Here is a 51,411-nt window from a genome sequence, read left to right as displayed (position 1 = left end):
GGCGACGGCAGGTCGAGCGGCGGCGGCAGCGGCAGCGGCAGCGGCAGCGGCAGCGGCAGCGGCAGCGGCAGCGGCAGCGGCAAGGTGACGATCGCGGTCAACGGGCAGGGCGCCGGTTCAGGACGGGTCGCCGTCAAGGCGAAGGCGGTCAAGGGGGCCGCCGCGTGGGCCGACCCCGAGGCGCTCGCGTCCGAGCCGCGCGGCCGGCACCGCACCACGCTGGTCTCGCCGTTCGACTCGCTCATCTGGCACCGGGGCCGCACCGAGCGGGTCTTCGGCTTCGCGTACACGCTGGAGCTGTACGTGCCGCGTCACAAGCGCGTGCACGGCTACTTCACCATGCCCGTGCTGGCCGGGGGCAGGCTGATCGGGCGGGTTGACCCCGCGCGTGACGGCTCCACGCTGGTGGCGCGGCAGCTCAGCCTGGAGCCCGGGCTGAGCGGCGCCCGGTGGGCCGACGCGCTGCGTGACGCCCTCTGGTCGGCCGCCGAGTGGGTGGGCTGCGACGCCGTGCGGGTCGAGCGGGCCGACCCGGGCCTCGCCGCCCACCTGGAGACGGCCGTCAGGTGATCTCGAGCATGCGCTCGCGCACGGCGTAGACCACGGCCTCCATGCGCGAGTGCAACTGCAGCTTGTCCAGGATGTTGCGAACGTGGTTCTTCACCGTGTTCTCGCTGATGAACAGCTGCTTGGCGATCTCCCGGTTGTTCATGCCCTTGGCGACCAGGCGCAGCACCTCCATCTCGCGCTCGGTGAGCCGCGGGACCGGCAGCTGGGGTGGCCGTTCGGACTCCTTGCGGCTCATGTTCGCGAACTCGGTGATGAGCTTGGCCGCCATGGCCGGGTTGATGAGCGACTGGCCCTCGTGGACTCCGCGCACCGCCGCCGGGACGTCGTTGATCTGGACGTCCTTGAGCAGGTAACCCGTGGCACCGGCCTTGATGGCCTCGAAGAGGTCCTCCTCCTCGTCGCTGACCGTCAGCATGATGATGCGGGTGCTCGGAACCGAGGCCCTGATGCCCTTGGTGGCCTCGATGCCGTCCTGCCGGGGCATGCGGACGTCCATCAGCGCCACGTCGGGCATGAGGCGGTCGGCCAGTTCGACCGCCTCCTGCCCGTCGCTCGCCTCTCCGACCACGTCGATGTCCGGCTCCGCGGCCAGCGCCAGAGCCAGGCTCCGCCTGATCAGCTCGTGGTCGTCCACGATCAGCACACGGATCGGCTCGCCACCGGGCGCGCCGCCCTCGCCGGGCTCGGTCACAAGGCCTCCTCGGTCAGCCTCGCGACCTCGCTTCGCTCGCTCACACACACCTGACTGAGCTCGCTCACGTCTCCTCCTCGTCGGGGGGGCCAGAGCCGTTGGACCGATGATGACACGAGTGCCGGGTCCTCGGTTGGTCGAGAAGATCCTTTAAGACGCTATCAGGGCTCGACGAGCCGCAACACGCCGTAGTTGTACCCGCGCCGGTTGTAGACGACGCACGGCTGGCCGCTCTCCTTGTCTCGGAACAGGTAGAAGTCGTGGCCGACCAGCTCCATCTCGAGGAGGGCCTGGTCGATGGTCATGGGTTCGGCCCGGTGGAACTTCTCCCTCACGATGAGGGGGCCGTCACCTTCCATCTCGATGGGGACGATGTCGTCGTAGCGCTGGTCGTCGTACTGGGCGTCGTCGGGCAGCTCGCCGGTCTCGGGCTCGGGGGCCTCGGTGGCGAGCGGGGATGGGGCGGGTGTGAGATCCGCGGCGTCAGGGAGCGTCGCGGTGAGCTCCGCCACGGAGGGCGGGCAGTGGTTGCCGTGGTGGACCTTGCGCCGGTCGGCGAGCCTGCGCAGGCGCCCCTCCAGCTTGTCCAGAGCGATGTCGAGGGCGGAGAAACGGTCGTCGGCGGAGGCCTCGGCCCTGATGGCGGGCCCCCGGGAATGGATGGTCAGCTCGACGCGCTCGCGCTGTGCGGCGAGGCGCGGATTGCGCTCTTTCGACACCTCCACGTCGACTCTGATCAGTTTGCTGTCGAGACGCTCGATCCTGGCCAGCTTGGTCGTCACTTGGTCGCGGAACCGATCACTCACTCCTGTGTGCCGGCCCTTGACGATGATGTCCATGCAACAGCCCCCCTTCGCCTAACGACTGAGATAGAGCGCCCGGCGACGCGCCTGCCGGGCAGGGTCTTCTGTTTGCCTCCTCTTCACCGTTCCCCGCTTTCGGCCTTCCATCACCGGAGTTTCGGGCGGCACCCGTTCGGCCGACCTGGTCTTCGACCCCACATCCGCCTGCTGAGGGTTTCGCAGCTCTGCTGCCACTACTCCCCTTCTCTTCTGACGAGGGACATCTGGACCCTCGGGAAGGCAGGACTTACCCCTAAGCCGCACCGTGATCGGTCGACAAAGAGTCGCCTTACGTGGGCCGTTTCGCCTGCGGCTGGCATCGGCTAGCAGAGCCGGGACTCCCGGCTCTGCGCAACCACGGACCCGAACGGGTGCCATGTCAGAACGCTATCCGGATCGGACCCGAATGTCAGCCTGAGGATTGCCCAAAGGATCACTTTCTGTGATTTTCGCTTGGTGTGACTCGGGGGAAAGTTGCCCCCGTTTAGGATCTCCCTACCTTTATGTACCGCCCGATGATCTCTCTGAGCTGGCCACAAGCAGTACAGGGGGTAGTCAGATGTGACCCCCACGTGAGCACGCCGCGAGGCCCGTCATCACCTACGGTGACTATCGGGCATTTCCAGATCTTCGGCGTGTCGCGGCCACGGTCGCGGCGCACACGACGTCCGCGCCCCACTCCCGGAGCGCCCGGGCGGCCTCCGCCAGCGTGGCCCCGGTGGTCACCAGATCGTCCACGAGCACCACGGGCGTGCCGAGCGTCCGAAACTTGTCCGACCCGTGATCGTGGAGGGCGCTCACCATGCCGTGCGGGCGGGGCCCGGAGGGGGCCGTGAGCGGCCTCCCCGGCGGGGCGGCGACGCGCAGGGAGCCGGCCAGGTTCGCGGCGCGCTCGGCCGCGCTGAGCCCCGCCTGGTCGGCCACGCGTCGTGCCGGCGTCAGCGCCCGGCACAGCACGGCCGGATGGCCGAGCCGCCTCAGCGCGTGGACGGCCCGCTCGGCGAGCACGCCCATGGGGTCGTGGCCCCGGGAACGCAGGGCGCGGCGGGCGCTCGGCACCGGCACGATCGCGAACGGCCCCGCGAGCGGGCGGCCGGCCGCGAGGGCCGAGACCACGGTGAAGGCGAGCAGAGTGGCGAGCGGGACCGCCAGGCCGATCTGGGCGCGCTCCTTGTAGGCGATCACGGCCCGCCGCAGCGGACCTTCGTACCAGGCGGCCGACCAGCAGGCCGGGAGCCCGGCGGGGCGCGGGACCGGCGTCCGGGACGCCGGGGCGGCGAGCGGCGCGAGGCACGCGTCGCACAGCGGCGCCCCGGCCGTGCCGCAGCCCACGCAGGGGCGCGGCAGGAGCACGTCGAGCACGGCGGTCAGCACGCGCCCCAGCATGCAGGACGCCACCGACATTCCCGCCGGCCGCGCCCTCCGTGGGGGACCGGACGCCGGAGGGGCCCGTCAGCCCAGGGAGAAGATGGGGTTGTCGGCGTCGCCCGAGACCTTCGAGACCCAGCCCTGCTTGTCCTGGTTGAACTCCAGGATCTCCTTGCCGTGCTCCGTGGCCGCGAGCAGCCGCTGCCCCAGGGCACTGATCAACTGGAGTCGCTTGTTGGTCGCAGGGAGCTCCGTGCTCTGCCCGTCGCCCACGTAGATCTCCCTGACGCTCTGCGCGTTCTTGCCCCGGACGAGCACCAGCAGCCGCTCGCCGTCGCGCCAGGCGATGTCCTCGATCTCCTCGTCGGACACCGTGATCAGCGTCTGGAAGTTGCCCAGCATGGGGGTGCCGCCCCCGCCGGTGATCGCGCCGACCCGGACCTCGTTCTTACCGACCGTCACCGCGACCCGCACGCCGTCTCGCGAGATGCGCAACTTCGTGACGGCGAGCCCGTCGAGGCCCGGCGCGGCGACCCGCTCCGGACCGCGGCCGGAGGCCGGGTCGCACCGCAGGACCGCGCCGTTGGCCTTGTCGTAGGTCCACAGCGTGCCGTCGCGGTGCCAGGAGGGCGCGGTGAGGTCATTCCGGTCGCCCTGGATCCAGCGCTGCCACCGGCCGTCGGGCGCGACCCGGGTGACCCAGATGCCGCCGCCGGCCACGTCCGTGCCAAGCGCCGCGATCATGGCGCCGCCGTCGGACATCGACAGGTCGCGGTAGAGGTCGTTCGGCTGACCGGCGGGGCCCTGGACGGCGTTGCCCGCCCGGTCGTCGCCCAGGGAGCGCACGGAGCCCCTGCTGACGTAGTAGGCGGGGCTGACGTTGCTGCCGAGCCAGTCCTCGCGCATGTCGTCGGCGCGGATGACGAGCGGGTCGGAGGAGTAGAACGGCTCACCGTCGAGCTGCACCTCGATGGTGCGGCCGTTGGCCATGTCGTTGTTGTTGAGCGTCCACTTGAGCTGCGCTTTGAGCCCGTCGGTGTACAGCTCGTCGGGCGCTATGGGGCCGTGCAGGTCGACCACGACCCGGTCGTCGTCGGAGCGGACCGAGCGGACGCTCATGCCCTGCGGGAAGACGCTGCCGACCGCGCCGTGCAGAGCCTTGCTGGGCCCTTCCAGGAGGCGGCGGACGATGGTCTGCGCGAAGTTCTCGGCCGGCTTGATCCGCAGCCACACCCGGTCGACGACGAGCCGCCGCTCGGAGAAGAGCCGGCTCGGGCCGGGCGGCCCGGCCAGGTAGTACAGCTTGGTGGGCCGGTAGGCGCGGGCCACGTCGTCCATGGTCAGCAGCAGCCCGGCGCCCCGCTCGACCGACTGGACGCGGTAGGCGCCCCCCTCGTCCTTGACCAGCGTGAAGTCGACGGAGATGTCGCCCACGGCGGCCGAGTACGGCATGTACGTGTCGTCGGCCTCGATGCGGGCGACCGGGGTGCCGACGAGCCGGATGACCACCTGGTTGCCGTCGCTCTTGCCCACGTAGTCGTACTTGGGGCGGTTGGCGATGACCGTGACGGGGCCGTCCGGTTTCCAGGTCTTCGCGGTGGCGGGCGTGAGGTACGTCGACAGCACGCCGGGGTCGTCCGCGTAGGCCGCCATCGCGGCCTGGAGACCCTGGACGACCTGGAGGGGCGCCCAGGCCGGGTCTGGCGTGACGGCGATCATGCGCTGGAACGGCTTGCTCATGGGGTCGCCGCCGCCGGCCTCGTCCACCGGGAACGGGCCCCCGACCGGGATCACCGCGCACCCGGAGCCCGCCCATGCCGTGACGGCGACGGCCAGGGCGGCGGCCAGCCGCCTAGACCTCCTCATGCCCGGCCCCGTCTCCCGACGCCGGCAGCAGCACCGGGGTCATCTGGCCTCGCCAGGTGCGGCGCATCTCGATCTCGGGGGGCACCAGGGACAGCGGCGAGCCCTTGAGGTCGGCGCCCGCCGTCCTGGGCAGCGTGAGCCTGAACTGGGTGCCCTCGCCGGGCTGACCCCACGCCTGGAGCCAGCCGCCGTGGAGCGTGGCGTCCTCGCGGGAGATGGCCAGGCCGAGCCCGGTGCCGCCGATGGTGCGCGCCCGCGAGGGGTCGGCCCGCCAGAACCGGTCGAACACCATCGTCTCCTCGCCGGCCTTCAGGCCGATGCCGTGGTCGCGCACGGCCACGGCGACGGCGTCGCGGTCGGCGCCCACGGTGACCACCACGTCGCGGCCCTCGCCGTGCTCGATCGCGTTGAACAGCAGGTTGCGCAGGATCCGCTCGACCCTGCGGTTGTCGATCTCGGCCATGCACGGCTCGTTGGGCAGCCGCAGCTCGAAGCGGGTGGAGTGGCGCTCGGCCAGCGCCTCGGAGTCGGCGATGGCGCGCAGCACGACGTCGCGCACGTCGACGGGGTCGAGGTCGAGGGTGGCGGCGCCGGCGTCGTAGCGGCTGATCTCCAGCAGGTCGGCCAGCATGGACTCGAAGCGTTCGAGCTGGGCCTGCATGAGCTCGGCGGAGCGCGCGGCCATCGGCTCGAAGTCCTCGCGGGCGTCGTAGAGCAGGTCGGCGGCCATCCGCACCGTGGTGAGCGGGGTGCGCAGCTCGTGCGAGACGTCGGAGACGAACTGGCGCTGCACCTGGGACAGCTCCTCCAACTGGTGGATCTTGAGGGCGAGGTTGCCCGCCATCTCGTTGAACGAGGTCGCCAGCCGGGCCAGGTCGTCCTCGCCGCGGACCTTGAGGCGCTCGTCCAGCTTGCCGGCGGCCAGGCGCTCGGCGGCCTGGCGGGCCAGCCGCACGGGGGTGACGACCTGACGCGCCACGAGGTAGGCGATCGCGGCGAGCAGCAGCACGAGCCCGAAGCCCACCACGACGATGGCGAGGCGGACGTTGGAGAGCATCTGCTCTTCGTCGTTGAGCGGGAAGAAGTGGTAGACCTCGTAGCTGGCACCCGCGTCGGGCGGGACGAGGCCGCCGATGACCAGCGTCAGCCGGGGCTGGGTCTCGCCGCTGAAGCGGATGAGCGCCTGGTGCCGCAGCGGCTTGTCGTAGCGCGCGTTCTTGGCCTGCCGTTGGAGGCCCTGCCGGAGGGCGGGGGGCACGTCGCGCGGCGACACCTTGCCCGAGGCGCGGGAGGCGCCCGGGGCGGCGGCGTTGAGGACGAGCACCTCGTAGCGCTTCTTGGAGCCGTTCTCGCCGGAGCCGGTGATGGTGTTCATCACGGCGTCGAGCGGGTCGGCGGGCGCGCTCTTGCCGGGGTCGGCGGGCTTGGCCTGGTCGTCGGGCTCCTGGCTGAGCGCGGCGGCGATCTGGACGCGGTCGGCGAACGCCTCGCTGGCGGCCGACGCCTGGCTGCTCGCGATGACCGACTTGTTGATCTGGTCGGACAGGAACACGCCGAGCACGACCACGACCGTCACGGAGATGACCAGCGTGCTGGTGACGACCTGGAGCTGGAGCGAGCGCCGCCAGGCCCGGCGGACCGCTCCCACCGCACGCCGCGCCCGCCGGCGGACACCGCCCAGGATCTGGCGGAGCGTCCGCCGACGGAGAGCTTTCGTCGTCGTCGGGGGCATGGCGTGGGGGAAGGGCCGCTAGGCGGGCCCGGCCTTGTACCCCACGCCGCGGACGGTGACCACGATCTCGGGGTGCTCGGGGTCCTTCTCGATCTTGGCGCGGAGGCGCTGCACGTGCACGTTGACCAGGCGCGTGTCGGCGGCGTGCCGGTAGCCCCAGACCTGCTCCAGCAGGACCTCGCGGGTGAACACCTGGCGCGGCTTGCGGGCCAGCGCGACGAGCAGGTCGAACTCCAGCGGCGTGAGGTTGATGGTCTCCTCGCTCCGCTTGACGGAGTGACCCGCGACGTCGATGGTGATGTCGCCGATCTGCAGGATCTCGGGGGTCGGCTCGTCGGTGCGGCGCAGCCGCGCCCGCACCCGCGCCACGAGCTCCTTCGGCTTGAACGGCTTGACGATGTAGTCGTCGGCGCCCGACTCCAGGCCGAGCACGACGTCGATCGTGTCGCTCTTGGCGGTGAGCATGACGATCGGGACCCCGGACTCGGCCCTGATCCTGCGTGCCACGTCGATCCCGTCGGCCCCCGGGAGCATCAGGTCGAGCAGCACCAGATCCGGGCGCGTGTCCCGGAACGCGTCAAGCGCCTTGTCGCCGTCGGAGACAAAGGATGGTTCGAAGCCCTCTCCGCGCAACACGATGCCCAGCATCTCGGCGAGAGCGGCATCGTCGTCGACGACCAGCACGCGACCTTTCATGGCCCCTCATTCGTTCTACGCATTCTGGGACATACCCGCACGATCGCTGAAGGTTACCCTTGGTCGGCTCATGTGTGGGACAGGAGACCTTCAAAAGACCAATTTTAGACTCGCCCCACGATCGCCATATCAGTCTGCGGTAACCCACCGCCTTTCTGCCATCCCTAGGCGAGATCACCGTCGTGATTCGCCCGGGAATGCGGGCAACCGCGCGCCGAATCGCCTCCCCGACACCACCGCGTCCCCCAGCGTGCCAGGATTGGGATATGTCTGACGGTCACGGCCCCTCGCCCGAGACGCCACCAGGCTGGGCGGCCGAGCAGCCCCCACCCTACGGCCCTTCGCAGGCCTCGCCGTGGACCGCCCCCGGCTCCGCCCCGGGAGCTCCGCACGGCGCCGGCCCCGAGGCCCCCTTCCAGCAGGCCCCTCACGCTCCGTACACGTCCCATCCCCAGCAGCCGCCGGCCGGGCCAGGTCACGGGCCAGGTCACGGGTACGCCTACGGCCCGCCGCAGGCCCTGCGCCCGGGCATCATCCCGCTGCGGCCGCTGCGCCTTGGCGACATCCTCGACGGCGCCATCAAGCTGGTCCGCTCCAACCCCAAGGCGGTGCTCGGGCTCTCGGCCGTCGCCGCGCTGCTGGCCTCCCTGCCGGTGGCCGTGGGCCAGGCGTTCGTGCTCGGCTCGATGCGCTCGACCATCAGCGAGTCCTACGCCGACCCGTACGCGGGGCCCGACCCCACCGGCATGTACGGCGGCGTCCTCGCCCAGTACGGCGGCACCCTGGTCTCCCTGGCCGTCAGCTTCGTCGTCGTGACGGTGCTGACCGGCGTGCTGACGCGCATCCTCGGCCGGGCCGTCTTCGGCGGCTCCATCACCGCGGGCGAGGCCTGGCGGCTGACCCGGGGGCGGCTGCCCGCGCTCTTCGGCGTGGTGGGTCTGCTCGTCGTCATCATGGCGGTGCCCCTGGTGGTCTTCGCCGCGATCGTCTGGGCGGTGTACGTCACCGGGACGCTCAGCGCCGGCGGGCTGCTGGGCCTCGTGCTGCTGATGGTCGTCCTGTACCTGCCCTACGTCGTGTTCTTCCGCACCAAGTTCGGGCTCGCGGCCCCGGCGGTCGTGCTGGAGGGGATGAGCCCGGTGGCGGCCCTGCGGCGCTCCTGGCAACTCGTCAGCGGCGACTTCTGGCGGGTCTTCGGCATCATGCTGCTCACCTCGCTGATCGTGGGGGTCGTCGCGGGCATCCTGCAGGTGCCGTTCACCTTCGCCGGCACCTTCCTCGGCCTGCTGGGCGACGGCCCGGGCGCCGCGATCGGCGCCGCGGTGCTCATCACCATCGGCGGCACGGTCGGCGCGATGATCAGCTACCCGATCGAGGCCGGTGTGGCGGGCCTGCTGTACGCCGACCGCCGCATGCGCAGCGAGGCGTTCGACCTCGTGCTGCAGACGGCGGCCGTCGAGCAGCAGCGGCAGGGCTGGGTGCACGCCTCGGCGGACGACCTCTGGCGTCCGGCCCACACCCCGGGCCCGTGATGGTGGTCCTGGCGAGCCCCATCGGCAGGGACGAGGCCGCGCGCCGGGCCGCCGAGGAGCTCGCCCGGCCCGAGTACGCCCACGAGTCGCTGCTCGACCAGCTCTACCGGCACTTCACGCAGTTCCTGCGCGAGCTCATGGAGGCGGTGGCGGGCGGCGGCACCACCGGCGGGTTCGTCGCGGCCGTCCTCATCACGCTGATCCTCCTCGGCCTGGTCGCGCTCGGCGCCTGGCGGCTGCGGCGCGCGGCCCGCGAGAACGCCCCCGTGAACGGCGTGTTCGGCGCGCGGGTGATGACCGCCGCCGAGCACCGGGAGGCGGCCGAGCGCGCCGCCGCGGAGGGCCGCCACACCGAGGCGGTCCAGGAGCGGCTGCGCGCGATCGCCCGCGACCTGGAGGAGCGCGCTCTGGTCGACGGCCAGCCCGGCCGCACGGCCGACGAGCTGGCGGCGGAGGCGGGCCGGGCGCTGCCGGACTTCGCCGGTGACCTGGCCGCCGCCGCGCGCTCGTTCGACGACGTGACCTACGGCGGCGTGGCCGGCACCCCGGCCGCGTACGCGGCGATGCGCGACCTCGACGAACGCCTGCGCCAGGCCCGGCCCGCACCCCTGGGAGCCCCGGCATGAACGTCCGGCAGCGGCGGGAGCGGCGCGGGGAGGGCCCGGCATGAGTCTCACCGGCACGGGACCGGCCGAGACGCGGGAGTCGGCGCCCACCTCACCCACGGCCCGCTCCATGTGGCGGGCGAGCCGGATGGCGATGCTGCTCGGCCTGATCATCGTGGCCGCCGCGGTCCTCAGCGTCGCCATCGGCGGCGGGGCCGGCCCGTCGCGCCGGCTCGACCCCGACGACACCTCCCTCGACGGCTCCAAGGCCCTGGCGCAGCTCCTGCGCTCCCGCGGCGTGACCGTGGACCGGGCCGACTCGGTGACCCGCGCCCGCGAGCTGTCGCGAAGCGGCGACCGGCTGCTGCTGATCACCGACACGAGCTTCGTCCTCGACCCGGCCGCGCTGGCCGCCATCCCCGGCGACCGGGTCGTGGTGGGCGACCTCTACCGCGTCGACCTGCTCGCCCCCGGCGTGCGCAGCTCCGCGGAGGTCGGGTCCCGCTCGCTCGAGCCGGCGTGCCCGCTGCCGGCCGCGAAGGCCGCCGGCAGCGCCTTCATGGGCGGCGCGGCCTTCACCGCGCCGCGCGGCGCGACCGGCTGCTACCCGGCCGACGACGACGGCTGGAGCCTCGTCAGCCTGCCCAACGCGGGCGGCACCACCACGGTCGTCGGCAGCGGCGAGTTCATGACCAACCGGCGCCTGGCCGAGGACGGCAACGCGGCGCTCGCGCTCAACCTGCTGGGCTCGGCCAAGGCCGTCACCTGGCTCGTCGAGCCGCCGGAGGACGGCGCGGACGGCACGGTGGCGGGTCCGGCCGGCCGGACGGTCTACGACCTGATGCCGCCGGGCGTCCCCTGGGCCGTGGCCATGGCGGCCGTGGCCGTGCTGGTCACCGCACTGTGGCGGGGCAGGCGGCTCGGCCCGGTGGTGACCGAGCGGCTGCCGGTCGTGGTGCGGGCCGCCGAGACCGTCGAAGGGCGGGGGCGGCTCTACCGGGCCAGGCGTGCCCGGGGCCGCGCGGCCGACGTGCTGCGGGCCGGCGCGATCGACCGGCTCCTCCCCCGGCTCGGGCTGGCGCCCGACGCGGGCCGCGGCGAGGTCGTCACGGCCGTCGCCGCCCGCACCGGGCAGGACCCGGTCCAGGTCGGCGCGGCGCTGTACGGCCCGGAGCCGGCCGACGACGACGGGCTCGTCGCCCTGGCCCACTATCTCGACTCCATCGAAAGGACGGTCGGTGAACATTGAGGAGACCACCCGCGTGACGGGCCTCGGAGAGGCGGCCCGCGAGGCGCTGGGGGCGCTGCGGGCGGAGGTGTCCAAGGCCGTGGTCGGCCAGGACGCGGTCGTGACCGGACTGGTGATCGCGCTGCTGTGCCGGGGGCACGTGCTGCTCGAGGGCGTGCCGGGCGTCGCCAAGACGCTCATGGTCCGCACGCTGGCGGCGGCGCTGGACCTCGGGTCCAAGCGGGTGCAGTTCACGCCCGACCTGATGCCGGGCGACGTGACGGGCTCGCTGGTGTACGACGCGAGGACGGCGGAGTTCGAGTTCCACGAGGGGCCGGTGTTCACGAACCTGCTGCTCGCCGACGAGATCAACCGCACCCCGCCGAAGACCCAGGCGGCGCTGCTGGAGGCCATGGAGGAGCGGCAGGTCACCGTCGAGGGCGCCGCCCGCCCGCTGCCCGACCCGTTCGTGGTCTGCGCCACCCAGAACCCCGTCGAGTACGAGGGCACCTACCAGCTGCCCGAGGCCCAGCTCGACCGGTTCCTGCTCAAGCTGACCGTGCCGCTGCCGCCGCGCGACCAGGAGATCGCGGTGCTGGAGCGGCACGCGCTCGGGTTCGACCCGCGCGACCTGTCGCACGTGCGCCCCGTGGCCTCGGCGGCCGACCTGGCGGCCGGCCGCGAGGCGGTGGCGGCGGTCCACGTGGCCCCCGAGGTGCTCGGCTACATCGTGGACGTGGCGCGCGCCACCCGTAACTCGCCGTCGCTCCAGCTCGGCGTCTCGCCGCGCGGCGCGACCGCGCTGCTGGCCGCCTCCCGGGCCTGGGCGTGGCTGTCGGGCCGCGCGTACGTGACGCCCGACGACGTCAAGGCGCTGGCCCGGCCCGCGCTGCGGCACCGGGTGCAGCTGCGGCCCGAGGCGGAGTTGGAGGGCGCGACCGCGGACGGCCTGCTCGACGGCATCCTGGCCTCGGTCCCGGTCCCGCGCTGATGGCTCTGACGGGACGCGCCGCGCTGGTCGCGGCGCTCGGCGTCGTGGTGGTGCTGCTCGCGCCGCGGCCGGGGGCGGCCCTGGCCGGGGTGTGCCTGGTGCTGGCCGCGGCGATCCTGGTGGACCTCGCGCTGGCGGGCTCCGTCCGGCCGCTGCGCCTCCACCGCTCCGGCGAGACGCTCGTGCGGCTCGGGCAGCGGGCCACGGTGGAGCTGGTCGTGGAGAACCCGGGCTCGCGCCGGGTCCGCGGCGTGCTGCGCGACGCCTGGCCGCCGTCGGCGGGCGCGTCGCCGCGGGTGATGCGGCTGGACGTGCCGCCGGGCGAGCGGCGCCGGCTCACCGTGACGCTCGCCCCGACCCGGCGCGGCGACCGCGAGTCGGTGGCGGTGACCGTGCGCTCCGTCGGCCCGCTCGGGCTGGCCGCGCGCCAGGGGCGGCACCGCTCGCCGTGGGCGGTGCGGGTGCTGCCGCCGTTCCTGTCGCGCAAGCACCTGCCCGCTCGGCTGGCCCGGCTGCGCGAGCTGGAGGGCCGGCATCCGGCGCTCGTGCGCGGCCAGGGCACCGAGTTCGACTCGCTGCGCGAGTACGTGGTGGGCGACGACGTACGCTCGATCGACTGGCGGGCCACCGCCCGCCGCCACGACGTGGTCGTACGGACCTGGCGGCCGGAGCGGGACCGGCGGGTGCTGATCGTCCTCGACACCGGCCGCACCTCGGCGGGCCGGGTGGGCGAGGCGCCGATCCCGCTGGCCGGCGCCCCCGCCGACGGGGGCGGGGCCGTGAGCGGGCACGGGGCGCGGCCGGTACCCGGCTGGCCACGGCTCGACTGGTCGATGGACGCGGCGCTGCTGCTGGGCGCGCTGGCCGCCCGCGCCGGCGACCGGGTCGACTTCCTCGCCCACGACCGGGCCGTACGCGCCTGGGTGTCGGGGGCCTCCCGCACCGAGCTGCTGTCGTCGCTGGTCAACGCGATGGCGCCGATCGAGGCCGAGCTGGTCGAGGCGGATTCGCGCAGCATGGTGGCCGCGATCCTGGCCCGGGCCAAGCGGCGCTGCCTGGTGGTGCTGCTGACCGACCTCAACGCCGCGGCGCTGGACGAGGGGCTGATGCCGGTGCTGCCGCAGCTCTCCTCCCGCCACCTGGTGCTCGTGGCCGCCGTCTCCGACCCGCGGGTGGCGGACATGGCGGCGCGCAAGGGCACGACCGAGGAGGTGTACGACGCGGCGGCGGCCGAGCGCACCCGGCTGGACCGGCGCCGCATCACCGCGCGGCTGCGGCGGCACGGGGTCGAGGTGGTGGACGCGCCGCCGGACGACATCGCGCCCGCCCTGGCCGACGCGTACCTCGCGCTCAAGGCCGCGGGCCGCCTGTAGCGGGGGCGTCAGGCGCTGGGGGCGACGTCGGGGGCGTGCTCGATGTCGCCCGTCTCGTCCCGGCGGGCGGCCCGCCGCCCGAACACCAGCACGTACGCGATGAACACCGCCTCGGCCAGCGCCCCGATGCCGATGCGCGCCCACGTCGGCAGCCCCGACGGGGTGACGAACGCCTCGATCAGCCCCGACGCGAACAGCACCACGACCAGCCCGAGCGCCACGCTCATCACCGCCCGCCCCTGCTCGGCCAGCGCCTCGGCCCGCCGGCGCGGCCCCGGGTCGATGACCGTCCAGCCCAGCCGCATGCCGACGGCCGCCGCGAGGAACACGGCGGTCAGCTCCAACAGCCCGTGCGGCGTGATCAGGCCGAAGAAGATGTCCAGCTTGCCGCGCGAGGCCATGAGACCGCCGGAGACGGCGACGTTGGCCGCGTTCTGCAACAGCACGTACGGGATGGGCAGCCCGAGGAAGACGGCGTAGACGATGACCTGCGCCGACACCCACGCGTTGTTGATCCACACGCGGCCGGCGAACGACGCGGCGGGATTCTCGGAGTAGTAGTCGGCGAAGTCGTGCTCGACGAGCCGCTTGATCTCCTCGGGGCTGGCGATCGCGGCCTGCACCTGCGGGTCGCCGGCCACCCACGCGCCCATGACCCACGACACGGCGAGGAACACCACGGCGGTGGTCAGCCACCACCACCGCGCCCGGTAGGCCACCACCGGGAACGACACGGTGGCGAACCTGGCCACCTCCCGCCAGGCCGGCGCGTGCGCCCCGGTGACGGCCGACCTGGCGCGGGCGACCAGCGCGGACAGGCGGCCGGCCAGCATCGCGTCGGTGGACGACGAGCGCACGATCGACAGGTGGGTGGACACCCGCTGGTAGAGGTCGACCAGCTCGTCCACCTCGGCCCCGGTCAGGGACGAGCGGTGCTTGACGAGGTGTTCGAGCCGGTCCCAGGCCCCGCGGTGCGCCGTGACGAACGCGTCGATGTCCACCCGACCATTGTGGCCGGTCGATCAGCGGGCCAATGCCGTTAGGCTCCACATATGTCTGAGGTCGTGACCGGGGACGCCGTCGTCGTCGAGGTGCGGGTGGCGCAGCTCCCGTCCCGCGCGCTGGCGCTCGCCATCGACATGGTGGTCCAGGTGACGCTGCTGGTCGGCGCGCTCGTCGTGGTGCAGGCGTTCGCGATCGTCAGCGACCCGGCGCTGCTCGCCGCGGTCATGATCGTGTTCATGGTGCTCGTGCTGGTCGGCTATCCGGTGATCTTCGAGACGGCCACCCGGGGGCGCAGCCTCGGCAAGCTGGCGCTGGGCCTTCGGGTCGTGGGCGACGACGGCGGGCCCGAGCGGTTCCGGCAGGCGCTGTTCCGCGGGCTGGCGGGCATGCTGGAGATCTGGGCGTTCACCGGGGCTCCGGCGCTGATCTCCTCGCTGGTCTCGCAGCGGGGCAAGCGGCTGGGCGATGTCTTCGCCGGCACGATCGTGATCGCGGAGCGGGCGCCGCGCGACCTCGGCCACCTCATCGTGATGCCGCCGCCGCTGGCGGCGTGGGCGGCGACGCTGGAGCTGTCGCAGCTCCCCGAGGGGGCGGCGACGGCCGCCCGGCAGTACCTCCTGCGCTGGCACGACCTCGCGCCCGCCGTACGGCACGAGATGGGGGTGCGCATCGCGACGCAGGTGGCGGCGTACGTCTCGCCCGCGGCTCCGGCGGGGGTGCCGCCGCACGCGTACCTGAGCGCCGTGCTGGCCGAGCGGCGGCGGCGCGAGGAGATCCGGCTGGCCCGCGCGGCGGGGCCTTGGGGCCGCCAGGCGGCCGGGCCCGTGGCTCAGGCGCCGCCGGCGGCCGCGTACTCCGGCCCGCCCGCCGCGCCTCCACGGCCCATGACGGGCCCGCAGCCGCCCGCGCCTCCACAGGCTTTTCCGGCCCCGCAGGCTTTTCCGGGCCCGCAGGCTGTCCCGGCCCCGCAGGGCTTCCCGCCTCCGCCGCCCTTCACGCCTGAGCCGCCTTCCGAGGGCCCGCAGCACACGCCCGGCGGGTTCGCCCCACCGCAGTGACCGCCCGCCGGGGAGAGCGCCCTCGTGCGAGGTGGGCGCCCTCCCTCGGCACGGGGCGCCCTACTGTGTCTGCGGGTTGAGCACCTTCAGCCGCTTCCCGGCCGCCGAGGCCGTACGCGGGTCGGTGATGCGCAGCACGTCCAGACCCTTCTGGATGTCGCTGCTGTAGATGTAGCCGTTGTAGTAGTACGCCGACCACGAGCCGCCGAAGTCGCGCGGCGAGAGCGCGCCCCGGTCGAAGTAGGCGATCTCCTGAGGCTTGGCCGCGTCGGTGAAGTCGAAGACCGACACGCCGCCCTGGTACCACGCCTGGACCATGATGTCGCGGCCCTTGGCCGGGATCAGCGAGCCGTTGTGGGCGACGCAGTTCTCGCCGGCGCCCTGGTGGCGCGGGATCTTGTAGTACCCCTGCTTGACGAGCCGGCCGCTCTCGACGGTGTAGATGGCGTCAGCGCCGCGCTGCGGGCCGACGGCCTGGGTGCAGGTGGCACCGAGGCCGCCGCCGAGCTCGTCGGTGAAGACGACCTTGTCACCGGTGGCGTTGAACGTGGCCGAGTGCCAGAACGCGAAGTTGTCGTCGGTCACCCGCGCGGTGACCTTCGGGTGCTCGCGGTCGGAGATGTCCATGAGCACGCCGTCGCCCATGCAGGCGCCCGCGGCGAGGTTCTTCCTGGGGAAGACCGTGATGTCGTGGCAGCCGCTGGTGGGCACGAGAAGCGTCTGCTGCGTCTCGTTGCCGCCGTCGGGGAAGAGCACGGGCTTGGAGACGACCTTGGCGTCCTTCGGACGCTTCAGCGGCACCTTGACGACCGAGATGCCGTCGTGGGGCGGCTTGCAGTGGGGGAAGTCGTTCTGGGGCCCGTACGAGGACACGTACAGGTAGACCGCCTTGCCCTTCTTGTCGGGCACGAGGGTGTTGGTGTGGGAGCCGCAGTCGGTTCTGATGGACTTGATGTACTTCGGGCGGGCCTTGTCGGAGATGTCGAAGATCCGGATGCCCTCCCACGCGGACTTGAAGGCCGGAGACGTCGGCGCCGCCCCGCGGCACGAGTCGCCCTTGACCGGGTCGTCCACCGACAGGAACAGCAGGTCGCCGTGGACCGACACGTCGTTCTGGCCGCCGGGGCAGGTGACGCGGCTCACGACGGCCGGCTTGGCCGGGTTCTTGATGTCGTAGACGGTGAAGCCGTAGTAGTTGCCCTGGTAGGCGTAGCGCCCCTGGAAGGCCAGGTCCGTGCTGAAGGCGTCGGACGCGGTGAAGGGCCCCTGCTTGGGGATGTTGGCCACGTGCGTGATGTTCGGGCTCGTCTTGGCGCCGTCGTCGCGGGCCTGGGCCGGGGATGTCACGAGCCCCAGCACCGCTCCCGTCAGCACGAGGACGCGGCCGATTCTGGACGCCACAGAGGACCTCCTGGTCGGGGATGAAGTCAGCCCCACTATCGCAGGAAAAATCATCTTCTGCGGTGCATCGGTGTTCGGACATGGCGAGGGCCGGCCCGCGGAGGAGGCGGGCCGGCCCCGCGCGCGGGACCGGCCGGTACGACCGGACGGTCACGTCGGTGAGGTCAGCCGGTACGGCGGCCCGTCAGGAGCCGGCCGTACCCGGGAGACAGATCAGTCGTGGCCCCAGCCACCTCCCCGGTAGGACTCCTGGGTCTGGACGTTGAGGCGGTCCGTGCGGACGCGCTCGGCGCCCCTGACGAGCGGGTCGTTGATCTTGATGACGTCGAGCCCCTGGTGGAAGTCCGCCGCGTAGATGTGACCGTTGTAGTAGTACGCCGACCAGACGCCGCCGCCGCTGCCGTCGGCGCGCGGGCCGCGCTCGAAGTAGCCGATCTCCCTGGGCTTGCTGGAGTCGGTGAAGTCCCAGATCGAGACGCCGCCCATGTACCACGCCTGGACCATGATGTCCTTGCCCTTGACCGGGATCAGCGAGCCGTTGTGGGCGACGCAGTTCTCGCTCTCGGCCTGGTAGCGCGGGATCTTGAAGTAGCTCTTGAAGACGAGCCCGCGCCGCGTGATGTCGTAGATGGCGTCGGCGCCCCGGTTCGGGCCGGTGGCCTCGTTGCAGGTGGCCGCGCCGCCGCCGCCGAGCTCGTCGGTGAAGACGACCTTACGGGCGTCGTTGCTGAACGTCGCCGAGTGCCAGAAGGCGAAGTTCGGGTCGGTGACCCGGGCGGTGACCTTCGGGTTCAGCCGGTCCGAGATGTCGAACAGCACGCCGTCACCCATGCAGGCGCCCGCCGCGATGTCCTTCTCCGCGTACGCGGTGATGTCGTGGCAGCCGCTGGTGGGCACGAGCAGGCCCGGCTGGGTCTCGTTGCCGCCGTCGGGGAAGACGACCGGCGTCGCCGCGACCGCCGCGGCGGTCGGGTTGTCCAGCGGCACCTTGATGATGGAGATCTTGTCGTGCGGCGGCTGGCAGTCGGGGAAGTTCGCCGCCGGGCTGTACGACGAGACGTACACGTAGACGTTGCGGTGGCGGTCACGGCCCTTGCCCGGCACGAGCGTCAGGGTGTGGGAGCCGCAGTTCGTCTCGATCGACTTGATGTACTTCGGAGCGGCCTTGTCGCTGATGTCGAAGATGCGGACGCCTTCCCAGGCCTCCTTGTGGTCGGCCGACAGCCCGGTGCTGTTGCAGGAGTCGTCACTGCGCGAGCTGTCCACGGCCCCGAAGAGCAGGTTGCCGTAGACGCTGACGTCCATCTGGCCGCCGGGGCAGACGACGGAGCTGACCGGCTTGGCCTGCTTCGGGTCCCGGACGTCGTAGACGGAGAACCCGCCGTAGTTGCCGACGTACGCGTAACCGCCCTGGAACGCGATGTCGGTGTTGATGGTGCCGGCGATGGGCGCCGGCTTCGGGATGTTGAGCACGTGGGAGACGTTCGGGCTGGTCACCACGGTGTCAGCCGGAGGGATGTCCGCGGCCGAGGCGGGCAGCGCCATCGCGCCTAAGGCGACGGCCGCCGCCGCGGCGACGAGACTCCTTCGCAGGGTGAGCACTCGGAGGCTCCTCTCGGAGGATAAAGCCTATATAAATGACAAAATTCTGACGCGTCTTGTCATCTGTCGCCTAGCGGGCACTATGTCAAGAAATTTGCTCACTTGCCGTATTTACGGGGCGTTGCCGTACCGTCTACAGTGCAACGTCGCAACTACCCGCGGTCAAGGAGGTCGGGTGCGCAGCGCACTCATCGTCGGCGCCTGCGCCTTCCTGCTGGTCACCGGCTGCACGGACGCCCCCGCGGCCGCTCCCCCGGCCCCCACGGTGACCGACACGGCGCCCGTCCTCGCTCCCGGGAAGCCGGGCGAGGAGGCCCGCACGCTGTCGCCGAGCGAGGCGGCCACCGCCGTGCCGCCCCAGCGGGCCAACGCGGCCGACGTCCGCTTCATGCAGAACATGATCATTCATCATCGCCAGGCGCTGGACATGAGCCTGCTGGCCGGTTCCCGGGCCGAGAGCGACACGGTCAAGCGGCTGGCCGGCCGCATCAACGACGTGCAGGGGCCCGAGATCGCGATGATGACGGACTGGCTGAAGGCGGAGGGGCAGCAGGTGCCCGACCACCACGCCGCGCACCAGGGCATGCCGGGGATGGCCACGCCCGAGCAGATGGAGGCCCTGAAAGCGGCCAAGGGAGCCGCCTTCGACCGCCTGTTCGTCCAGCTCATGACCGCCCACCACAAGGGGGCGCTCACGATGTCGGCCGAGGTCCTGACGAAGGGCTCGCACCAGCGGGTCCAGGAGATCGCGGAGGACATCTCGGTCAGCCAGTCCGCCGAGATCCGCCGCATGTCCGCCATCCGCTGACCCCCCACCACCGGCACGCCGCCAGTGGAGGGTCGGGGCCCTGGCGTCAGGAGCCGGCGCGCCAGGAGTGGAGGTACGACTCCTGCTCCTCCGTGAGCGCGTCGATGCCGATGCCCGTGGCCGCCAGCTTGAGCCGGGCCACCTCCTGGTCGATCGACTCGGGCACGTCGTAGACCCCGGGCGCGAGCCCGGAGCGCTCCCCGGTGAGCCAGGCCACCGCCAGGGCCTGCGCCGAGAACGACATGTCCATGACCGCCGCCGGATGCCCCTCCGCGGCCGTCAGGTTCACCAGCCGCCCCTCCGCCAGCAGCAGCAGCCGCCGGCCGTCGGGCAGGACGTACTCGTCGGTGTTGGGCCGTACGCCGCGGTGGACCTCGACGGCCATCTCGTCCAGCGCCCGCACGTCGATCTCCACGTCGAAGTGCCCGGCGTTGGCCAGGATGGCGCCGTCCTTCATGACGGCCAGGTGCTCGGCCCGGATCACGTCGCGGTTGCCCGTCACGGTGATGAACAGGTCACCGGCCGCGGCGGCCTCCATCATGGGCCGCACCTCGTAGCCCTGCAGGATGGCGTCGAGCGCCTTGACCGCGTCGATCTCGGTCACCACCACCCGCGCGCCGAACCCCTTGGCCCGCTCGGCCACGCCCCGCCCGCAGAACCCGAACCCCGCCACCACCACGGTGCGCCCCGCGAGCATGGTGTTGGTGGCCCGCATGATGCCGTCCAGCGTGGACTGCCCCGTGCCGTAGCGGTTGTCGAACATCCGCTTCGTCCGCGTGTCGTTCACCGCCACGACGGGGAACCGCAGCGCGCCCTCCGAGGCCATCTGCCGCAGCCGGATGATCCCCGTGGTCGTCTCCTCGCACCCGCCGCTCACCCCGCCGAGCAGGTCGGTACGCTCGGTGTGCAGGATGTTGACCAGGTCGCAGCCGTCGTCGAGCACCAGGTCGGGGCCGAGGTCGAGGGCCTGGTGGATGTGCCGGTAGTAGGTGGCCCGGTCCACGCCGGCCCGCGCGTGGACCGCGATGCCGTAGCCGCGCAGCGCCTCGGCCACGTCGTCCTGCGTGGACAGCGGGTTGGAGGCGGCCAGCGCGATCTCGGCGCCTCCCGCGCCGAGGGCGCCCATGAGCACCGCGGTCTCGGCGGTGACGTGCAGGCACGCGGCGATCTTCAACCCGTCCAGCGGCCGTTCGGCGCCGAACCGCTCCCCGATCGCCGTCAACACCGGCATCGACCGAGCGGCCCAGGAGATCTGCCGCTCACCACTGTCCGAGAGATCCATGCCTGCCTTTGAGCGAAGAGGACGGCCAAGAACACGCGTCGTCACGGCGAGCTACCCGTGGGCCCTCACGACCGGCCATGACAGACGGAAGGGACGTCGGCGCGTGCGGGTAAGCCGGCCTGCCGTAGAACGAAGAGATCTGAGCAGCGGCCCCGGAGGGAGAGACCCTCCGGAGCCCCGGCACTCACCAAGAAGATCAGTACCGGTAGTGGTCGGGCTTGTAGGGGCCCTCGACGTGGACGCCGATGTAGGCGGCCTGCTCCTTGGTGAGCTCGGTGAGCTTGACGCCGAGGGCGTCGAGGTGGAGGCGGGCGACCTTCTCGTCCAGGTGCTTGGGCAGCGTGTAGACGCCGATCGGGTACTCGCTGGTCTTGGTGAACAGCTCGATCTGCGCGATCACCTGGTTGGTGAACGAGTTGGACATCACGAAGCTCGGGTGGCCGGTGGCGCAGCCGAGGTTCATCAGGCGGCCCTCGGCCAGCACGATGATCGAGTGGCCGTCGGCGAAGACCCACTCGTCGACCTGCGGCTTGATGTTGCGCTTCTCGATGCCCGGCAGCTTGGCGAGGCCGGCCATGTCGATCTCGTTGTCGAAGTGGCCGATGTTGGAGACGATCGCCTGGTGCTTCATCTTCGCCATGTGCTCGGCGGTGATGATGTTGAAGTTGCCCGTGGCGCTGACGAAGATGTCGGCGATGCCGACGACCTCCTCCAGCGTGGTGACCTGGAAGCCGTCCATGGCGGCCTGCAGGGCGCAGATCGGGTCGATCTCGGTGACGATGACGCGGGCGCCTTGGCCGCGCAGCGCGTCGGCGCAGCCCTTGCCGACGTCGCCGTAGCCGCAGACCACGGCCACCTTGCCGCCGATGAGCACGTCGGTGGCGCGGTTGAGGCCGTCGATGACGGAGTGGCGGCAGCCGTACTTGTTGTCGAACTTCGACTTGGTGACCGCGTCGTTGACGTTGATCGCGGGGAACAGCAGCTGGCCGTTCTTGTGCATCTCGTACAGGCGGTGGACGCCGGTGGTGGTCTCCTCGGTGACGCCCTTGATGCTCTCGGCGATCCTGGTCCAGCGCTTGTCGTCGCCGACCGTGCGGGTGAGCAGGTCGATGATGACGTGCCACTCCTCCGGGTCCTCGGCGGTGGCGGCGGGGACGGCGCCGGCCTTCTCGTACTCGGCGCCCTTGTGGACGAGCAGGGTGGCGTCGCCGCCGTCGTCGAGGATCATGTTCGGCGCGTCGCCGTCAGGCCAGGTGAGCGCCTGCTCGGTGCACCACCAGTACTCCTCCAGCGTCTCGCCCTTCCAGGCGAAGACCGGCACGCCCTTGGGGTCGTCGACCGTGCCGTCGGGGCCGACGACGACCGCGGCGGCGGCGTGGTCCTGCGTGGAGAAGATGTTGCAGCTCACCCAGCGCACCTCGGCGCCGAGCGCGACCAGCGTCTCGATGAGGACGGCGGTCTGGATCGTCATGTGCAGGGAGCCCATGATCTTCGCACCGCGGAGGGGCTGCGCGGCCGCGTACTCCTTACGGATCGCCATGAGCCCGGGCATCTCGTGCTCGGCGAGCCTGATCTCCTTGCGGCCGAAGTCGGCAAGTGAAAGGTCGGCGACCTTGAAGTCCATCTGATTCCCCTCGCATCGGGACGGTGTCGCCGACGAGTCTAGGCGTCTTCCCGGCGAGGTCGCATCTCGGCACCACCGAAACTGACGTAAGAATGTAAGGATGCGTATCACGGAGGCCGCACGGCGGCTCGGCATGTCCCCTCGGATGCTGCGCTACCGGGAGGCGCTCGGCCTGCTGCCCCCGGTACGCGAGCAGGGCGCCCACCGGCGGTTCGGGCCGGAGGAGCTCGCGGCCGTGGCCCAGGGCGTCGAGCTGGAGAAACGCTTCGACGTCTCCCCCGCCGAGCTGGCCTTCGCGCTGCGGGTGCTCAGCGAGCCCGCCGTCGCCGCGGCCGTGCGCGACCTCGGCATACGGATCGGACGGATCCCGGTCCCGCGCCGCGCGCTCGACTTCGAGAAGGAGAAGGCGCTGCGACTGCTTCGAACCAGCGCCCCCGCGCATACGTCTAAGAAATCATGAAAGAGCTCCTAGTGGCCACCGTGCTCGCGTTCTCCCCGGCGCAGGCGGCGGGCTTCCCGGCGGCGCACGCCCCGGACTCCGCGGTCCAGGCCGCCCAGGCCGGCCAGGCGGCCGGCAAGCCCCGCGAGGTCAAGGTCTACTTCTCCAAGGGACACGGCATCCCCGGCAAGGTGGTGGCCGTGACCCGTAAGGCGCCGGACCAGGGGGTGGCCAGGTTCGCCGTCCAGCAGCTGATCGCCGGCCCCACCAAGGCCGAGCGGCGGCGCGGGCTGCACTCGGAGCTGACGGGCAAGCTGCGCGGCCGGTCCGTCTGCGGCGCCGACTTCACCGTCGCCATCAAGAAGGGCCTCGCGACGCTGCGCTTCTGCCGCACCGTCGTGGGCGACGGCATCGGCAGCGACGCCCGGGCCCTGCGCACGATCGACAGGACGCTCAAGCAGTTCGACGGCGTGCGCAAGGTGATCAGCCTCGACAAGAAGGGCCGCTGCCTGTTCGACCAGAGCGGGAACGGCAGGTCCTGCCTGACCGGGCACGAGTAGGACTTCCCCGCCGCGGCAGCTTCGGGCAGGTCACCCGGGGGTGCCGGTGGCGGCCGGGGCTTCGCCGCTGGGGGCGTGGAGCTGCTGGGCCAGCCACGGCAGGGCCTGCGGCAGTTCCCTGTTCCAGGTGTTGAAGTTGTGGCCGCCGCTGGGCAGGATCAGCGACGACGCCTGCATGGGCGGCTTGACCGCGGCCAGGAAGGCGAGGGTCGAGCGGTAGTCGCTCTCCCCCTTCCTGCTGCTGGTGACGAGCACGTTGACCGGGGGCGCGGGCAGCTTGGCCAGCCGCCACATCAGGTCGTTGTCGTGCTCGACCGCCTGCTGCCCGCCGAACAGGTCGCCCGTGGTGCCGTCGATGATCGTCCGGTAGTAGCCCGACAGCGACACCGCCGCCGAGAACGCCCGCGGGTGCGTCATGGCGAGCTTGAGCGCGCAGTACCCGCCGGTCGAGCCCCCGAGGATCCCCCAGTACTCCCTGCCCGGCGCCACCCGGTACGCGGTCGTCATGTCCCGCCGCACGTCGTCGGCGAAGAACTTCTGGACCTGGGGCCCGCCCGGGACGTCCACGCACTCCGTGTCGCGCGGCAGCACCACGCTGGGCCGCATCATCACGAGGACCGCGGGGGGCACCTGGTGGCGGCTGATGGCGGTCGCGAGCCGTCCGGGCAGGTCGAGCCTGGTCATCAGGTTGCGCGGGTCACCCGGGTAGCCGGTCAGCGCGAGGATCGCGGGGAAGCGCCGCCGGTGGTCCTTGAGGTAGGCCGAGGGCAGGAACACGTACGCCTGCTCGCTGAGGTGCGTGGTGGGGCCGGGCATGACGACCTGCTCGATCCGCCCGCCGCGCACCGCGTGGCTGTCCAGCACCTGGAGGCCCTTCCCGGCGATCGTGATGGCCGCCGTGCCGGCGTCGGTGCCGAGCAGGTCGTCCCACGAGCCGTAGAAGCCGAAGTAGTTGTTGACCAGCAGCCCGAGCGCCGCAAGGGTCAGGACCTGGTTGCCCGCCAGCACCCCAGCCCGCGCCAGCACGGCGGTCCAGCGCCGTCCGGCCGGTCGTCCGGCCAGCCGGGGCCACATCCACACGGTGGCGACCAGCGCGCCGATCGCCAGCGCGGCCGTCATAAGCTGGAGCGGAAGCGAAGTGAGTCCCACTTCCACAGGCTTACCCGCCACGCCGTAAGACCGTGGTTAACGGGGGGATTATCACCGGCGGCGTTGAATCCGAATGGTGAAGCAGATCTCGCATCCCTGGGTGCCCGCCGTCGCGGGCTACGCGGCGCTGATGGTCGGGCTCCTCGACATGGTCAAGGCCGTGGCCCCCCGCCTGGGCCACAGCGGGATGACCGCGTGGTCGGAGGCGCTGCCCGGGATCGTGACGACCGTCGCCAGGGCGACCTCCCTCGTGGTGGGCATCCTGCTCGTCATGCTCGCGCACGCCCTTCGCCGCAGGAAGGTGCGCGCCTGGCGGGCGGTCGTGGCGCTGCTCCCGGTCAGCGCGATCCTCTCCCTCGTCCATTCCCGTCCCGTCACAGCGGCCATCAGCCTGCTCTTCCTCGTGGCGCTGCTCGCGAACCGCCGCGAGTTCTACGCGCTGTCCGACCCGCGCAGCAGGTGGCGGGCGCTGGGGAACCTGCTCGTGTTCGGCGCCCTCGACCTCGTCCTCGGCTACGTGATCGTCAGCATGCGCCCCCGGGCCGTCGCGGACCATCCCGGCATCCTCGACCGGCTCGAACACGTGGTCCTCGGCCTGGTCGGCATCGAGGGCCCCGTCACCTTCACCGCACCGCGCGTGGGCGACCTGGTCTACTTCTCCCTGCTCGCGCTCGGCACCCTGACCGCCGTCACCACGGTCTACCTGGCCCTGCGCCCCGAACGCCCGGTCGCCGAGCTGACGGACCAGGACGAGAGCCGCCTGCGCGAGCTGCTCGACCGGCACGGCGCCCGCGACTCGCTCGGCTACTTCGCGCTCCGCCGCGACAAGAGCGTGGTCTTCTCCCCCTCCGGCAAGGCGGCGATCGCCTACCGGGTGGTCTCCGGCGTCATGCTGGCCAGCGGCGACCCGATCGGCGACCGGGAGGCGTGGCCGGCGGCGATCAGGGTCTTCATGACCGAGGCGAGGAGGCACGCCTGGGTGCCGGCCGTGATCGGCTGCGGCGAGACGGGCGGCGAGGTGTGGACGCGCGAGGCCGGGTTGTCGGCGCTGGAGATCGGGGACGAGGCGGTGGTGGAGGTCGCCGACTTCACCCTGGAGGGACGGGCGATGCGCAACGTCCGCCAGATGGCCAACCGGACAGAACGGGCGGGTTACACCTGCCTGGTGCGCAGGGTGGGCGACCTCACGGAGGACGAGAAGGAACGGATCAGGGCGGCCTCCGCCTCCTGGCGCGGCGCGGAGACCGAGCGCGGGTTCTCGATGGCGCTCGGCCGCTTCGGCGACCCCGCCGACGGCCGCTGCGTCGTGGTCACCGCGCACAAGGACGGCGAGATCAGGGCCGTGCTGCACTTCGTCCCGTGGGGACCGCGCGGCATCTCGCTCGACCTGATGCGCCGTGACCGCGACGCCGATCCCGGCCTCAACGAGCTGCTGATCGTCAAGACCTTGCAGGCGGCGCCCGCGATGGGCGTCGCCCAGGTCTCGCTCAACTTCGCGATGTTCCGGGCGGCCCTGGCGCGCGGCGAGCGGCTCGGCGCCGGGCCGGTGCTGCGGGCCTGGCGCGGCCTGCTGCTCTTCCTGTCGCAGTGGTTCCAGATCGAGTCGCTCTACCGGTTCAACGCGAAGTTCCGCCCGATCTGGGAGCCGCGCTTCGTCGTCTATCCCCACGCCCGTGACCTGCCGCGCATCGGCGTGTCGGCGCTGCAGGCCGAGGCGTTCATCACCCTCGGCCGGCCGCGTCTCAGGCGCGGGAGCCCGCGCCTGGTCGGGAACGAGGCGGCGCCGCTCGCCTGACCCCCGGCGCCCGCCCCACCGGCCCCTGATGGGGGCCCGCGGGATCAGGCGGTGGTGGTGCGGGAGCGGTCGAGGTCGGGCTCCAGGTAGATGACCCGGGCGATCGGCACGGCCTCGCGGATGCGCCGTTCGGCCTCGTCGATGCCCCGCGCGACCTCCGAGGCGGTGTCGTTGTGCGCGACCGCGATCTTGGCCGCCACCAGCAGCTCCTCCGGCCCGAGGTGCAGGGTCCGCATGTGGATCACCCGCTCGACCTCGTCGGCGGCCTCCAGCGCGGCGCAGATCTGGCGCTCCATCTCCGGGGTGGCGCTCTCGCCCAGCAGCAGCGACTTCGTCTCGACCGCCAGGATGACCGCGATCACCGCGAGCAGCAGGCCGATCATGATCGTGCCGATGGCGTCCCAGACGGGGTTGCCGGTGATGACCGCCATCGCGACGCCGAACAGCGCGAAGATCAGGCCGAGCAGCGCGCCGAGGTCCTCCAGCAGGATGACCGGCAGCTCGGGCGACTTGGAGCGGCGGATGAACGAGAACCACGACTGCTGCCCGCGCAGCGGGGCCGCCTCACGGATGGCCGTGCGGAACGAGAAGCCCTCCGCGATGATCGCGAAGATCAGCACGGCGAACGCCCAGATGGGCGACTCCACCCCCTCATCGGAGGAGAGCTTGTGGATGCCCTCGTACAGGGAGAACACCGCGCCGATCGTGAACAGCACCACGGCCACCACGAACGCGTAGAAGTAGCGCTCGCGGCCGTAGCCGAACGGGTGCTCCCGGGTCTGCCCGCGCCGCGCCCGCTTGCCGCCGATCAGCAGCAGCAACTGGTTGCCCGAGTCGGCAACCGAGTGGATGCCCTCGGCCAGCATCGACGACGAGCCGGTGAAGAACGCGGCCACGAACTTCGACGCGGCGATGGCCAGGTTGGCCATCAGGGCCGCGATGATTGCTTTCGTACCGCCGCTCGCGCTCACCGGTCTGCTCCACTCGTAAAGATCATGTACTCATTGCCCCGGAAAGGGGATCCTATTCCGCAATCCTGGCCTTCAGCTCCGTGATGGCCGACACCGGGGTCGGGTCGATGCCGTACCCGAGGGCGAGGTAGACACTCGCGTAGTCGGCGAGCCCGATGAGCGAGGCCATCCGGACCAGCGGATGCTCCCCCTCGGCGGCCAGCTCGCTGACCGGCACGTCGCGCTCGTGGGCCAGCCGCGCCGACGCCTCGCGGCGGCGCGTCACCTGGGGATGCTCCTCGGTGTCGCGCACCAGCACCAGGCGCAGCCCGCGGCCCGGCTCGTCGGCGAAGATGTCGCGCTGGGCGAACGGGCCGTCGAAGGCCACGACCTGGTTGTGGTTGGCCTCGGGCAGCTCGCCGAAGACCGCGGGGTACTTCGCGTTCTCGTTGAGCTGGCAGGCCAGCCGGTAGCCGGCGACCGCGGCGAGCGGGGAGGTGCCCCAGATCATCGGCACGCTCTCGGCCAGCTCCATGGCCAGCGTCTTGCCCGGGTTGATGAACGACTCGCTGGAGGGCCGGCACCGGTGGGCGATGTCCTCCAGTGTCTTGGCCACCTCCTCGAACAGCGCCGCCTCGGCCGTGACCAGGCCGAGCGAGGCCGCGGCCACGATCAGCGGGACGGTCAGCAGCCAGACGTTCGCGCGCGGCTGGCCGGCCGCGGGCACCGGCACGAACGGCGCGGACGCCTGCCGGGCGATCGCCTCCAGCGGCGATCCCGCGCTGCCCACCGCGAGCAGCTGGCAGCCGCGCCGCACGGCCTCCGTGGCCGCGGACAGCGTCTCCTCGGTACGGCCCGAGCAGGAGACGGCGATCACCAGGTCAGCGGCGCCCACCCAGCCCGGGAGCTGGTAGGAGCGCACGGTGACGATCGGCAGCGGGACGCCCCGGCCGCACACGGCGGCGAGGATGTCGCCCGCGATGGCCGAGCCGCCCATGCCCACGACCACGACGGCGCGCGGCCGGGACTGCCCGGCCAGGCCGGGCAGACCCGCCTCGACGGCGACGCGATACCCGGTGCGCACCTGGGCCGCGGACGCGGCGACCGCGAGCAGCATGCCGCCCGGGTCGCCGTCGGTCAGGTGCTGCTGGTCGTCGAGCCGGGCGGGCTCCCAGTTCACGGCTTCCTGGCCTCGTCGACGAGGAGCACCGGGATGTCGTCGCGCACCGGGTAGACCAGGCCGCATCCGGTGCAGGCGAGCTCCCCGGCCTCGTCGCCGGCCCCGCCCTCGGGGCGCAGGGCGGACTTGCACGCCGGGCAGGCCAGGATCTCCAGCAGCCAGTCGTCGATCTTCACTCGGACACCCTTCTTACGACGGCGAGCACCTCGTCGGTGACCGCCTTCATCGTGGTCTCGTCGGCCGCCTCGGCGTTGAGCCTGAGCAGCGGCTCGGTGTTGGACGCGCGCAGGTTGAACCACCAGCCGGACCCGGTGACGGTCAGCCCGTCGAGCTCGTCGAACTCGCCCCTGCCCGCGAACTCCTCGCGTACCCGGAGCAGCGCGGCGCCCTGGTCGGCGACCGTGCTGTTGATCTCGCCGGAGGCGTGGTAGCGGGAGTAGGCCCCGACCACCTCGGACAGCGGCCGGTCCTGCTCGCCGAGCGCGGCGAGCACGTGCAGCGCGGCCAGCATGCCGGAGTCGGCGTACCAGAAGTCGCGGAAGTAGTAGTGGGCGGAGTGCTCGCCGCCGAAGACCGCGCCGGTGCGCGCCATCTCGGCCTTGATGAACGAGTGGCCCACGCGGGTGCGCACCGGCCGCCCGCCCTGCTCGCGGACGATCTCGGGGACACCGAGGGACGTGATGAGGTTGTGGATGATCACGGCGCCGGGGTGCTTGGCCAGCTCGCGGGTGGCGACCAGCGCGGTCACCGCCGACGGGGAGACGGACTCGCCCCGCTCGTCCACGACCCAGCAGCGGTCGGCGTCGCCGTCGAAGGCCAGGCCGAGGTCTGCGCCGCTGTCGACGACCGCGCGCTGCAGGTCGCGCAGGTTGGCCGGCTCCAGGGGGTTGGCCTCGTGGTTGGGGAAGGTGCCGTCGAGCTCGAAGTAGAGGGGCACCGTCTCGATCGGCAGGCCGTCGAGGACGGCGGGCACCGTGTGGCCGCCCATGCCGTTGCCCGCGTCGACGACCACCTTGAGCGGCCGGATCCCGGACAGGTCGACGAGGGTGCGCAGGTGGCCCGCGTAGCCCTGGAGCAGGTCCTTCTCGATCAGCGCCCCGGCCGGGCCGCCGCCGGCGAGCGCGCCGCCCGCGGCCAGCAGCTCGGCGGCCCGGTCGCGGATCTCGGTCAGGCCCGTGTCGCCGCCGATCGGCACCGCGCCCGCGCGGCACATCTTCATGCCGTTGTAGCGGGCCGGGTTGTGGCTGGCGGTGAACATCACGCCGGGCAGCCCGAGGCTGCCGCTGGCGTAGTACAGCAGGTCGGTGGACCCGAGCCCGGCGTAGACCACGTCCACGCCGCGCGAGCGCGCGCCCCGCACGAACGCCGCGCTCAACGGCACGGACGAGTCGCGCATGTCATGGGCGACCACGGCCGACTCCGCCCCGGTCACCTCCGCGAACGCCGCCCCCACGGCTTCCGCCGCCGGCTCGTCCAGCTCGTCGGGCACCACTCCGCGTACGTCGTAAGCTTTGAAGATCTTGGCGAGATCGCCCACTCTCCAGCTCCGCCCCTAGGTCTGCTACGTCTGGACGAGCCTACCGGTCACGGTGCTGCTGGGCGGAACGAAGAACCCGCAGATGCCCGCGGCGGCCGACCTCGACACCCTGGCCGACCGGCTCGCCGCCGCCGGGGGTGGGCCGGGCGGCCTCGCGCACGGCGTTGGCCAGCGCCTCCAGGTCGTCGGAGCTGGGCGAGGCGCCGTCCGTCGGCAGGCGCACCACCTCCCAGCCACGGGGAGCGGTCAGCCGCTCGGCGTGTTCGGCGCACAGGTCGTAGCAGTGTGGCTCCGCGTACGTCGCCAGGGGGCCGAGAACAGCGGTCGAGTCGGCGTATACGTACGTGAGCGTGAAGACGGCAGGCTGGCTGCAAGCGGTGCGGGAACAGCGGCGGACGGGGCTCACGGAGGGACCGTATCCGGTAAGGGGGCGGGGCGCCACTATCTGAGCGCTCTTAACGAGCGTGTCGCCACAATTCGGACAGCGTTCGCAGCGTTCGGACAGCTGTCGCAGCGTTTCCACCCACATGCACCGATGGCCGCCGTCCTCGGCGCCGGGGCCGGGCCCCCTTAGACTTGCCGTGTGACACATGAGCGGCGTCCGAGACGGCGTGATCGGCACGGTCGCGGTCTGCGTGGTCCGCTGGCGCCCTCCCACGTGCCCATCGCGCGCTCGCGCAGCGAGCGGTTCGACGACCTGGTGCTCGACGCGGTCGACCGCCTGCGCCCGCAGTGGGGCAAGCAGCTCTCGGCGGTGGAGTTCGCGGTGGAGGACGTGCCTCCGCTGAGCGAACTGGGCGACGGGCCCGCCACGGGCGCCGACCCCGTGCCGTTCGGCCGGGCCGAGGTGGCCAAGGGCGCCGACCCGGCGTCGATCGTGCTCTACCGCCGCCCGCTGGAGGCGCGCGCCCGCGACCGCGAGACGCTCGGGGCGCTCGTCCACGACACGGTCGTGGAGCAGGTCGCCACGCTGCTCGGCCTGTCGCCGGAGACCGTCGATCCCGGCTACGACGACCGCCGCTGACCGGCCCGCCCCTTCCGAGAACGGGCTTCACGCATGAGAAAGGGCCACGCGGTGCTCCGCGTGACCCTTTCGGCAGATATCTCTAAACGGCCTGGCGCTTGATCCTTCTGCGCTCCCGCTCGGACAGCCCACCCCAGATGCCGAACCGCTCATCGTGCTCAAGCGCATATTCCAGACACTCAGCACGTACTTCGCAGGATCGGCAGACCTTCTTGGCCTCTCGGGTGGAGCCGCCTTTTTCCGGGAAGAACGCCTCAGGATCAGTCTGCGCGCACAGTGCGCGCTCCTGCCATCCGAGTTCTTCAGCGTCAAGCTGATCCTGTGCGATGACCAGATCGGTCACTGCACACCTCCCTGCCGCCCGCCCGCAATGGAGCCCCCCATGAACGCCTCCCTTATTACCCACCCACGGGAAGGCGTAACAACATGGTTGTAATTACACGCGTGTGCTGTACGTGACGTCAAGCGGCATGCCGGTATCCGGGGAAAGGCCAGCTCTCGCCCCGGTGTGCATGGCATGTGATGTTCGCACCTGACCCATCGCCACGTGATCCATGGCGTTGGCCTGGCGTGTTCAACGCTGTCAGCGGTCGGAACCGTACCAGGGCGGTATAGAGCCCCGGCCCGTGGCCCACCTACTCTCTAGCCGTGCTTTGCCGGTTCGTTACCTGCGTGGCTCGTTGGGGGTATATATGGCTGTGGGGTCGATCGGGTCGTCGCCGTCGCGCGACCGGTCGGCACCGCCCGTTCCGTAGGGCTGCTGCGGCTGCTGGTCGAGCCGGACCGTCGACTCGGGGTTGCCCTGCGGCCAGCCCTGCGAGGGCGGCTGCTGCTGGTAGGGCTGCGGCTCGTAGTGCGACGGCTGCGGCTCGTACCCCTGCCCGGCGGGCTGCTGGGCGTGCTGGCCGTAGCCCTGCTGCTGCGGGGCCGCTCCGGTCTGCTGCTGGGGGTTCCCGTACAGCGCGTCGTACGGCCCGGGCTGCTGCTGCGGGCTCGCGTATCCGGGGTGCTGACCCGTGGCCTGGCCCGAGTGCTGGCCAGAGTGTTGATACGTCTCGGCCTGCTGGTAGGCGTCGAGGAGTTGCTGCGAGCGCGGGTCGACGGGCGGGTCCGGCTCCTGGTAGGCGGACTGGGCGTACTCGTGGCCGGAGTAGCCGGTGAACGGCTGGCCGCCCTGCGCGTCGTAGGCGGGGCGCGGCTCCTGGCCGGCCGGGGGGTACGGCACGCTCGGGGAGGTCTCGCCGGAGGCGTAGACGGGGTCGGCCGGGCTGTTGAAGGCGTTCGGCTGCTGAGCCGGCGGCTGGTACGCGGCCCCGGGGTCGTGGGACGGGGTGTAGGGCGCCGCGGGCTGGACGCCGCTGGGGGGCTGCGGCGTGTACGGCGTGTACGGGGCGCCGCCCTGGGGGTCCGTGGCGTAGGGGTTCGCCTGGGAGTCGGGCGCCGGGGCGTAGACGTCGGGCTGGGAGTGGGTGGGGGTGTAGCCTCCGGGCCGCGCGTCGGCCGGGGTGTAGCCGCCGCCCGGCTGGGAGTCGGCCGGGGTGTACGGGGTCAGCGGGGTGTCCAGCGTCGGGTAGGTGCCGGGACCCGGGTCGGCCGCGGAGTAGACGTTCGGCGAGGAGTCCAGGGAGTCGAGGGAGGAGTACGCGCTCGACTGGCCGTAGGCGCCGGGGTGGCTGTCGGCGGGGACGTACGGCGCGGGCTGGTACTCGGTCTGCTGGTGGTCGCTCTGCTGCTGGTAGCCGCCGCCGGGCGCGGTGTCGGCCGGGGTGTAGTCGGCCGTGGTGTACGAGGGCTGGGCCGGGGCGGGGCGGGCGTAGCTCTGCTGGCCGGACTGCGGGGGGAACGCCTGGGTGGGGCTGGTCTGGCCGAAGCCCTCGGGCTCCGCGGGCCTGCCGTACGGGTCCTGCTGCGGGCTCTGCCCGGCGGGGGCGCCGTGCTGGCCGGTCTGCGCGGCCTGTCCGTAGGCGGGCTGCTGGTCGGACTGGCCGTAACCCGGCTGGTGGTCCGGCTGTCCGCCGAACGGCTGCTGCTGATGGTCCGGCCGGCTTCCGAACGGCTGCTGGTCGGGCGTGGCGAAGCCAGGGTGGGGCTGGCCGTATCCGGGCTGCTGGTGGGCGTCGGGCTGGCCGAAGGGCGCGCCGGGCTGCCCGAACGGCTGCTGGTCACCCTGCGCGTACGCGGGCTGCTGCTGCTCGCCCTGTCCGTAGGCCGGCTGCTGGTCGCCCTGCCCGAAAGCGTTTCCAGGGTCGCCCTGCCCGAAGGGGTGCCCGGGGTCGGCCTGGCCGAACGAGGCGCCGGGGTCGGCCTGGCCGTAGGCGGGCTGCTGGTCCGGCTGGGCGAAGCCCTGGTCGGGGTGGCCCTGTCGGCGGGAGTCGGAGTCGGCCGTGCTGTCGCCCGGGGCGGCGGGGAGCGCGGCGCGGGGCTGGGGGGCGGGCTGCTGCGGGCTCTGCGGCTGCTGGTAGGGGTCCTGCGGGCCGTGGGGGCCGTCGTCGGGCCGGCCGAAGCCGTGCTGCTGCCCGTACGGGGGCTGCCCGCCGTACGGGCCGGGCCGGCCCTGCGGGTCGGGGACGTATCCGGGGCCGAACGCGTCGGCGCCGCTGCCGTGGACCGGGTTGCCGTACGGCGTCGCCCCGAAGCCGGGATGCGGGCCCTGGCCGGCGGAGTTCGCGGCCATGGCCTGCGGCAGCAGGTAGGCGAGGGCGATGGCCGTCAGGCCGAGCAGCGGCACGCCGGAGAGCAGGAACTCCACCGTGAGGCGGGCGCCGCCGCCGGAGAGGAGCCCGAGCAGCAGCGCGAGCGCGCCGAACAGCGCCGCGAGGCCGAGTGCGCCGGTCGCGCCGAGGATGATCGGCCGTGCCTTGGACGACGGCGGCCCGAACCGGGTGACGAACAGGACGGAGCCGAGGAGCAGGGCCACGGTGACGGGGCTGGTGAGGCTGGAGAAGTTCGAGAAGGCGCGGTCCATCAGGGACGAGCCGCCGCCGTACGGGGTCGTCGTGCCGATCAGCACCCGGCCGACGGACAGCAGGACGTCGATCGCGCCCGCGGCCAGCATCAGCCAGGCGGCCGGCTCCCTCAGCCGCGCTGCGTCAAGTTTGTTCACGACTACTCCCATCGGACCCTTTAGCCCGAAGGGAGTTTGCCACATCACCGCCATGGGCGGCGGGTAACACACCAACCACTTATCCCCCAAAAGCCCCACATCGCCCGCTATGCCGCGTTTTTCGGAGAGTTGCGGATCGGCAACACCGAGGCCGTCTCGGGTGTGTCGGAGGCCGGTGGAAGACTGGTCGGCATGCACATCGTGTCCCTCGCCGGCGGCATCGGCGGCGCCCGTTTCCTGCGCGGACTGCGCGAGACCGCGCCCGACGCCCGGATCACCGTGATCGGCAACACCGGTGACGACATCACCCTCTTCGGCCTGCGGGTCTGCCCCGACCTCGACACGGTCATGTACACCCTCGGCGGCGGCATCAACGAGGAGCAGGGCTGGGGCCGGACCAAGGAGACCCACGTCGTCAAGGAGGAGCTGGCCGCCTACGGCGTCGAACCGCAGTGGTTCGGCCTCGGCGACCGCGACTTCGCCACCCACATCGTCCGCTCCCAGATGCTGGAGGCCGGCTTCCCGCTCTCACAGATCACGCGGGCGCTGTGCGCACGCTGGCAGCCGGGCGTGGAGCTGCTGCCGATGAGCGACGACCGCTGCGAGACGCACGTCGTCATCACCGACGAGCGCGGCCGGCGCGCCGTCCACTTCCAGGAGTGGTGGGTACGGCTGCGCGCCTCGGTGCCCGCCGAGTCGATCGCGCTGGTCGGCGTGGACAGCGCCAAGCCCGCCCCCGGCGTGCTGGACGCCATCGAGGAGGCCGACGTGGTGATCCTGCCGCCGTCCAACCCGGTGGTCAGCATCGGCACGATCCTCCAGGTGCCCGGCATCCGCGAGGCGCTGCTGCCCAAGACGGTCGTGGGCGTCTCCCCCATCATCGGCGGCGCCCCGGTGCGCGGCATGGCCGACGCCTGCCTCACGGCGATCGGCGTCGAGACGTCGGCGCAGGCGGTGCTCGACCTGTACGGCGCGGAGCTCGTCGACGGCTGGCTGGTGGCGCCCGAGGACGCGGACGTCCGGCTGGACGGCGTGCGCGTCGTCGCCCGACCCATCCTCATGCGCGACCCCGGCACCGGCGCCGACGTGGCGGCCGACATCGCCCGCGGCGCGCTCGACCTGGCCCTGGAGCTGGCCCGATGACCGCCGGGCCGATCGAGGTCATCCCCGTCGCCGGCCTCGGCGAGGTCCGGCCGGGCGACGACCTGGCGCTCCTCCTGTCCGGCGCGGACCTGCGCGACGGCGACATCGTCGTCATCACCTCCAAGATCGTCAGCAAGGCCGAGGGGCGGGTGCGCCGGGCCCCCGACCGCACGGCCGCCATCGAGGAGGAGACGGCCCGGGTCGTCGCCAGGCGCGGCGACACCGTGATCTCCCAGACCCGCCACGGGTTCGTGATGGCCGCGGCCGGCGTCGACGCCTCCAACACCGAGCCGGGCACCGTCCTGCTCCTGCCGGAGGACGCCGACGCCTCCGCCCGCCGCGTCCGGGCCGGGCTCGGGGCCCGGGTCGGCGTGATCGTCTCCGACACGTTCGGCCGGCCTTGGCGCAACGGCCTGACCGACCTGGCCGTCGGCGCCGCCGGCGTCGTCCCGCTGGAGGACTTCCGCGGCGGCGCCGACACCCACGGCAACCCGCTGAACGCCACGGTCACCGCGCTCGCCGACGAGATCGCCTCGGCCGCCGAGCTGGTCAAGGGCAAGCTGGCGGGCGTGCCGGTCGCGATCGTGCGCGGACTCGGGCACCTCGTCACGGACGACGACGGGCCCGGCGTGCGCCCGCTGATCCGGCCGGCCGACGACGACCTGTTCCGGTACGGGTCGCGGGACGTGGTGTTCGCCCGCCGGACGATCCGCGCGTTCTCGGACGAGCCGGTGGACCCGGCCGCGGTGCGGCGGGCCGTCGCCGCGGGCATCGCCGCGCCGGCGCCGCACCACACGACGCCGTGGCGGTTCGTGCTGGTGGAGTCGGCCGCGACGCGGCTGAAGCTGGTCGACGCGATGCGCGAGGCGTGGATCGCGGACCTGCGCGGCGACGGCTTCACCGAGGAGTCGATCGCCAAGCGGGTCAGGCGGGGAGACGTGCTGCGCAACGCGCCGTACCTCGTGGTGCCTTGCCTGGTGATGGAGGGCTCCCACACCTACCGCGACGACCGGCGCAACGCCTCGGAGCGGGAGATGTTCGTGGTGGCGATGGGCGCCGGGGTGGAGAACCTCCTCATCCAGCTCGCGGTCGAGGGGCTGGGGTCGGCGTGGGTGTCGTCCACGATGTTCTGCCGTCCGGTCGTGCGCGAGGTGCTGGACCTGCCGGAGACGTGGGACCCGATGGGCTGCGTCGCCGTGGGCCACGCCGCCGAACCACCCCGTGACCGGGCCCCGCGCGACCCGGCGGACTTCGTCGTCACCCGTTGACGGCCTGACAGGGCATGTCAGGGGGCATTTACCGTTAGGAAAGTTTCCTTTACATTTGGGGCAACCCCCCAGGTAAAGGAGCACTTCAATGCGAAGGACGCTCACGTTAGTCACCGTGGCGGTGATCACGATCGCCGCCACGGTGTTCGTGGCCGAGCCCGCCATGGCCCACGGGTACGTCGACTCGCCGCCGAGCCGCCAGGCGTTCTGCGCCCGCGGCCAGGTGGCGGGCTGCGGCGACATCATCTACGAGCCGCAGAGCGTCGAGGGCCCGAAGGGGCTGCGCACCTGCCACGCCGGCGTCGCCCGGTTCGCGCAGCTCAGCGACGAGAGCAAGCCGTGGCCCGCGACCTCGGTCGGCACCAGTGTGACGTTCACCTGGACGTTCACCGCCCGGCACGCCACCAGCTCCTACGAGTACTACATCGGCGGCACCAAGGTGGCCTCGTTCAGCGGCAACGGCCAGCAGCCACCCGCGACGGTCTCCCACACGGTGAACCTCTCGGGCTGGTCCGGCAGGCAGAAGGTCCTGGCGATCTGGAACATCTCCGACACCGCCAACGCCTTCTACTCCTGCGTCGACCTCCAGATCGGCGGCGGTGGCGGCAACCCGACGCCCACCCCCACGCCGACCGTCACGCCCACCCCCACACCGACGCCCACCTCCAACCCCGGCGGCACGTGGAAGGCGGGCACCGCCTACGCCGTGGGCGCGGTGGTGACCTACGGCGGCGCGTCCTACCGGTGCGTCCAGGCGCACACCGCGATCGCCGGCTGGGAGCCGCCCAACGTCCCCGCGCTGTGGCAGCGCGTCTGATCCACCCGTCCCTCCCATGGCCAGGCGCCGCCCCGCGCACCCGGGGCGGCGCCTCCCTGTATCCGGCTCAGGGGGTCTGCTTGCAGGTGGGGTGGCACAGGCGGCGGGCCAGCGCGGCGAGGAAGACGTCGATGATCTCTCCCGGCTCCCGCGCCACGTGCAGCGACCCGTTCGTCGCGGCCGTGATCCGGCCGAGGCTGTCGCGGTCCGCGCCCGCGCCGAACGCGATGACGACGATCTGCACGGGCCGGTCCGGCCGCCACTCGTCCTGGAGCTTGTCCACCAGTTCCTGGAGCGTCGTGCCCCGCCCGTCGTCCTTCCCGGAGGTGATCACGAGGAGCGTGTTGTTCATCTCCTCGCGGTACTCCCGGGTCACCTCGCGGAACCCGGCGAGGATCCCGTCGTAGAGCGAGCTGTCGCGGTCGGGATGCGCGGTGATCGTGCTGGTCAGCTCGTCGAGCACGCTGCGCCGGATCACCTGTCCGCTGTCGGGCTTCGTGATCGGCCCGAGCGAGACGCGCTCCTGGTAGCCCTTGGCCCCGCCCAGCCCCTCGGCGAACTCCCACATGCCCATGTGCGTCGAGTCGGGGAACAGCCGCAGCCCGATCTTGGCGGCCTGGAGGGCGATGCCGACCCGGGTGGTGTCCTTGACCCGCTCGGCCATGTGCTTGGAGGTGTCGGCCAGCACGAGGATGTTGGTCGGCGGGGCGAGCCTGCTCCACGCCTGCAGCGCGTCGTCGATGTCCTCCGGCGACACCGACGGCCGCGTCATCGGCGTCTCGGCCGGCACCTGCGGACCGGGCGAGACGGGCCCGCGCACGCCGTCGCCGGACCAGAACCCGGCCCGCCGCACGAGGTCCTGGGCCTCCTCGCCGCGCAGCCAGTCGGCGAAGACCTTCGACGCCTCGGCCACGTCCGGATCGGTCGCGGTCACCACGTACGGGTAGTCGAGGATGATCGTGCCCTCGCGCGGGCGCAGCGCGACGACCGGGTCGGCCGACGACGCCCGCCGGTTGTGCTCCCACACCGACTGCTCGGGCACGATGACGACCGGCCGCTTCCAGAACGCGCGGTCGTCCACGGCGGCCATCATCGTGCGGTAGTCGGGGGCGGAGCCGGCCTGCGCCCAGCGCACGAACGCCGTGAGCGCCTTGTCCGCCTCCGGCCCGGTGCCCACCACGTCCCGGGCCGCCGCCACGGTGGCGATGCCCGCGCCGACCAGCGACGGGTCGGGCACGCGTACGACGTCCGGCTCCTGCTCGGTCGGCAGCAGCCGCCCGCGCACGGTCGCGGGGAAGACCATCCGCCAGTTCATCTGGGTGCCGCCGACGGAGAAGGTCCGCGCGAGCGAGGACCGGGTGGCGAAGACCAGCGGCGAGGTCGCCACCACGCTCTCCCCCGCGGGCAGCCCGCTCGCGCCCTGCTTGCGGGCCAGCCGGATCCAGGCCGAGGAGTCGGCGATCCAGCCGTCCGGCCGCTGGCGCAGCACGCCGGCCCGGTCGCCGATCAGCGTGCGCAGCACGGTGGCCGGCGGCTGCTCGGTGACCTGGACGAGCACGCACCGGCCACCCGAGGCGGTCTTCGTCTCGTTGAACCGGGAGGCCGCCTCCATCGCCGCGGGAGCCACGTCCACCGCCGCGGCGACGTTGACCAGAACAGGCTCTCGTGTGGCGCAGAGCGCCCCGCCGCCGCCCAGGAGCACCACGAGCGTGCCCGCGACGAGGACCACGGCGGTGACCCCCGCCAGCAACCCTCGCCGGAGTGCCTTCCTCCGCCGCAGCTCAGTGCTTAACGCGGCGCGGTGTCGACCCAACCGCACGGTGAACCTCTCTCCAGGGGAGTGACGATTCTCCCAGCGCCTCCGGGGCGAGACGCAAGTGCAATCTAGAACATGTTATATCTCCGCCACAGGCAAGACCCGGCGCACACTCGTGCAGACACCGTCACTCGCGAGCGAGGCGGCCAGGCGCTCCTCCCCCGGCACGCCGTACTCGGTGGTCCGCTGCCGGACCGGCCGCCCGGTCGCGCCCGCCATCGCGCGCAGCTCGCTGATCGTCTTGTACGAGCCGTTCTCCGAGCCGGCCATGCGGCTGATCGTCTCCTCCATGAGGGTGCCGCCGAGGTCGTTGACGCCCCCGTCGAGCACCTCGCGGCACAGGTCGTCGCCGAGCTTGACCCACGAGCACTGGATGTTGGAGATGGCGCCGTGCAGCAGGATCCTGGCCAGCGCGTGGACGGCGCGGTTCTCCCGCGCGGTGGGGCCCGGCCGGGCGATGCCCGCGAGGTAGATGGGCGCGCTGGTGTGGACGAACGGCAGCAGCACGAACTCCGAGAAGCCGCCGGTCTCCTCCTGGAGCCGCCTGATCAGCTTGATGTGCCGGACCCAGTGCCGGTGGGTGTCCACGTGGCCGTACATCATCGTGGACGTCGTCGGGATGCCCACGCGGTGGGCCGTGGTGATGACCTCGATCCACTCGGCGGTGGGCAGCTTGCCCTTGGTGAGCACCCAGCGGACGTCGTCGTCGAGAATCTCCGCGGCGGTGCCCGGCAAGGAGTCGACCCCGGCCTCCTTGGCGGCGTGCAGCCACTCCTCGATCGACAGGTCGGCCCGGCTGGCGCCGTTGACGACCTCCATCGGGGAGAACGCGTGGACGTGCATGTCCGGCGTGCGCTCCTTGACCGCCCTGGCCAGGTCGAAGTACGCGGTGCCGGGCATGTCGGGGTGGATGCCGCCCTGCATGCACACCTCGGTGGCGCCCGCGAGCCACGCCTCCTCCGCCCGGTCGGCGACCTGGGCGAGGCTCAGGGTGAACGCGTCGGCGTCGGTGCGGCGCTGGGCGAACGCGCAGAACCGGCAGCCGGTGTAGCAGACGTTGGTGAAGTTGATGTTCCGGTTGACCACGTACGTGACGTCGTCGCCCACGGTCCGGCGGCGCAGGTCGTCGGCGATGGCGGCCAGCTCGTCGAGGGCCTCGCCGTCGGCCGACAGCAGCGCCACGGCCTCGTCCTCGCTGAGGCCGGCCGGGTCCCGCTCGGCCTGGCGCAGCGCCTGCCGGACGTCGGACGGGGTGCCGGCGCCGGATCCCGCCCCGGCCGTCGCCGCCGGCCCGGTCGCGGCGGCCGGGTCGAGGCGGTCGCGCAGGGCCTCCCAGTCGCCGTAGACGTGGTCGAAGTCGTCGCGCCGGTCGTGGGTGCGGCCCGTGGTGTCCACCTCGACGTGCAGGTCCACCCGGCCCGACGAGGCGAAACCGCCGTCCGGCTCCTGCCACGGCAGCCCGCGCGGCGTCACGTCCTCGCGGGCCAGACCGGTCTCCGGGTCCGCCAGCGCCTGGACGTGGGCGAACAGCCGGGGGTCCAGCCACGGCTCCCCCGCCAGCACGTACTCCGGGTAGATGGTCAGCCGCTCGCGCAGGCGGAACCCGGCGTCGGCCGTGCGGGCCGCGAGCGCGTCGATCTGCGGCCACGGCCGCTCCGGGTTGACGTGGTCCGGGGTCAGCGGCGACACGCCGCCCCAGTCGTCGATGCCGGCCCGGATCATCAGCTCGTACTCGGCGTCGACGAGGTTCGGCGGGGCCTGGAGGCGCATGCGCGGGCCCAGCACCAGCCGGGCGACCGCGATCGTGGCGGCCAGTTCCTCCAGGTCGGCGTCGGGCAGGCCGCGCATCGCCGTGTCCGGCTTGGCGCGGAAGTTCTGCACGATCACCTCCTGCACGCCGCCGTACTCGCGGGCCACCCTCCGGATCGCGAAGATCGACTCGGCCCGGTCCTCGATCGTCTCACCGATGCCGATGAGGATGCCCGTGGTGAACGGGACGTTGGAGCGCCCGGCGTCCTCCAGCACGCGCAGCCGCACGGCGGGGTCCTTGTCGGGCGAGCCGTAGTGCGGCTGCCCCTTCTCCTCGAACAGCCGCCGCGAGGTGGTCTCCAGCATCATGCCCATCGACGGGGCCACCGGCTTGAGCCGCTGGAGGTCGCGCCAGCCGAGCACCCCGGGGTTGAGGTGCGGGAGCAGCCCGGTCTCCTCCAGGACCCGCACCGCCATGGCCCGCACGTACGACAGCGTGTCGTCGTAGCCGTGGGCGTCCAGCCACTCGCGCGCCTGCCGCCAGCGGTCCTCGGGGCGGTCGCCCAGCGTGAACAGCGCCTCCTTGCAGCCCATCGCCGCGCCCTGCCGGGCGATCTCCAGGACCTCGTCGGGCCCGAGGAACGCCGCGGGCAGCCTGTGCGGCGCTGTCGCGAACGTGCAGTAACCGCATTTGTCACGACACAGCCTGGTCAGCGGGATGAACACCTTGCGGCTGTAGGTGATCACGCCTTCCCTGCCCACCGCCGCGAGCCCGGCGTCCCGTACCCGGGAGGCGTGCTCCAGCAGTGTGTCGAGGTGCTCGCCGCGGGCGTGCAGCAGCACGGCGGCCTCGGTGACGTCGAGGGACTTGCCGTCACGGGCGCGGGCGAGCGCGCGGCGCAGCGCGCTGTCACTGACCAGACTCATACGAGGCACACTACGAGCCCTGAGTTCACGCCCCGCACCCAGGCCCCCGAGAGCAGGCGCGTCGAGACGGACACCTCGGGAGGGGACGTCCGCGAAAAACGGCTCGGGAGGGGCGTCTCGGGAGGGGGCGTCTCGCGAGGGGGCGTCTCGGGAGGGGTCAGAAGGAGCGGTAGTCGCGGGCGGGCATCCTGGGGCCGCGCGCGGGCGGGCGCAGGCCCGTGAGCATGACGAGGACGGAAGCCCGGTGCCGGTGCCCGGCGTACGGCTCCAGCAGCCGCAGCATGCCCGGGTCGTCGGTCTTCTCGCCCGTCAGCGCGTAGCCGACGAGCTTGGCCAGGTGGAAGTCGCCCACGCTCAGCGCGTCGGGGTCGCCGAGGGCGCGCTGACGCACCTCGGCCGACGTCCACACGCCGATGCCGGGCAGCGCCCGCAGCAGCCGGTCGAGCTCCTCGCTGGTGGCGGCGGCCTCCAGCTTGGCGGCGTGCCAGGCGGCCGTCGCGATGGTCCGGGCGCGCACGGCCTCGGCGCCCGCGCGGTGCCAGTGCCACGACGGGATCTGCCGCCACACCTCGGGCTCGGGCACCACCCGCATGCCCTCGGGCGCGGGGCCCGGCGCGGGCTCGCCGTAGCGGTGCAGCAGCCACCGCCAGGCCCGCCACGCCTCGCGGCCGACGACCTTCTGCTCCAGCACGGCCGGCACCAGGGCCTCCATGACCCGGCCGGTGCGCCCGATGCGCAGCCCGGCGTGCCTGCGGGCGGCCTCGGCCAGCACCTCGTGCCGCACCGCGAACCCGGACAGGTCGTCGTCGGCCCCGAGCCAGGCGGGGAGCATCTCCAGCAGCCACGCCGCCCCCGGGCCCCACGCCCGGCCGAGCACGCCGCCGCCGTGGACGCCCACCCGCAGGGTGCCGGGCCCGTCGGGGGTCCTGGAGGTGCGCCACACGGCGCCGTCGGGGGTCTGCCGCCAGGTGGGATCGCCCGAGCCGCGCCGGTGCGGGGCCAGCGCCAGCCCCACCTCCAGCGGCCCACCGGGCTCCCACCTGCGCTCCCTCACCCGTCCAGTGTGCCGCCTCGCCGCCCCCGCCGGGGACGCCGAGGGGTGCCGGCCGCCGGTCAAGGTGTCACACCTGGTGGTGGTGCCGCGCACATGGGTGGACACCTGCGTGAGGGTGTGCCCCTCAGCGTCCTCGGTGGGGGCGTGCCCCCTTCGGTGAGGGGACGCCCCCACAGGGACACTCCGCCCCTCGGTGAGAGGACGACCTGGAGACGGTGCGACCGTCGGCAGGGCCTGCCCCCTCGGTCAAGGGGGCGACTCCACAGGCGGTGCGACCCCTCCGGGAGGGTGTGCCCTCCTCGGTGAGGAGGCGACCCCGCCGGACGGTCCGCCCTCGCTGAGGGGGCGACCCCAGGGACAGTGCGTCCCCGCGAGAGGGTGCGCTCCTTCGTGGGCCGGGGAGGGGGACGGACGCGGCGGGTGTCAGACGTCGGTGGAGTAGCGGACGGCCCGTTCGGGGAGCTCGACGTTGGGCCACACGCGCGCGCCGTGCTGGAGCTCGTTGCCGGCGCCCACCACGGCCCCGTCGCCGATGACGGCGTCGCGCACCACCGCGCCCGAGCACACCCGCGCCCCCCGCCCGACGGCCGAGTCGACCACCGTCGCGCCGGAGTGCACCACGCACCCGTCGCTCAGCACGCTGCCCGACACCACGGCCCCGGCCTCGACGACCGTGCCGGCGCCGACGGCCGAGCCGCCGTTGACCTTGGCCTCCGGCGAGACCCGCGCGCCGTCGAGCGCGAGGTACTCGCCGGGCGGGCCCGGCAGCGCGGGCGAGGCCAGGCGGCCGAGCACGAGGTCGCGCGAGCCCTTCACGAACGCGGCCGGGGTGCCGACGTCGAGCCAGTAGGTGCGGTCGGCGTAGCCGAGGACCAGCTCGCCCGACTCGATGAGGCCGGGGAACGTCTCGCGCTCGACCGAGACGACCTCGCCGCGCGGGATGCGGTCGATGACCGAGCGGGTGAAGACGTAGCAGCCCGCGTTGATGCGGTTGGTGACGGGGTTGGGGGTCTTCTCCAGGAACGCGGTGACCCGGCCCTCGTCGTCGGTGGGGACGCAGCCGAACCGGGTCGGATCGTCCACCTCCGTCAAATGGAGCGTTACAGAGGCGCCCCTGGAGGTGTGGGCGCGCACCTGGTCGCCGATGTCGTGGCCGGACAGGATGTCGCCGTTGAGCACCAGCACGGGATCGGAGGGGCCGCAGGTCAGCGCCTCGGCCGCGTTGCGGATGGCGCCGCCCGTGCCGAGCGGCGTCTCCTCGGTCATGTACTCCAGGGAGAGTCCGAACGCTGAGCCGTCGCCGAAGGCGGGCTCGAACATCGACGCCTTGTAGGAGGTCGCGAAGACGATCCGGCGCACTCCGAAGGAGCGGGCGCGGGCGAGCTGGTGCGCCAGGAACGGCACTCCAGCGGTCGGCAGCAACGGCTTCGGCGTGCCGAGTGTCAGCGGACGCAGGCGCGTGCCCTGGCCGCCGACCAGGAGGATCGCCTCGAGGCCTGGCAAAGAGCTCTCCATCACTCCGCGAGGTTACCGAACTATTCGACCGCGCGTTGATAGGAGGCGAGATGCGCTTCGGCGGAAGCCCGCCACGTGAACTCACGGGCCCGCGCGAGCCCCGCCTCCTGGAGCGCCAGGCGGCGCTCGGGCGAGGCGAGCAGCCGGCCGAGCGCCATTGCGATGCTGTCGGCGTCGGGTTCGGTGTAGGCGACGGCGTCGCCGCCCACCTCCGGCAGCGAGGCGCGGTGCGTGGTGAGGACCGGCGCGCCGCACGCCATGGCCTCCAGGACCGGCAGTCCGAACCCCTCGCCGCGTGACGGGAACGCCACCACGAGCGCGCCGCCGAGGAACCCCGCGAGGTCCGGCATGTGCAGGAACCCGGGGCGCACCACCTTCACCGTGGCCTCGACCTCCCGGCAGGCCGCGTCGACGTCGTCCTCGTGGACGCCGCCGCCGAGCACGAGCGCGGGCGGTTCCTCGAGGTTCTTGACGGCGGAGGCGAAGCCGCGGATGAGGTTGGGCACGTTCTTGCGGGGTTCGAGCGCGCCGAGGAAGGCGACGTACGGCTGGCCGTGCAGGCCGCACCGCTCGGCCGCCCGGCGGCGCTCCTGCTCGCTCGGCGGGTGGAACAGCGCCTGGTCGACGCCGTGGTAGGCGACGTCGATGCGGGTGGGGTCGGCGGCCAGCACGCGCACCAGCTCGTCACGCGTCGCCTTGGACGGCACGATGACGCGGGTGGCGTGGCGCACGGCGGTGCGGGTGGCCGAGCGGAAGAACGCCGCCTTGCTGGGGCTGTGGTGCTCGGGCTCGGTGAACCAGGTGACGTCGTGCACCGTCACGACCGTGGGCAGCCCGGCCCGCAGCGGGATCGAGTAGTAGGGCGCGTGGATGACCTCGGCCCCGGCCTGGTGGGCGAGCAGCGGCAGGCCGGTCTGCTCCCAGGTGAGCCGGGCGGCGCGGTTGGTGAGCGAGACGGGGCCGGGCCGGACGTCGGCCGAGGGCGCGAGACGGCGGTAGCGTCCGGCGTCGGGTCGCTGGCAGACCACCACGAGGTCGGTCCCGGCGGCGTCGAGCCCCGCCACCAGCCCGTCCACGTAACGGATCAGGGCGCCGCGGTCCGCGGGGACGGCCGCCGCGTCGACGAGCACTCGAGGCATTACGAAGATCTTCTCCCCTCAAGATCATCGTGGGAGCCCTGGCGTCCCCCTCTGGGTTCAGCTTATGACCAGCCTCCCCCAAATCGGGGCTCAAATCACACGCCGCCGCGTCGTGCGGCGAGTCCCGCCAAACCCGCGCAGATGAGGTCGCCGATCACGATGATCACCCGGGAGCAGAGGGCCACCGCGATGGCCGATCCCCGGTCCAGCATCGGGGACAGCACGGCCACCATGGCGACCTCGCGCACCCCCGCCCCGGCGGGCACGACGAAGGTCAGAATGCCGAGGCACCACGTCAGCGCGAACGCGCCGACGGCGAACACGAGGTCCGCCCGCGGGATGAGGAAGTACAGGTGGACGCCGTAGCACGCCCAGCCGGCCACGGCCCAGCCGAGCGCGGTGAGCATGCCCCGGCGGGTGAGCGGCCGTTCCAGCGGCTCCCGCCTGAGCTTGCGCAGCCCGAAACCGATCAGGCCGTTGACGACCTTCGGCTCCAGCAGCACCAGCAGCACCGGCACGAGCAGCAGCAGCCAGCCGAAGCGGTCCCAGCCGAGCGTCACCGCGGTGACGAGCAGGCCGGTGGCGAGCTGGATCGGCATCATGAGGAAGAACGCGGTGGCGCTGCGCGTCCGCGGCACGCCGAGGTCGCGGCCCATCTCCATCTGGGCGAGCACCGGCCAGACCGCGCCCGGGATGTACTTGCCGAGCTGGCCGACGAAGAAGACCTTGGCCGCCGGCCGGAACGGCAGCGGCGAGCCGAGGTCGGCCAGCAGGGTGCGCCAGGTGAGCATGGCCCCGAGCAGCGCGGCCACCACCCCGGCCAGCGAGCCGGCGAGCATCGGCGGGCTCAGGGCGGCGAGGCCGGCCACGACGCCGTCCCACTGCGAGGCCACGGCCCAGCCGCCGAAGCCGAGCGCGATCAGCAGGAACCCGAAGCGGACGACCTTCCGGGCGACCGGCCGCCGCCCGGCGCCGACGTCGGTGCTCACAGCGGCTGCGGGGGTTGCGGGAGCACGGCGCCCGCCGGGTGGCGCGGCGTCTTGGTGGCCACCCACAGGTACGTGGGCACGAGGGGCAGCGTCATCCGCAGCAGCGCGCGGGGCGCGCGGGCGAGCACGGCCTGCGCCACGCGGCCCAGCGCGCCCGGGAACAGCTCGGAGCCGGCGAAGCGGGTCGGGGTGGCGAGCACCGGGAGCGTGTAGTCCCACACGTGGAAGGCGCGCAGCATGCGGCGCAGCCCCCGCCGGGTGCGGAAGCGCTCGTAGTAGTGGTCGGCCCGGCCGGAGGCGCGCACGTAGCGGTCGGCCAGGGCGGGCGGCAGGTAGGACAGGAACGGCAGCTTGTAGTGGGGCTCCATGATGCCGAGCCGGTTGCCGAGGCCCAGGTAGAGCACGCCCTTGTCGGACAGCACCCGGTGCATCTCGGCGACCACCGCGTCGGGGTCGACCACGTGCTCGTAGATGTGGTTGAACACCAGGACGTCGATCGAGCCGTCGGGGAACGGCAGCGCCGTGCCGTCGCCGCAGACGAACGCCACCCTCTCGCCGAACCGGTCGGCCGCCCTGCGCAGCCCCGGCACGTCGATGTCGACGCCCAGCGTGTGGCCCGCGCCGGCCCCGGCCAGCTCGTCGGCGATGAAGCCGGCCGAGCAGCCCACGTCGCCCACGACCAGCCCGTCGAGCGGGCCCTGGAAGTGCTCCAGCACCGCGATGATCTTCGCGGCCTTGCGCCTGCGCTTGGCCTCGTCGAGCATCGCCGACTGGAACTCGGAGTACTCGAGCTGCGCGACCCGTTCCTTTCCCACGACGCCCAACAGTACCCGCGCCCGGGCCGCCGATCGCCCGCCTGGACGGGACGGGCGGGCCGGGACGCCCGCCCGCACGCCCGCCGGGGGTCCGTCCGCCGGCCCCCGTGCCCCCTATCCGCCCGCGCTGATCACGCGTACCCTTGGCGGATGCTCCGCCGCCTGCTGCGTGTCGTCCTCGCGCTGGTCGCGCTCGGTTTCCTCGGCTACGGACTGGCCCGCAACTGGGACGAGACCACCTCGGCCGTGGCGCGGCTGTCGCCCTGGGCGGTGCCGGGGGCGTTCGCCGCGGTGCTGGCCGGCCAGTTCTGCATGCTGCTCGCCTGGCGGCGGGTGCTGGCCGGGCTCGGCTCGCCGCTGTCGCTTCGGGTCACGGGCCGCATCATGTTCGTGGGTCAGCTCGGCAAGTACATCCCGGGCTCGGTCTGGGCGTACGCGGCGATGATGGAGCTGGGCCGCGACCACGGCAGCCCGCCGCGCCGGACGTTCGCCTGCATCTCACTGTCGCTGGTGATCAACCTCGGGGTGGCGCTGTCGATCGCCGCCGCCACGCTCGCGACCCAGCAGGCCGTGCGCCAGGCGTGGTACCTCCTGCTGCTGGTGCCGGTGATCGCCGTGTGCCTGCACCCCAAGGTGCTCACCTGGGGCCTCAACCTGGCCCTGCGCCTGGCCCGCAAGGAGCCGCTGGAGCGGGCGCTGCCCGGCCGCGTGGTCGCGGCGGCCGTGGGCTGGACCGCGCTCGGCTGGCTCATCTACGGCCTGCACACCTCGCTGCTCGTGGGCCGCTGGGACATGTACCTGATCGCCACCGGGGCCTACGCGTTCGCCTGGGCGACGGGGCTGCTCACGTTCTTCGTGCCCGCCGGGGTCGGGGTGCGGGAGGGCGCGCTGGTGCTGGTGTTCACGCCGGTCGTGGGCACCGGGGCCGCCCTGGCCGCGGCCGTGGTCTCGCGGCTGGTGTTCACGCTCGCCGACGTGGCCGCCGCGGGTGTCGCGTTCCTGGTGGGACGCGAGAAGGGCGGCTCTCAGAGCGCGAGCAGCGCCGAGGTGTACGCCGACCAGAACGGCTCGGGATCGACCGCCTTGACGCCCGACCGCAACCTCTCCGGCTCGCCGGAGGCGTAGAAGCGCTCGATCGCCGCGCGCAGCGCCCCCGCGTCGCCCGGCTCGACCAGCAGCCCGTCCACCCCGTCGGTGACGTGGTCGGCCAGGGCACCGACCCGGGTAGCGATCACCGGCACGCCGTGCTCGTGGCCGAGCCAGACGTTCTGGCTCGCGGTCGCGCTGCGGTAGGGCAGCACCAGCGCGTCGGCCCGGGCGAACAGCTCCGGCACGTCCCCGGCCGCCACGTAGCCGGGCCGCAGCTCGACCCGGTCGGCGATGCCCAGCTGGCTGACCAGCGCCTTGGTCTCGTCCAGCCCGCCCCAGAACTCCCCGGCCACGGTCAGCGACACGCCCTCGGGCAGCGCGCGCAGCAGCAGGTCGAGCCCCTTGTACGGCCGGACGATGCCGAAGAACAGCAGCCGCCGGTGCACGGTCGTGGACCGTTCGGCGTGGGTGGAGGGCAGGTGCGGCGGCAGCCCGGCCACGCCGACGGGCGCGGCGGTCAGCGACCTGGCCAGCTCGGCCTGCTGCTCGGAATGGGTGAGCACGCCGTCCACCCGCCGCAGCAGGGCCCGCATCAGCGGCCGGTCGTACGGCTTGCGCTCGTGGGGCAGCACGTTGTGGCACAGCGCGACGGCGCGGGCCCGGCGGCCCAGGCCGTACAGGATGCCGAGGTAGGCGGGCACCTGCACCGGGCTCAGCACGGCGAGGACGACCAGGTCGGCGGAGCGCAGCCGGCGGCCGGCGGCCACCCACCCGTCGGGGCGGCGCCAGTCGAGGCGGCGCTCGGTCCTGGGGTACGGCCGGCCCTCGGGCGCGGAGATCGTCTGTTGGCCGGGGTAGAGGAACGACGGGTACTGGGCGCGCCAGGACTCGATGACCACGTCGTGGCCCAGCGCGGACAGCCGGTGCGCCAGCTCGGTGGTGTGCTGGGCGCCGCCGCCCTTGTACGGGTACGTGGGTCCGACGATCGCGACGCGCACGCTTACTCGCCCCGCGACCGCACGATCAGGTCGGCGAGCAGCGCGACCGAGCCGATCAGCAGTCCGGACAGGAAGATCATCACGGTGTTGGCCGGGAAGTAGAAGGGGTGCTGGACCATGTCCCAGATCCCCTTGACCACGCCGATCGCCACCAGCCAGAGCGCCGGCGGCATGAGCACCTTGAGCGGGTTGAAGTACATGATCATCCGCAGCACCTGGAGGATGTAGCGGTAGGCGTCGGAGACGAAGCTGAACTTGGACTTGCCGGCCCGCTTGGCGTACTCGATCGGCAGGTAGTGGACGTCGTGCTGGTTCATCAGGAACGACAGCGTGATCGTGGTGACGCAGGAGAACCCGGGGGGCAGCAGCCGCAGGTAGGGCCGGGCCACCGACTTGCGGAAGGCCCGCAGCCCCGAGTTGAGGTCGGGGATCTTCTGGCTGGCGAGCATCTCGGCCACCTTGCGGATCACCCACTTGGCCGGCACGCGCAGCAGCTTGTGGGAGCCCTCCTCGGTGGTGCGCGCGCCGACGACCTGGTCGACCGTGGCGTCCTTCTCCAGGATCTGGACCAGCTCGGGGATGCGCTCGTTGGGGTAGGTCATGTCGGCGTCGGTCCAGACGACGATCTCGCCGCGCGCCTCCTGGGTGCCGATGCGGCGCACGGTGCCCGAGCCACCGTTGCGGTGGAAGGCCCGGATCCTCAGGTGCGGGAAGCGGGGCGCGGCCTCCTCCAGCCGGGCCAGGGTGCCGTCGGTGGAGCAGTCGTCGACCGCGACCAGCTCGTAGGTGTAGCCGCTCGAGTCCATCGCCCGTGTGATGCGCTCGACCTCGTCGATGACGTGGTCCTGCTCGTTGTAGCAGGGCAGGACGATCGTGACGTAGGGCGCTTCATCCACGGTGGTTCCACTCTGGCCGATCTCGGGCGTGCTCACGTGCGTCGAGGGTACTCTGCCCAGCCGCGCCCCGGGCCCACATCGGGCCGCGCGCCGCCGCTGCTCGACGCGCGGGGTGGCTACGGTGGAGCGGGGCGCCGGGTCAGGCGACGGCCATCCAGACGTTGATCCGCAGCGTCCACGTGCCGTCGGGCGGGCCCGTCAGCGAGCGCTCGTCCTGGCGCGTCTCCAGGCCCATGACCTGCGTCGGCGTGCCGTACCGCGCGACCTGCTCCTTGTCGGCGGCGAGCACGACCGGCACGCGCCCGGCCGCCCTGATCCGCGAGGTGAGCCGCCGCACCTCGTCGCCGGGCGCGGTGTCGCCCACCGTGCGGAGGGCCCTCGCCGTCGGCACTCCGCAGGAGCCGCGCATGACCTGGGTGAGCCGGTCGCCGGTGACGCGCTCGACGATCAGCGCCGACGCGTTCGCCGGGAACTGCGCGCACATGGCGGCCACGGCGGCCGCCTCGCCGCGCTCGACGGGCGTGAACGCCGTGCCGATGGACGTCACGACCGGCGGGACGAGCAGCAGCGCGACGCCGGCGGCGGCGACCCGGCGCGGGGCGCGCGGGCCGTACCGGAGCCACCAGGGCCGCTCGCGCAGCCACCGCAGGCCCCACACCGCGAGCACGATCAGGCCGGGGATCACCACGGGCACCAGGCGGCGCGACGCCCACGGATGGTCGGGGGTGATCTCGGGGCGCAGCAGCGTGGAGACCGTGGTCCAGCCGATCACCGCGAGCGGCAGCAGCCAGGGGAACGGCCGGCCGTCACGCAGCAGCCGGCGCACCAGGACGGCCGCGGCCAGCGTCGCCAGCACCACGGCGGGCACGCCCACGTACCAGAAGACCCAGCGCAGCGACTGCTCGAAGTAGAGGTGCCCGCCGTCCGGCGGCAGGCCGTTGGCGCGCTGCGTCTCCTCGATGAACCGCTCGGTCAGCCGGTCCGCCTCGGTCACGGGCACGCGCCGCACGGTCTGGAACCACGGCCGCGCCGCCAGCCCCGCCATCACCAGGACGGTCAGCGCGGCCCCGGCCGCCGGCAGCCACCGCGGGCGCGGCACCGCCGGAGTGCCGGGCCTGGTCGACGAAGTGGCCGATCAGGTGGTCGGCCACCTCGCCGAGCTGTTCACCGAGCACGACGGCGTCG

The 51,411-nt window shown here is 72.7% G+C and carries 46 protein-coding genes; 17 read left to right on the top strand and 29 right to left on the bottom strand.

Translation table 11 applies throughout. The features are described from left to right. Nucleotides 1-570, top strand: a 570-nt coding sequence (locus AB0H81_RS17675) for a crosslink repair DNA glycosylase YcaQ family protein (RefSeq protein WP_358375512.1), incomplete at its 5' end; no start/stop codon positions are given. Here the strand turns inward: AB0H81_RS17675 and AB0H81_RS17670 are convergent. From AB0H81_RS17670 to mtrA, 6 genes are all read right to left on the bottom strand, one after another. Further along, nucleotides 563-1,261, bottom strand: a complete 699-nt coding sequence (locus AB0H81_RS17670) for a response regulator transcription factor (RefSeq protein WP_358375510.1) — start codon at nucleotides 1,259-1,261, stop codon at nucleotides 563-565. The genes AB0H81_RS17675 and AB0H81_RS17670 overlap by 8 nt on opposite strands. A 161-nt stretch (nucleotides 1,262-1,422) precedes the next feature. Further along, nucleotides 1,423-2,100, bottom strand: a complete 678-nt coding sequence (gene raiA / locus AB0H81_RS17665) for a ribosome-associated translation inhibitor RaiA (protein WP_358375508.1) — start codon at nucleotides 2,098-2,100, stop codon at nucleotides 1,423-1,425. A 612-nt stretch (nucleotides 2,101-2,712) separates the two neighbouring features. Further along, nucleotides 2,713-3,477: a phosphoribosyltransferase family protein gene (locus AB0H81_RS17660; RefSeq protein ID WP_358375506.1), complete on the bottom strand. Its 765-nt coding sequence runs from the start codon at nucleotides 3,475-3,477 to the stop codon at nucleotides 2,713-2,715. Nucleotides 3,478-3,555: 78 nt separating this feature from the next. Then, nucleotides 3,556-5,337, bottom strand: a complete 1,782-nt coding sequence (locus AB0H81_RS17655) for an LpqB family beta-propeller domain-containing protein (protein ID WP_358375504.1) — start codon at nucleotides 5,335-5,337, stop codon at nucleotides 3,556-3,558. Next, nucleotides 5,324-6,985, bottom strand: coding sequence for an MtrAB system histidine kinase MtrB (gene mtrB / locus AB0H81_RS17650; RefSeq protein WP_358375502.1), 1,662 nt, complete (start codon nucleotides 6,983-6,985; stop codon nucleotides 5,324-5,326). Before mtrB ends, AB0H81_RS17655 begins: the two co-directional genes overlap by 14 nt. A 102-nt stretch (nucleotides 6,986-7,087) precedes the next feature. Then, nucleotides 7,088-7,765: an MtrAB system response regulator MtrA gene (gene mtrA, locus AB0H81_RS17645; RefSeq protein ID WP_026213951.1), complete on the bottom strand. Its 678-nt coding sequence runs from the start codon at nucleotides 7,763-7,765 to the stop codon at nucleotides 7,088-7,090. A gap of 266 nt (nucleotides 7,766-8,031) precedes the next feature. Here mtrA and AB0H81_RS17640 point away from each other — a divergent pair, with 266 nt between their 5' ends. From AB0H81_RS17640 to AB0H81_RS17620, 5 genes are read left to right on the top strand one after another with little or no spacing between them, the layout of a single operon-like run. Further along, nucleotides 8,032-9,297: a glycerophosphoryl diester phosphodiesterase membrane domain-containing protein gene (locus AB0H81_RS17640; protein WP_358375499.1), complete on the top strand. Its 1,266-nt coding sequence runs from the start codon at nucleotides 8,032-8,034 to the stop codon at nucleotides 9,295-9,297. Continuing rightward, a complete protein-coding gene (locus AB0H81_RS17635) occupies nucleotides 9,297-9,923 on the top strand; it encodes a DUF4129 domain-containing protein (protein ID WP_358375517.1) in 627 nt (208 codons plus the stop codon). The genes AB0H81_RS17640 and AB0H81_RS17635 overlap by 1 nt, the downstream gene beginning before the upstream one ends. Nucleotides 9,924-9,963: 40 nt before the next feature. After that, a complete protein-coding gene (locus tag AB0H81_RS17630) occupies nucleotides 9,964-11,151 on the top strand; it encodes a DUF4350 domain-containing protein (RefSeq protein ID WP_358375498.1) in 1,188 nt (395 codons plus the stop codon). Then, nucleotides 11,147-12,121 (top strand): MoxR family ATPase, encoded by a 975-nt coding sequence (locus AB0H81_RS17625; protein ID WP_358375516.1) that lies wholly within the window; start codon nucleotides 11,147-11,149, stop codon nucleotides 12,119-12,121. The genes AB0H81_RS17630 and AB0H81_RS17625 overlap by 5 nt, the downstream gene beginning before the upstream one ends. Next, nucleotides 12,121-13,494: a DUF58 domain-containing protein gene (locus AB0H81_RS17620; RefSeq protein WP_358375496.1), complete on the top strand. Its 1,374-nt coding sequence runs from the start codon at nucleotides 12,121-12,123 to the stop codon at nucleotides 13,492-13,494. The genes AB0H81_RS17625 and AB0H81_RS17620 overlap by 1 nt, the downstream gene beginning before the upstream one ends. 8 nt (nucleotides 13,495-13,502) lie before the next feature. On the opposite strand, the gene AB0H81_RS17615 is transcribed toward AB0H81_RS17620, so the two are convergent. Further along, on the bottom strand, nucleotides 13,503-14,495 hold the full coding sequence (locus AB0H81_RS17615; RefSeq protein WP_358375494.1) for a stage II sporulation protein M: 993 nt from the start codon (nucleotides 14,493-14,495) through the stop codon (nucleotides 13,503-13,505). A 51-nt stretch (nucleotides 14,496-14,546) separates the two neighbouring features. Here AB0H81_RS17615 and AB0H81_RS17610 point away from each other — a divergent pair, with 51 nt between their 5' ends. Beyond that, nucleotides 14,547-15,557, top strand: coding sequence for an RDD family protein (locus tag AB0H81_RS17610; RefSeq protein ID WP_358375492.1), 1,011 nt, complete (start codon nucleotides 14,547-14,549; stop codon nucleotides 15,555-15,557). A gap of 60 nt (nucleotides 15,558-15,617) precedes the next feature. Here AB0H81_RS17610 and AB0H81_RS17605 read toward each other — a convergent pair whose 3' ends face one another. Together AB0H81_RS17605 and AB0H81_RS17600 are read right to left on the bottom strand one after the other, a co-directional pair. Continuing rightward, the gene (locus AB0H81_RS17605; RefSeq protein ID WP_358375490.1) at nucleotides 15,618-16,958 is read right to left on the bottom strand and encodes a hypothetical protein; all 1,341 of its coding nucleotides are present in this window, start codon (nucleotides 16,956-16,958) and stop codon (nucleotides 15,618-15,620) included. A gap of 213 nt (nucleotides 16,959-17,171) precedes the next feature. After that, nucleotides 17,172-18,560 carry a hypothetical protein gene (locus tag AB0H81_RS17600; protein ID WP_358375488.1) on the bottom strand — a complete coding sequence of 463 codons (1,389 nt, stop codon included), beginning with the start codon at nucleotides 18,558-18,560 and terminating at the stop codon, nucleotides 17,172-17,174. 175 nt (nucleotides 18,561-18,735) lie between these two features. Between AB0H81_RS17600 and AB0H81_RS17595 the strand changes: the two genes are divergently transcribed. Further along, nucleotides 18,736-19,368: a DUF305 domain-containing protein gene (locus AB0H81_RS17595; protein ID WP_358375486.1), complete on the top strand. Its 633-nt coding sequence runs from the start codon at nucleotides 18,736-18,738 to the stop codon at nucleotides 19,366-19,368. Nucleotides 19,369-19,414: 46 nt separating this feature from the next. Here the strand turns inward: AB0H81_RS17595 and AB0H81_RS17590 are convergent, their stop codons facing one another. Continuing rightward, nucleotides 19,415-20,650 carry an adenosylhomocysteinase gene (locus AB0H81_RS17590; RefSeq protein WP_358375484.1) on the bottom strand — a complete coding sequence of 412 codons (1,236 nt, stop codon included), beginning with the start codon at nucleotides 20,648-20,650 and terminating at the stop codon, nucleotides 19,415-19,417. 196 nt (nucleotides 20,651-20,846) lie between these two features. Beyond that, nucleotides 20,847-22,274 (bottom strand): adenosylhomocysteinase, encoded by a 1,428-nt coding sequence (ahcY, locus tag AB0H81_RS17585; protein ID WP_358375483.1) that lies wholly within the window; start codon nucleotides 22,272-22,274, stop codon nucleotides 20,847-20,849. Between the two features lie 100 nt (nucleotides 22,275-22,374). Here ahcY and AB0H81_RS17580 point away from each other — a divergent pair, with 100 nt between their 5' ends. After that, nucleotides 22,375-22,734: a MerR family DNA-binding transcriptional regulator gene (locus AB0H81_RS17580; RefSeq protein ID WP_358375481.1), complete on the top strand. Its 360-nt coding sequence runs from the start codon at nucleotides 22,375-22,377 to the stop codon at nucleotides 22,732-22,734. Next, nucleotides 22,731-23,273: a GerMN domain-containing protein gene (locus AB0H81_RS17575; RefSeq protein WP_358375479.1), complete on the top strand. Its 543-nt coding sequence runs from the start codon at nucleotides 22,731-22,733 to the stop codon at nucleotides 23,271-23,273. Before AB0H81_RS17580 ends, AB0H81_RS17575 begins: the two co-directional genes overlap by 4 nt. A 30-nt stretch (nucleotides 23,274-23,303) precedes the next feature. On the opposite strand, the gene AB0H81_RS17570 is transcribed toward AB0H81_RS17575, so the two are convergent. Then, the gene (locus tag AB0H81_RS17570) at nucleotides 23,304-24,392 is read right to left on the bottom strand and encodes an alpha/beta hydrolase-fold protein (RefSeq protein ID WP_358375477.1); all 1,089 of its coding nucleotides are present in this window, start codon (nucleotides 24,390-24,392) and stop codon (nucleotides 23,304-23,306) included. Between the two features lie 103 nt (nucleotides 24,393-24,495). Between AB0H81_RS17570 and AB0H81_RS17565 the strand changes: the two genes are divergently transcribed. Next, entirely contained in the window at nucleotides 24,496-26,217 is a 1,722-nt protein-coding gene (locus AB0H81_RS17565; RefSeq protein ID WP_358375475.1) for a phosphatidylglycerol lysyltransferase domain-containing protein, read from the top strand. Nucleotides 26,218-26,261: 44 nt separating this feature from the next. On the opposite strand, the gene AB0H81_RS17560 is transcribed toward AB0H81_RS17565, so the two are convergent. Genes AB0H81_RS17560 through AB0H81_RS17540 form a run of 5 tightly spaced genes read right to left on the bottom strand, consistent with a single transcriptional unit; the run spans nucleotide 26,262 to nucleotide 30,290 of the window. Then, complete coding sequence (locus AB0H81_RS17560) at nucleotides 26,262-27,188, bottom strand: cation diffusion facilitator family transporter (protein ID WP_358375473.1); 927 nt, start codon at nucleotides 27,186-27,188, stop codon at nucleotides 26,262-26,264. A 52-nt stretch (nucleotides 27,189-27,240) separates the two neighbouring features. Next, a complete protein-coding gene (locus tag AB0H81_RS17555; protein ID WP_358375471.1) occupies nucleotides 27,241-28,347 on the bottom strand; it encodes a bifunctional phosphoglucose/phosphomannose isomerase in 1,107 nt (368 codons plus the stop codon). Continuing rightward, nucleotides 28,344-28,523 (bottom strand): Trm112 family protein, encoded by a 180-nt coding sequence (locus AB0H81_RS17550; protein ID WP_358375469.1) that lies wholly within the window; start codon nucleotides 28,521-28,523, stop codon nucleotides 28,344-28,346. Before AB0H81_RS17550 ends, AB0H81_RS17555 begins: the two co-directional genes overlap by 4 nt. Then, nucleotides 28,520-29,884, bottom strand: a complete 1,365-nt coding sequence (locus AB0H81_RS17545) for a phosphomannomutase/phosphoglucomutase (protein WP_358375467.1) — start codon at nucleotides 29,882-29,884, stop codon at nucleotides 28,520-28,522. The genes AB0H81_RS17550 and AB0H81_RS17545 overlap by 4 nt, the downstream gene beginning before the upstream one ends. A gap of 40 nt (nucleotides 29,885-29,924) precedes the next feature. After that, nucleotides 29,925-30,290: a DUF3499 domain-containing protein gene (locus tag AB0H81_RS17540; RefSeq protein ID WP_175587591.1), complete on the bottom strand. Its 366-nt coding sequence runs from the start codon at nucleotides 30,288-30,290 to the stop codon at nucleotides 29,925-29,927. A 252-nt stretch (nucleotides 30,291-30,542) separates the two neighbouring features. Between AB0H81_RS17540 and AB0H81_RS17535 the strand changes: the two genes are divergently transcribed. Further along, nucleotides 30,543-30,908 carry a metallopeptidase family protein gene (locus AB0H81_RS17535; RefSeq protein WP_358375465.1) on the top strand — a complete coding sequence of 122 codons (366 nt, stop codon included), beginning with the start codon at nucleotides 30,543-30,545 and terminating at the stop codon, nucleotides 30,906-30,908. Nucleotides 30,909-30,990: 82 nt separating this feature from the next. Here the strand turns inward: AB0H81_RS17535 and AB0H81_RS17530 are convergent, their stop codons facing one another. Both AB0H81_RS17530 and AB0H81_RS17525 read right to left on the bottom strand, forming a co-directional pair. Continuing rightward, nucleotides 30,991-31,251 carry a WhiB family transcriptional regulator gene (locus tag AB0H81_RS17530; protein WP_049564653.1) on the bottom strand — a complete coding sequence of 87 codons (261 nt, stop codon included), beginning with the start codon at nucleotides 31,249-31,251 and terminating at the stop codon, nucleotides 30,991-30,993. A gap of 321 nt (nucleotides 31,252-31,572) precedes the next feature. Then, on the bottom strand, nucleotides 31,573-34,011 hold the full coding sequence (locus AB0H81_RS17525; RefSeq protein ID WP_358375463.1) for a hypothetical protein: 2,439 nt from the start codon (nucleotides 34,009-34,011) through the stop codon (nucleotides 31,573-31,575). A 192-nt stretch (nucleotides 34,012-34,203) separates the two neighbouring features. Here AB0H81_RS17525 and cofD point away from each other — a divergent pair, with 192 nt between their 5' ends. The 3 genes from cofD (at nucleotide 34,204) to AB0H81_RS17510 (ending at nucleotide 37,239) form a co-directional block, all read left to right on the top strand. Next, nucleotides 34,204-35,154 carry a 2-phospho-L-lactate transferase gene (gene cofD, locus AB0H81_RS17520; protein WP_358375514.1) on the top strand — a complete coding sequence of 317 codons (951 nt, stop codon included), beginning with the start codon at nucleotides 34,204-34,206 and terminating at the stop codon, nucleotides 35,152-35,154. Further along, on the top strand, nucleotides 35,151-36,422 hold the full coding sequence (locus tag AB0H81_RS17515; protein ID WP_358375461.1) for a coenzyme F420-0:L-glutamate ligase: 1,272 nt from the start codon (nucleotides 35,151-35,153) through the stop codon (nucleotides 36,420-36,422). The genes cofD and AB0H81_RS17515 overlap by 4 nt, the downstream gene beginning before the upstream one ends. Before the next feature lie 88 nt (nucleotides 36,423-36,510). Beyond that, on the top strand, nucleotides 36,511-37,239 hold the full coding sequence (locus AB0H81_RS17510) for a lytic polysaccharide monooxygenase (RefSeq protein ID WP_358375460.1): 729 nt from the start codon (nucleotides 36,511-36,513) through the stop codon (nucleotides 37,237-37,239). A 67-nt stretch (nucleotides 37,240-37,306) separates the two neighbouring features. Here AB0H81_RS17510 and AB0H81_RS17505 read toward each other — a convergent pair whose 3' ends face one another. The 7 genes from AB0H81_RS17505 to AB0H81_RS17475 form a co-directional block, all read right to left on the bottom strand. Continuing rightward, the gene (locus AB0H81_RS17505) at nucleotides 37,307-38,989 is read right to left on the bottom strand and encodes a substrate-binding and VWA domain-containing protein (protein ID WP_358375458.1); all 1,683 of its coding nucleotides are present in this window, start codon (nucleotides 38,987-38,989) and stop codon (nucleotides 37,307-37,309) included. A 144-nt stretch (nucleotides 38,990-39,133) separates the two neighbouring features. Continuing rightward, nucleotides 39,134-41,731 carry a bifunctional FO biosynthesis protein CofGH gene (locus AB0H81_RS17500; protein WP_358375456.1) on the bottom strand — a complete coding sequence of 866 codons (2,598 nt, stop codon included), beginning with the start codon at nucleotides 41,729-41,731 and terminating at the stop codon, nucleotides 39,134-39,136. A 157-nt stretch (nucleotides 41,732-41,888) separates the two neighbouring features. Then, nucleotides 41,889-42,785, bottom strand: coding sequence for a DNA-3-methyladenine glycosylase 2 family protein (locus tag AB0H81_RS17495; RefSeq protein WP_358375454.1), 897 nt, complete (start codon nucleotides 42,783-42,785; stop codon nucleotides 41,889-41,891). Nucleotides 42,786-43,208: 423 nt separating this feature from the next. Then, nucleotides 43,209-44,300 (bottom strand): NDP-sugar synthase, encoded by a 1,092-nt coding sequence (locus AB0H81_RS17490; RefSeq protein ID WP_358375452.1) that lies wholly within the window; start codon nucleotides 44,298-44,300, stop codon nucleotides 43,209-43,211. A gap of 20 nt (nucleotides 44,301-44,320) precedes the next feature. After that, complete coding sequence (locus AB0H81_RS17485) at nucleotides 44,321-45,439, bottom strand: glycosyltransferase family 1 protein (protein WP_358375451.1); 1,119 nt, start codon at nucleotides 45,437-45,439, stop codon at nucleotides 44,321-44,323. A 95-nt stretch (nucleotides 45,440-45,534) separates the two neighbouring features. Continuing rightward, on the bottom strand, nucleotides 45,535-46,428 hold the full coding sequence (locus AB0H81_RS17480; RefSeq protein WP_358375449.1) for a lysylphosphatidylglycerol synthase transmembrane domain-containing protein: 894 nt from the start codon (nucleotides 46,426-46,428) through the stop codon (nucleotides 45,535-45,537). Continuing rightward, nucleotides 46,425-47,243: a class I SAM-dependent methyltransferase gene (locus AB0H81_RS17475; RefSeq protein ID WP_358375448.1), complete on the bottom strand. Its 819-nt coding sequence runs from the start codon at nucleotides 47,241-47,243 to the stop codon at nucleotides 46,425-46,427. Before AB0H81_RS17475 ends, AB0H81_RS17480 begins: the two co-directional genes overlap by 4 nt. Nucleotides 47,244-47,393: 150 nt before the next feature. On the opposite strand from AB0H81_RS17475, the gene AB0H81_RS17470 reads away from it, so the two are divergent. Next, nucleotides 47,394-48,368 carry a lysylphosphatidylglycerol synthase transmembrane domain-containing protein gene (locus AB0H81_RS17470; RefSeq protein WP_358375446.1) on the top strand — a complete coding sequence of 325 codons (975 nt, stop codon included), beginning with the start codon at nucleotides 47,394-47,396 and terminating at the stop codon, nucleotides 48,366-48,368. Here the strand turns inward: AB0H81_RS17470 and AB0H81_RS17465 are convergent. From AB0H81_RS17465 to AB0H81_RS17455, 3 genes are all read right to left on the bottom strand, one after another. Beyond that, nucleotides 48,269-49,330 carry a glycosyltransferase family 4 protein gene (locus AB0H81_RS17465; protein WP_358375444.1) on the bottom strand — a complete coding sequence of 354 codons (1,062 nt, stop codon included), beginning with the start codon at nucleotides 49,328-49,330 and terminating at the stop codon, nucleotides 48,269-48,271. The two genes, AB0H81_RS17470 and AB0H81_RS17465, sit on opposite strands and share 100 nt — an antisense overlap. Nucleotides 49,331-49,332: 2 nt before the next feature. Next, nucleotides 49,333-50,262, bottom strand: a complete 930-nt coding sequence (locus tag AB0H81_RS17460; RefSeq protein ID WP_358375442.1) for a glycosyltransferase family 2 protein — start codon at nucleotides 50,260-50,262, stop codon at nucleotides 49,333-49,335. Nucleotides 50,263-50,365: 103 nt separating this feature from the next. Then, on the bottom strand, nucleotides 50,366-51,226 hold the full coding sequence (locus tag AB0H81_RS17455; RefSeq protein WP_358375440.1) for a hypothetical protein: 861 nt from the start codon (nucleotides 51,224-51,226) through the stop codon (nucleotides 50,366-50,368). Between AB0H81_RS17455 and AB0H81_RS17450 the strand changes: the two genes are divergently transcribed. Further along, a partial coding sequence (locus tag AB0H81_RS17450; protein ID WP_358375438.1) for a hypothetical protein occupies nucleotides 51,186-51,411 on the top strand: 226 nt, incomplete at its 3' end. The two genes, AB0H81_RS17455 and AB0H81_RS17450, sit on opposite strands and share 41 nt — an antisense overlap.

The organism is Nonomuraea sp. NPDC050691 (assembly GCF_040654455.1).
Lineage (GTDB): Bacteria > Actinomycetota > Actinomycetes > Streptosporangiales > Streptosporangiaceae > Nonomuraea.
This window is presented reverse-complemented; position numbering and strand designations above follow the sequence as displayed.

Coding starts and splice junctions, on each gene's coding strand:
- AB0H81_RS17510 (WP_358375460.1), top strand. CDS start 36,511: ATGCGAAGGACGCTCACGTTAGTCACCGTGGCGGTGATCACGATCGCC.
- AB0H81_RS17575 (WP_358375479.1), top strand. CDS start 22,731: ATGAAAGAGCTCCTAGTGGCCACCGTGCTCGCGTTCTCCCCGGCGCAG.
- AB0H81_RS17620 (WP_358375496.1), top strand. CDS start 12,121: ATGGCTCTGACGGGACGCGCCGCGCTGGTCGCGGCGCTCGGCGTCGTG.
- AB0H81_RS17485 (WP_358375451.1), bottom strand. CDS start 45,439: ATGCCTCGAGTGCTCGTCGACGCGGCGGCCGTCCCCGCGGACCGCGGC.
- AB0H81_RS17565 (WP_358375475.1), top strand. CDS start 24,496: ATGGTGAAGCAGATCTCGCATCCCTGGGTGCCCGCCGTCGCGGGCTAC.
- mtrA (WP_026213951.1), bottom strand. CDS start 7,765: ATGAAAGGTCGCGTGCTGGTCGTCGACGACGATGCCGCTCTCGCCGAG.
- AB0H81_RS17470 (WP_358375446.1), top strand. CDS start 47,394: ATGCTCCGCCGCCTGCTGCGTGTCGTCCTCGCGCTGGTCGCGCTCGGT.
- AB0H81_RS17655 (WP_358375504.1), bottom strand. CDS start 5,337: ATGAGGAGGTCTAGGCGGCTGGCCGCCGCCCTGGCCGTCGCCGTCACG.
- AB0H81_RS17515 (WP_358375461.1), top strand. CDS start 35,151: ATGACCGCCGGGCCGATCGAGGTCATCCCCGTCGCCGGCCTCGGCGAG.
- raiA (WP_358375508.1), bottom strand. CDS start 2,100: ATGGACATCATCGTCAAGGGCCGGCACACAGGAGTGAGTGATCGGTTC.
- AB0H81_RS17590 (WP_358375484.1), bottom strand. CDS start 20,650: ATGGATCTCTCGGACAGTGGTGAGCGGCAGATCTCCTGGGCCGCTCGG.
- AB0H81_RS17630 (WP_358375498.1), top strand. CDS start 9,964: ATGAGTCTCACCGGCACGGGACCGGCCGAGACGCGGGAGTCGGCGCCC.
- AB0H81_RS17580 (WP_358375481.1), top strand. CDS start 22,375: ATGCGTATCACGGAGGCCGCACGGCGGCTCGGCATGTCCCCTCGGATG.
- AB0H81_RS17500 (WP_358375456.1), bottom strand. CDS start 41,731: ATGAGTCTGGTCAGTGACAGCGCGCTGCGCCGCGCGCTCGCCCGCGCC.
- AB0H81_RS17490 (WP_358375452.1), bottom strand. CDS start 44,300: ATGGAGAGCTCTTTGCCAGGCCTCGAGGCGATCCTCCTGGTCGGCGGC.
- ahcY (WP_358375483.1), bottom strand. CDS start 22,274: ATGGACTTCAAGGTCGCCGACCTTTCACTTGCCGACTTCGGCCGCAAG.
- AB0H81_RS17610 (WP_358375492.1), top strand. CDS start 14,547: ATGTCTGAGGTCGTGACCGGGGACGCCGTCGTCGTCGAGGTGCGGGTG.
- cofD (WP_358375514.1), top strand. CDS start 34,204: ATGCACATCGTGTCCCTCGCCGGCGGCATCGGCGGCGCCCGTTTCCTG.
- AB0H81_RS17635 (WP_358375517.1), top strand. CDS start 9,297: ATGGTGGTCCTGGCGAGCCCCATCGGCAGGGACGAGGCCGCGCGCCGG.
- AB0H81_RS17640 (WP_358375499.1), top strand. CDS start 8,032: ATGTCTGACGGTCACGGCCCCTCGCCCGAGACGCCACCAGGCTGGGCG.
- AB0H81_RS17570 (WP_358375477.1), bottom strand. CDS start 24,392: ATGACGGCCGCGCTGGCGATCGGCGCGCTGGTCGCCACCGTGTGGATG.